Raw genomic sequence first — 57,671 nt, 5'->3', positions numbered from 1 at the left:
CGCCTGATCCGGCTCACTCACGCATGCATCGCGGCGGACGACCCCGAGTTCCAGCTCGCCGCGGGGCCGCAGGCCACCCTGAGGGCCGCCCACCGCGAACTCTTCGCCTACTTCCAGGACATCGTCACCCAGCGGCGGCACTCGCCGGGCGACGACCTGATCAGCGTGCTGCTGACCAAGGAGTTCGACGGGCGTCCGCTGTCACCCGGCGAGATCGTGTCCAACTGCTACAGCCTGCTGCTCGGCGCGACCGTCACTACGGCCCAGCCCCCGAACGCGGCGATGGTCGCGCTCGCCGGGACGCCGGTCTTCGACGACTGGGCCGCACACCCGGAGCTGCTGACCAGCGGCGTGGAGGAGTCGCTGCGCTGGGCTTCGCCCACCCAGCACTTCATGCGCCACACCACGCGCGACGTGGAGATTCGAGGTGTACGGATCCCGGCGGGGGACCCGGTCGTGGTGTGGCTGGCTTCGGCGAACCGCGACGAGAGGGTATTCGCCGACCCGGACATCTTCGACATCCGGCGCACCCCCAACAAGCACATCGCGTTCGGCGTGGGCGCGCACTACTGCATCGGGCACACAATCGCCCGGGTGACCCTGCGGGTCTTCTTCGCGGAACTGCTGGCCAGGTTTACCGACTTCGCACTCGCCGGCGACCCGCTCCGCCTGCGCTCGAACATCATCGCGGGTTACGTCCACCTGCCGATCACCGCAAGGCCCCGCCAGCTGCCCCGCACAGAAAGCCCCCGGCGATGAACACACCCGCACCCCTCACCACCCCACCCCGCAAGAAGTGGTTCCTGCGCGAACCGTCACCCACGGCCACGGCGCGCCTCTTCTGCCTGCCCTACTCGGGATGCGGCGCGAGCATGTACCGCCGCTGGCCGACAATGATCGACGGCGTCGAGATCTGCCCGGTGCAGTTGCCCGGCCGGGAGAACCGCATGCGCGAACCGGCCTATGCCACGTACGAGTCAATGGCAGACGACCTGGCCGAGGCCCTGCTCCCCTACCTGGACCGCCCCTACGCACTGTTCGGCCATTGCGGCTCCGCTCTGGCGGCGTACGAAACGGCGGTACGCCTCGCCCAACGGGGCCACCCCGCCCCGACCCGGCTCTTCGTCTCGTCCGAGGTGGCCCCACAGGACGGCCCGTACGGCCGCTTCCTGGACATGACCGACGAGGAACTCGCCACCGAACTGCACGAACTGGTCGCGGAACTGGGCGGCACCCTGCAACCGAGCCTGCTGGCCCTGTACCTGGGCGTACTGCGCAAGGACGTCGACATGAACACGCGCTACCACGTGCCCGAACCGGTCAGGCTGCCGTCGCGCATCACCGCGATCGGCTGGACCGAGGACACCGGCATTGCGCCCTCCCTCATGACTGGCTGGTCGGCCTGCGGCGACACGAGCTTCGAACTGCTGGAGGGAGGCCACTACCGCTTCATCGACGCACCAGCAGAACTCCTGTCGCTCCTGACAACGGAGCTGCTCCCCGCATGAGCACACCAGGAGGGGCGGGGAGCCGGGCCGCGCACACGTCTCGCGCGCGGCCCGCTGCGGGGAGAGCTGCTCACCGGAGCCGAACCACTGAGTCGAATCGCAGGATGCATGGGGCGAAGGTGTCCTCGGGACCGTCGGCACGGCCGACCGACCACACCGTCGCCGGGCCCGGCACCGGCGCCGGCCTCAGCACCTCGGAGTCGCCCTCCCCGGGCACCGTCGGTTCGCTGTGCTCGGTGAACGGCTGGCCGTTCCAGGCGAGGAAATCCGGCCCACCGCGCCGCCGGAGTCCTCGCGCAACGCCACCACATCACCCCCGCCCTGGCCCTGTCCCTGCTACGGGCCCGCGCGTTCGCCTCCGCCAGACCCCTGCCCGACATCCGCGACCGATAGAACCCTCCGCGCGGCGCCGCGCGCGATCAAGGACAGCGGCCCGTCAGGACACGGCCACTCCCGTCAGGCCGTACACGCAGGGTCACGTTCCCAGCCGCCCCTCTCACGACAGCCACCCCCGCCGCGCCGCCTGCCACACCAACTGCGTCCGCGTCGCGGCGCCGGCGCGCTGCATCAGCACCTGGATCCGGCGCTGCACCGTGCGCTGACTGACCCGTAGCTGCGAGGCGATCGCCTTGTCCGCGACCCCGGCGACGACCAGGGACAGCAGATACCGCTCGTCGTCGGCGACGTTCGCACCGGGCCGCGGACTGCCGCCGAAGTCGGCCAGCTCGCCGGAGTCCGTGACGTGCAGCGGCGACGCCGCCGCCCACTGGCTCTCGAACAGTGCGATCAGCGCGTCGAGCAGGCTGCTGCCGCGCACCACCGCCGCCGTCGGCTCACCCAGCGAACCGCCCGAACCGCCGTGCATCAGCGGGCAGATGGCGATCGAACCGTCCGCGATCACCATCCGCACCGGCAGCGTCCCGGTAGCCCGCGCCTGCTCACCCGCGCGGATGCTCCGGGCAACGTTGTCGACCATGCCGGGCTCCTCCAGCAGAGCGCGCTCGTAGATGGCCTGGTACCGCACCCCACGGGCGAGCAGCTCCCACTCCTCGACGTTCTCCGCCGCAGGCATGGCCACATGGCCGGCCTTGCAGAGCCACCGCATCTCACTGGCCCCGTACGCCATATGACGCAGCCGCTGCCGGATCACACTCGCCCCCGTGATCACCTCGACAAGCTGCCCCGCGTCATGCCGCCGCCCCCCGGCCCAGTACTCCTCGGTGAGCTGCTCCACCCCCCGCCGCGCCGCCTCCAGCGCCTCATGCCCACGCAACAGCAGCGGACGCAGCGCCGCATCGGGCGCCACCGGTACATAGCGCACCGCGCCCCCCGCCGGCGAAACAGCCACCCGCCCCACCAGCCCCTTGTCGTGGAGCGAGGCCAACAGCCTGTGTGCCTGCGCCACTTCGAGCCCCAGCTGCTGCGCGATCACCACGGCATCAGCCTCACGCACCCCGACGAGGAAGCGGTACACCCGCTCCTCCCCCGCCCCGATCCCCGCGGCCTCCAGCATGTGTCCGCCTCTCACGACACCCCCACCCACCCCAACCGATGTACCACCCACCGGACACAGCGTGATCTAACCACACCCGCACACCTGGACGATGGCCGCTTTATCACGCACGACGACCCTCCGACTTCGATACGCGCAAAGTGGCGGCGAGCGGACATGTCACTTCTTCGTCAGGCGCGGCCGTAGCGTCGGTACCCCTTCCTGCCGAGGCTTGACCCGCCGGTCGTGGAACCCTCCCTGCCGGCGGAAGGAGAGCGTTCAGCATGCGTTTCAGGCGAAGAGCCGCACTGCTCAGCTTCACCTTGGCGACCACCATGGCCACCACCCTGGCCGGCGGCGGCCTGGTGTACGGTGCCACCCCCGCACCGAAGACCGGGGAGGACGCGGTAACCACCCCGTCCCAAACGGAAGTCCGCACCGCGAAGGTCACCCTCGTCACCGGAGACCAGGTGACGGTGGCCACGAGGGCGGGCAAGACCCTCGCCGTCAACATCACCCCGTTCCACCGCAGTGCGGCCGAGCTGCGGACGTACACCGTCGGCACCGATGTGTACGTGATCCCGCGCGACGTCGAAGCGCTGGTGCACAACGGCCAGGTGGACGGCCGGCTGTTCAACGTCACTCAGCTCATCGCCCAGGGGTACGACGATGCCCACCACGCGTCGACCCCGTTGATCGTGCGCTACGCGTCCGGCGCCAAGGACACCGCACCCGGCGGAGCCCGCATCACTCGGAAACTCCCCGGCGTACGCGGAGCCGCCGTCAGCGCCGACAAGCGCAAGGGCGCCGCGTTCTGGGAGGCCGTCGACGACGACAGCGCCCGCGCAGGTACCCCCAAGGCCCGCCTGTCGGGCGGCGTCCAGCGCCTCTGGCTGGATGGGCGGGTCAAGGCGCTCCTCGACAGGAGCGTCCCGCAGATCGGCGCCCCGGAGGCGTGGAAGGACGGTTTCGACGGCACCGGCGTGAAGGTCGCGGTGCTGGACACCGGTGTCGACGCCACCCACCCCGACCTCGCCGACCGCATCGTGGAAAGCCGCAGCTTCGTCCCCGGCGAGACGGCGCGCGACGGCCACGGCCACGGCACCCACGTCGCCTCCACCATCCTGGGAAGCGGAGCCGCCTCCGGCGGGAAGTACCGGGGCGTGGCACCGGGCGCCGGACTGATCGTGGGCAAGGTGCTCGACGACGGCGGCAGCGGCTCGGAATCCTCGATCATCGATGGGATGGACTGGGCCGCGCACTCGGGGGCGAAGGTCATCTCCATGAGCCTGGGCGGCGGGGAAGGCGCCGACGGCACCGACCCCATGTCGATGGCGGTCAACGAACTGACGGCGCAGACCGGCGTGCTGTTCACCATCGCGGCGGGCAACAGCGGCCCCGCGGCTAAATCCGTCGGCTCACCCGGAGCCGCCGACGCGGCCCTGACGGTCGGCGCCGTGGACTCCACCGACGCGGTCACCGACTTCTCCAGCCGGGGCCCACGAGGCGGTAACGGCGGGCTCAAGCCGGAGATCACCGCGCCGGGCTCGCGGATCGCCGCCGCCCGCGCCGCCGGCACGACGATGGGCACACCGGTGGACGGCTCGTACACCACCGCGAGTGGCACCTCCATGGCCACGCCGCACGTGGCCGGCGCCGCCGCGATCCTCGCGCAGCGCCACCCCGACTGGACACCGGCCCGTTTGAAGAGCCGGCTGATCAGTACGGCCAGGACCACCGCCGCCACCTCCGTCTACGCCCAGGGCGCCGGCCGCGTGGACGTGGCACGCGCACTCCGGCAGCCCGTATCGGCCAGCGGCACGGCCGACTTCGGACTGCGGGACTGGGACGCCACCGCCCCGGTCGGGAAGAAGATCGAGTACGTCAACGACGGCGACCAGCCGGTCACCCTCGCCCTGAAGGTCGAGAACGCGGGCGAGGAACTGCCGGCCGGAGTGCTCAGCCTGGGAGCCGACTCGGTGACCGTGCCGGCGCACGGCACCGCCGAGGTCGACCTCACCCTCAACACCGTCGGCGTGACGACCGGATCCCACGGCGCGCACGTCACCGCGGTCTCCGCCGACGGGCGGACGGCGGCAGTGACGGCGGTCGGCTTCGGCCGGGACGTACAGCGCTTCGACGTCACGCTGAAGGTGCTCGACCGCGACGGCAAGCCGACGAGCGGCATCGCCGCGGTCACCGCCTGGCAGCTGGGCCGCTACGGACTGCCCGAGACATACCCGGTCGCAGCGGACGGGACCGTCGTGGTGCGGGTACCGCGCGGCGAGCACGCTTTCATCTCGGAGATCTCCCACTACAACTCCGACTGGAGCCGGCTGGAGGAGTACACCTACGCCGCCCAGCCGGGCACGATGATCGACTCCGATCGGACCTTCACCCTGGACGGTGCCAAGGCCGGCCCGGTCACCATGACCACCTCCCGGCCGACGGAGACCAACCGCGCCCGCGTCGGTCTGAACTTCCAGGCCGTGGACAGCGGCGTGATCTACGACCGCGAGGTGTGGCTGGACGGCGAGACGGCCGTGTACTCCGTCCCGTCGCAGACCGCGAACGAGCACTTCGAATCGCGCGCCGGCTGGTCGCTCGGCGCACCCGCACTCGACGCCCGCCTCGTCGGGCACGGCAACCGGGCCTTGGACGCGGCCTACTTCGAGGGCTGGACGGGCTCCGCACGGATCGACGGCACCCGCGTCCTGCGCGTGGCGAAGGCCGGCGAGGACGTCCGGGGCAAGCTCGCCCTGGTGAAGCGGAGTGCCGAGCGCACGGTGAGAGAGCAGGTCGACGACGCCGCGAGCGCCGGTGCGCTCGCCATCCTCATCTACAACGACATCCCCGAGAACTGGCTCGCAGGCAACTGGGGCTCGACGGCCACCAAGATCCCGGCGATGACCCTCTCCGGCACCCAGGGCGAGGAGCTGGCGGCCCTGGGCAGCGCCAAGATCAGGATCTCCGGTACGGCGGTGAGCCCGTACTCCTACGAGCTGCTGAAGTACCGCAAGGGCGGCATCCCCGCCGACCAGCGCTACCGGGTACGCGACAAGGAACTGGCCACCGTGGACTCCTCGTTCCACGCCTCGACGCCGGCCACCGAAGGCGGATACGCCCGGCTGATGCGCTCGCCGATGCAGCCGACGGCGAACTTCGGCTTCGACCGGGTGGTCCTGCCGCGCTCCCGGACCGAGTACGTCTCCGCGGACGTGCCCACCTGGGAAGCGGTGAAGACAGGTCCCGTGTGGACGGCGGGCGGCTCCTGGAAGGTGACGAACACCTCGACGCTCAAAGCCGGACAGCGCGTGCACCGCGACTGGAACAAGGCCGTGGTCCGCACCGCGCTGCCGGACGCACAGTCCAACTCGGCCGTCCGGCAGGGAGATGTCGGTGCGGTGGCGTCGGGCGGTCTGCTCGACACCGCGCCGGACCAGGCCTTCTCCGTCGAAGCCGGCAGCGACAAGGCGCTGTCCACCGTCTACCGGGACGGCCAGCTCCTCGGCAGCGTCCCTTCGGCGCCCGTCGCCTTCCCGATGACGGCACAGCGCGCCGAATACCGCGTGGTCACCGACGTGAAGCGGGACACCCCCGGCTGGACGACCTCCACCGAGGTGCGCACCGACTGGCGCTTCCACTCCGAGCGGAAGGAAGGACTGACCCTGCTCCCCGTCCTGTCGGTCGACTACCGACTCGACGTCGACCAGGCCAACAGCGCCCGGCCGCACTCCACCACCCGCATCGGACTGGGCGTGCGCTACCCGAAGGGCCTGAACGGTCTGAAGCTCGCCGGGGCGAAGCTGTGGGCCTCGTACGACGACGGCACCAACTGGCGGCAGGTCCGCCTCGACGGCGGCCTCGACGGCACGATCGGCAACCCCGCGAACGCGGGCTTCGTGTCGCTGCGCGTGCAGGCCACCGATGCCGATGGCAACACCATCGAGCAGACGGTGACCCGCGCCTACCAGATCCGCCGCTGACCGATGCCGGGGCGCCTGCACCGCAGGCGCCCCGGCGTGCGTGTCCACCCTGCGACGGTGACATGGGCGGGCCACACATGGTGTCCGGCCGCTGCTGGGCGACCCGATGCGTCGAACCCACGCGGCGTGCCCAGCAAGGGGATCAGCATCATTCAGGTGCCGGCCGAGGGCCCCGGTCTGAGATCTGCCCGCATCGGCTCCGGGCGCGCCGCGCCGACGGCAGCCCGCTCAGCTGAGGTCCACCTCCGGCCCGTACATGTCCAGCCACGTCGCGAGGTCCAGGGTGCGCTCCAGGCCGCGGCGGGACGCCGAGGTGATCCGGGGTGCGTCGTGGTCAACGACCCGTTGCAGCCGGGCTCGGTCGATGAGTTCGAAGACCCGGTGGTCCGGGCGGGCGAGCAGATCACGGGCGTGCTCCTGGAGGGCGACGGCGTACTTCGGGTCCTGCGTCGACGGATAGGGGGTCTTGGTCCGCTCGTACACGGACCGGGGAAGCAGATCCGCGGTCGCCTCGCGCAGCAGGCTCTTCTCCCTGCCGTCGAAGGACTTCAGGGCCCAGGGGGTGTTGTAGACGTACTCGACGAGCCGGTGGTCGCAGAACGGCACCCGGACCTCCAGGCCGACGGCCATGCTGGCGCGGTCCTTGCGGTCGAGCAGGATGCGGACGAACCGGGTCAGGTGGAGGTGGCAGATCCTGCGCATGCGGTACTCGAAGTCGCTCTCGCCGGTGAGCCGTTCGATGCCGGCGACGGCGGAGTCGTAGCTGTCGCGGATGTACGTCTCCAGGCCGAGGGCCTGGTTCACGTCGTCGCGGAGCATGCCCGCGTCCTCGCCGAAGTGCTCGGTGAACCGCACCAGCCAGGGGAAGGTGTCGGCGCTGCGGGCCTCCTCGTCGAAGAACTGGAGGTAGCCGCCGAAGACCTCGTCGGCCGACTCGCCGGACAGCGCGACGGTCGAGTGTTCGCGGATGGCCTGGAAGAGCAGATAGAGCGAGGCGTCCATGTCGCCGAGGCCCATGGGGATGTCCCGGGCCCGGATCATCCGGGCGCGTACGTCGGGGTCCGCGAGGGTGTTCGGGTCGAGCACGATGTCGCGGTGGAGGGTGCCCGCCTGCTCGGCCACGTCGTGCACGAACGGGGTGTCGGGGGTGGTGCGCAGTTCGTCGGCGACGAAGTTCTCGGTGCGTCCGACGAAGTCGACGGCGAAGGTGCGGACCTTCTCGCCGCTCTTGGCGAGCTGCCGGGCGGCGAGCAGAGTGACCGCGGATGAGTCGAGGCCGCCGGAGAGCAGGACGCAGCGGGGTACGTCGGAGACCAGCTGTCGGCGCACGATGTCGTCGAGCAGTGACCGTACGTTGGCGATCGAGGTGTCCCGGTCGTCCGGGTGCGGACGGGTCTTGAGCTGCCAGTAGACGTGCCGGCGCAGGCCGCCGCGGTCCACGGTGACGACCGCGCCGGGCTCCACCTCGTACATGCCGTCCCATACGGCGTGGCCGGGGTTCTTGACGAGGGTGAAGAGCTCCCGGAGCCCGCCGAGAGTCACCCGGGGCCGGGCCACCGGATTGGCGAGGATGGCCTTGGGTTCCGAGCCGAAGAGCACTCCGTCGGGCGTCGGCCAGTAGTAGAAGGGCTTGACGCCCATCCGGTCGCGGATCATGACGAGCTTGTCTTGGCGGCTGTCCCAGAGGGCGAAGGCGTACATACCGTTGAGCCGTTCGGCGACGGACTCGCCCCACTCCAGATAGCCGTGCAGCACGACCTCGGTGTCCGAGTCGGTGATGAAGCGGTGCCCGCGGGCGGCCAGTTCGGTACGGAGTTCGGTGAAGTTGTACGCCTCACCGGAGTAGACGAGGGCGACTTCCCCCTCGGGTGTGCCGACGGTCATGGGCTGGCGTCCACCTGGCAGGTCGATGATCGCGAGCCGCCGGTGTCCGAGCCCCACGTGACCGGCGATCCAGGTCCCCCGGTCGTCGGGGCCCCGGCAGGACATGGTCTCCGTCATCGCGTCCAGCGTCGCGACGTCCTCGGCTGCCCGCAGATCACTGTCGAAGGAGACCCAGCCGGTGATGCCACACATACGCGTCCTCCCTATTCGGTCCCGGCCGGGAAAGCGGTCGTACGCACGGTGCCGTCCCCCGGGCGGCGTGCCGAAGGCGAAGGCCCGGCAGAACCAGTTGTATTGAGCAGCTATGTAACGAGCCTCTGTCCGCGATTGCGTACGGTCAACACGGTCGTTACATCGACGGAGGCCGGCCCCTCATACTTTCGGCCGCCGCTTTCCCCTTCCAGTACGGGGCGCCGCGCTGCGCAACTCCTGCGGGAAGGGCCCGCGGGCCGGGGAGGGAGCCCGAATCGACCACGGGCAAAGACTTGCCCAATCAGGGGTGGGCCAGTGGGGTGCACCCGGCGGTCAGCAAGTGCTCCGATACCCCACATCGGGGAGATGCACCTGCCATTCGTCCTTCGAGAGACCGCCCAGGGAGCGTGAGCAGACGTCGGCGGCCGCCCGGGACGGAGCGAGCGGGTAGGTGCGCAGGGCGGTGTACGGGGTGGTGACGCGAATCCGGCTGTCATCCGCGGCGTAGGCCAGCGCCAGCACCGGCCCGTCCGCGGCGGGCAGCGGTGCCCCCTGGGAGCTGGGGTCCTCGGTGTTCCACATACGCACAAAACCGTCGGGCGAACCGACGGCGACGGAGCGGCTGTCGGCGGAGAACGCGAGGGCGGGCTGCGGAAGCCCCCCGTCGGCGCCGGGGGCCAGTACCGCGAGGCGGCGGCGCCCCGCCCCGTCCCACAAGGTGACGCGCCCGAAGAAGTCCGCCATGGCCAGGTATTGGCCGTCGGGGCTGTAAGCGGCGGTTGCGACAACACTCTCGCCCCGCAGAACGCGCCTCGCCCGGCCCGACTCCGGTTCCACCGACTGGCCCTGCTCCGTGAGGAACCTGCCGTCCGGGGCCGTCGCCACCACGGAGCCGTCACGCTTGCGGTACACGGTGGACCAGGCGGGGTCACCCTTCAGTTTCCCGACCTCGATGGTCTCGCCCGCGGCGGAGGAACGGGAGACGGTCACCGACCGGTCGTCGAGTGAGATGCCGACCAGGTCGCCCACGTGCAGCCGGGGTCCATGAGGGTGAACGGAGATGGTCGTGGGACCGGACTGATGGGCGAAGGTGCGGCCGTCGGGGCTGAATGCCATCAGGCGCTCGCAGCCCTCGCAGGACGGTCCGGTGAACACGGCGTCCTGCCGACCGGTGACGGCGTCACGCAGCCGTACTTCGTATTTCTTGCCATGCGGGGTGGGCAGGGTGGTTGCCGTGGCGAGGGTCCTGCCGTCCGGGCTGAACCTGGCCCTCCTGAGGGGCACCTGCTGCCGGCCGGGCGAGAGCACTCCATCGAGGGATATGGACCGGACCGCGATCGCCGGGGTCGTCCCCTCCTCGTAGCGCAGAACCCGGCCAGCGATGTCCAGGGTGAGCCCGCCGAAGCCCGCTCCGGACAGCGGCTGGCGGAGCACCGGCGCGGACGGATCCGCCGTACGCCAGAGCAGCGCCTGAGTGGCGCTGAGCGTCGCCACGTAGGCGCCGTCCCGACTGAACACGAACTCGAACGGATCGGGGACGGGGATGCGGGGCCGCTCATGTCCGGTGCGTACGTCCCACATGCGGACTCCGGTGCCGGACCGGAATGCCAGCCTCCGGCCGTCCGGGGTAAAGGTGAACCCGTCCATGTCGCACACGTGCGTAGGCGCGGCCCCTGGTGTGCGCAATCGGCTGCCTCGTCGGGTGTCCCACACCTGGAGCGGGCCGGTGTCCGGGCAGAACGCGAGCAGCTTGTCGTCCGGGCTGACGACAAGGCCGCGGGCTTCCGAACCGTGGAGCGGGATCTGTGACAGCAACCGGCCGTCGCGGAGATTCCACAGCTTGATGACGCGATGGTTCTCCTGAACGGCGAAGGTCCGGCCACCCGGAGTGAAGGCGCCTTCGAAGTTCCACCCGGTGGAACCCTCGGGCGGTCCGAAGACCGGGCCGGTCGGACCGCCCGCAGCCAGATCCCATACGCGGAGACCGGTGGGGGTACGGAAAACGACGCTCCGGGTGTCCGGACTCACATCCACGATGTGATTCGCATGCTTCCCCAGACCCGGGTACGACGGGAGTTCGCGGTGCGAGGCCACGTCCCAGCGCCGGGTTCGGTCGGGGCTCACCACGGTCAGAGTGCGGCCGTTCTGGCTGGTGCGGCGCCAGACACTGTTGTCCTCATTCGGCAAGAAGTCCGTCGTAGGAGAGGCGAACACGTCCAGTTCCCGCTGGGCAGCCGCGCCGAACAGCGCCTCCCGGGTCCGGGGCAGGTCGGCGATCCGCCATGCGGCCACGCTGAGCCGCAGGGCGGTACGCGGGTCGGAGTGGCGCAAGGTGTCCGCGACGGCGGCGATTCTCAGCGCTTCGGCCTCGGTGGCCCGACGGGCGCTGGCGCGGCTCTGCTGCCAGGCGAGGAGGCCCGCGACAACGGCCAGGCACAGCAGGAGTGACAGGGCGACGGTGAGGCTTCGCAGCCGCCGGGTCGTGCGTCTCTCGCTGCGCCGGGAACGGTCGCGGGCCTCGATGGAGGCGGTGAGGAACGCGTCCTCCAGGTCGGTGAGTTCCGCGCGCTCCCCGAAGGCCTCCCCGGCGGCGGACAGCTGTGCTCCGCGGAACAGTGCGCCTTCGTCCCGGTCCAGTCCCTGCCAGGTGCGGGCGGCGTCCGTGAGCCGGCGGTGCAGGCGCAGCCGCTCGCGGTCCTCCTCGATCCAGCCGCGCAGCCGGGGCCAGCCGAGGATCAGTGCCTCGTGGGCGAGGTCGACGGTGGTGGCGTCGGCAGTGAGCAGGCGCGCACGTACGAGCTGTTCCAGGACCAGTGCGGCGCCCGGGGACGTTCCCAGCTCGTCCCTGGGGGTGGGGCGCCTGGTGTCCTGGGTGCCGTCACCGGGTGAGATCAGTCGCAGCAGCAGCGATCGGGCCGTCCGTGCCTGCTGCGGTGTGAAGCCGGAGGTGACCTCTTCGGCTGTGTGCGCGACGGCTCCCTGGATTCCGCCGATCGCCTCGTATGCGGCCAGTGTGAGCGTCCGGCCCCGTCGTCGCCGCCACACCTCCAGCAGGGCGTGGGACATCAGTGGCAGGCCGCCCGGCTCATGCGCGACCTCGGCCACGAGCCGGGCGGTCAGGGCCCGTTCGACCACCAGCCGTTCCGCGGAGGCCGGGCCGACGATCGCTTCGCGCAGCTGCGCCGGAGCCATCGGGCCCACCAGGACGGTGGCGTCGCGCAGGGCGCGGGCGAGGGCGTGGTGCTCGGCGCACCGGCCGAAGAAGTCCGCGCGTACGGCGACGAGGACCCGCAGCCGGGATGCGGGATCGCGTGCGACGAGCAGCAGATCGATGAACTCGGCGCGCTCGGCCGGATCCTGGCAGAGCGCGAAGACCTCCTCGAACTGATCGACCACGATCATCGTGTCGCCCTCGGCGTCCGGCTCCGTCGAGGGGGTGAGCAGCTCGCGGTGGGTGCGGGACGGGTGCTCCCCCGGTGTGAAGACGCGGATCGCGGCCAGCGGGGTGCCGGAGTCGGTGCGCAGGGCCGGGATGAGACCGGCCCGCAGCAGGGACGACTTGCCGCTGCCCGATGCGCCGACCACGGCGGCGAACCGGTGCCGCCGGGTCAGCTCCCGTACGTCGTCGGTCAGCTCGTCCCGACCGTACAGCGGGTCTCCGGGCTCGAACCGGGCGAGCCCCGGGTAGGGCGCGCCCGCCGTCCCCTGTTCCTCGGCTGCTGCCAACTCCGAGGAGGCGGCTGCGCGCCAGCGCTCTTCCCATTGCGCCGCCTCGCCGCCGCAGGCCGCCACATAGGCGAGGGCGACGGGCAGCGACGGCAGGCGCTCGCCTGCCGCGGCGGCGGAGAGTGTGGGTGCGGAGAAGGGCGCGTTCCGGGCCATCGCACGGTAAGGGGGGCTGCCCGCCCGGCGGCGGAGTTTGCGAAGTTCGTGGGCGAACATCTGCACCGCACCGGCGGCAGGATCCACCGGTTTCTCCGGACGTCCCACCCCGTGCCCCCAGCGTTGAGTTACCGAACCGGCGATCACGCTATGCGCCGTCGAGTTGTCTGCGCAACGGCGCTGAGCAGCGCAAATAAAATTGATTGGCATCGCCTGCGGGGGCTGCCCATCAATACGACGGACGATCGACTGAGCGAGAGACCTCTCTTCGGACGGAGCACGTCATCTCTCTCATCCAGCGCACCGCGCCCGCCGCCGATTCGCGAACGGCACTTCTCCCGCACCCTGCCCGGAGCGCCCTTCGCCGGGCGGTCCCGTGGACCCCCGGGCTGCTGGCCCTGCTCATCGGGGTCTGGGGAATCCGTCGCCAGGACACCCTGTGGGGAGACGAGGCGGTCACCTATGACATGGCACATCGGAATGCGCCGCAGATCTGGCAGACCCTGGGCCACGTCGACGTCGTGCACGGCTTGTATTACCTGTTCATGCGGGGGGTGTTCGGCCTCTGGGACGGCGGTCTCGTGGCACTGCGGCTGCCCTCGGTACTGGCGGTCGCGGCGGCGGCGGTCTGCATCGTCCGGCTCGGACAACGGCTCGGAGGGACGTGGACCGGGCTGCTGGCGGGCCTCGTCTTCCCGCTGCTCCCGCCGGTACAGCGGTATGCGCAGGAGGGCCGGTCCTACGCCCTGGTCTGTGTGCTGATCACGTGGGCGAGTTGCCTCCTGGTCGGCAGCCTCTCCCGGCCGGGAAGACGGGGCTGGGTGGCGTACGGCGCGGTAATGCTTACGGCCTGTCTGCTCCATGAGCTCTCCGTACTGATGCTCCTGGCGCATGGTGTGACCGTCCTCCGGGCGCAGCCGGCAAGGCCTGTGAAGCGTGCGTGGAGCGTCGCTGCGGGTGGTGTGCTGGCCGGGCTCCTCCCGCTCGCCGCCTTCAGTACCACGCAGTCCGCGCAGGTGGACTGGATCGGCGCGCCGGACATCGGGGAAGTGCTGGGCTTCGTCGTGACGGCCCTGTTGGGTGTCGCCTTCGCCCGCGTTCCCAGCCGTGCGCGTGGACCGGTCACGCTGCCCTCCCTCGCGCTCCCGCTGCTGCTCCTGCCCACCACGCTGCTTATGCTGACGAGCCCTCTGCATCCCCTGTACGTGGACCGCTATGTTCTGGCCTCCGCCATTGGCTTCGCCCTCCTGACCGGCTCGATGCTCGACCGGCTCCGGCTCTCGGCAGGCGATGCCGGAACATTGCAGCGTGTGACATGTGGTGTGGCACTGGCGGCGGTGCTCGCCGCCCTCGTACCCGTGAGCACCGCTCTGCGGAAGCCGGGGAGCCGCAAGAACGACGCCGCCGCGATCGCCCGGGCAGTCGAGAACATCGGCGAGCCTGGGGACGGGCTGCTGTTCATGCCTTCACGCAGACGCGTATGGACGTTGGCGCGGCCCGACGCATTCCGGGGCCTGTCCGACCTCGCTCTGGAACGGACCCCGGTCGCGTCCGACACACTGTTCGGCACTGAGCTGCCCCCCGTCAGGATCCGGGAGCGCATCCTGACGAGCGCACGTGTCGTCGCCGTACGCGACCTGGAAGGCCAGCCGCTGGACGCCGACGCGCGCGAGGCGGCCAAACGCTCCACCCTCGACGCGCACTTCGAGGAGTGCGCGAGCCGAAACGTCACGCAGGCGCGCATCACCGTGTACGCCAGGCCCGGCCACTGCTGAACCGCGCCGGCTGAACCGGTCCGGGTGACCGGCCCGGCCGACCACTCCGTCCGACCAACCCGACCGACTGCTCCGGTTGAGCTGCTCGATAGGCTGGTCACGACCTTGTTCGCGTCGGTGACCTGCGGTGTCTCCCCGGGCGGTCCGTCGGTCGGGGGCACGGCTGGGGCCCGGCCCGGATCCTCGACGCCGTACCAAGGGATAGCAGGGAATCAAGGTGTTGCTTCCTGCAAGCCCTTAGCTCAGCATCTCGGACGTGATCGCCCACCGCTCGTGGTCGCGCCAAGCTCCATCGACGAAGAGGAAGTCCGGCGAGAACCCTTCGAGACGGAATCCGGCCCGCCGGACGAGGGCGAGCGAACCCTCGTTGCCGGGCTGGATATTGGCTTCGAGCCGGTGCAGGTCGAGCGGCCCGAAGGCGTACCGCAGGACCAGTGCCAGCCCTTCACTCATCAGACCGCGTCCCACCGCGTGGGCGAAGGCCCCGTATCCGAGCGCGCCGCAGCGGAACCCGCCGCGGACGATGTTGTTGATGTTGATGAACCCCGCGATCCCGCCGCCTGCCCCGCTCTCGCCGGATTCCCGTTCACGTTCGCGTTCGCAGACCAGGAAGCCCGCCTTTGTCGGATCGTCGATCAGCCGTCCCGCGTAGGTGGCGTACATGCGGGGGTCCTCGGGCGGGAAGAGCCAGGGGCTGTGTACGCCCCGGCTCTCCCTCGCACGGGTGGTGAACTCTTCGGCATCCGCCGAGGTGTAGGCGCGGATCGCCACACGGCGCCCCTCGGCCAGATAGTCGATTTCAGACATCCGGCCAGCTTAGAGCCGGGCCGGCCAGGGGCGGACAAGCCCGGCCGGAACCCGCCTCGGACGCCTCGCTCCACCCGGCCGCCGACCACCGCAAGCTCCAGCACACCGGTGTCCTCAGGGGCACTGCCGACCGTGACCGGCTTGATGCCGAGGTTGCCCGAGTAGGCACTGTCGCTCGCCGCGATCACGAATTCGAGCCTGTGACACTCGCGTCATAGCGATGTCAACGCTTGGGGCGGGTGCTTGCTGAAGGATGCTCGACTTCTCCGCATTTCAGGGCCGTTCAGACCAGTGCGGGCACCTCGACGGTGAGCGTGGCGGGGCCGCCGCCGGCCGGCGCGTCCAGCACGGCGGGCACGCCGAGCGGAATCGTGAGCGCCGTCGGTCCGTGCCCGAAGCCCAGCTCCTCGATGACGGGTACGCCCAGTGGGCCGAGCCGGTCGGCGAGGACCGCCCGCACGTTCTCGTACGGGCCGCAGCCCGCCCAGGAACCGCAGGCCACCCCGGCTGTCCCGTCGAGTGCCCCGGCCCTCAGCAGTTGGGTGAGGATGCGGTCGATGTTGTACGGGTCCTCGGTGGTGTCCTCGATCACCAGAAGCCCGCCCCGGGCGGAAGTCCGGGCGTACGGGGTGCCGATGTCGGCGGCGAGCAGGCTCACGCAGCCGCCGTAGGTGATACCGCGGGCCCTGCCGGGCACCAGCACCCGCGCCGTGGGCAGGCCGAGGGTCCGTACCGACTCGGGCTCGAACAGAGTGGCCCGCAGGGACTCCTGGGTGTCCGGGTCCTTGAGGAAGGTCTCGGTGCCTGCCATCGGGCCGTGCAGGGTGGCGAGCCCCATCCGCTGGGCGAACGCCTCGTGGAGCACGGTGATGTCGCTGTAGCCGATGAACACCTTGGGCCCGGCCGCGCGCATCGCCGCCCAGTCGACCAGGTCGACCATGCGGTGCACGCCGTACCCGCCGCGGGCGCAGATCACCGCGTCGACGGACGGATCGCACCAGGCCTCCTGGAGGTCCCGGGCCCGCGCCTCGTCCGTGCCGGCGAGGTAGTCCAACTCCGGGTGCACGTCGCGGACATGGGGTGCTTCTACGGGTTCGAGGCCCCAGCCACGCAGAATGTCGAGTCCCGCCTCCAGGCGGTCGGCGGGCACCGGCCCGCTCGGTGACACAACGGCGATCCTGGCACCCTGACGCAGTCGGGCGGGGCGAGTCAGGGGTACGAGGGTCACTTCTTCAGCTCCAGTCGCGGTACGTCGGGACATTCGATGCCGAACGTCTGGCTGTACAGGGAGAGTTCGGCCTCCAGGGCGCAAATCATGGTGTCGGCGCGCCGGAATCCGTGCCCCTCCCCCTCGAAGGTGAGATACGCGTGCGGAATGCCGCGCCCCGCGACCTCGGCCAGGAACCGCTCGCACTGGACGGGCGGGCAGATCGGATCGTCCAGCCCCTGGAGCAGGAGGAAGGGGGTGGTCAGATGGTCGGTGCGGGTGACCGGCGAGCGTTCGCGGTAGCGTGCCGGGACTTCGGCCAGCGGGCCCACCAGGGACTCCAGGTACTGCGACTCGAAGTCATGGGTCTCATCCGTGCCCCAGCCGGTCAGATCGAGGATGGGGTAGATGATCGTGCCGCAGGCGTAGACATCGGTGCCGGTCAGCGACGCCGCGGTGGTCCAGCCGCCGGCGCTGCCGCCCCGGATGGCGAGCCGCTGCCGGTCGGCCGTGCCCTCGGCGGCCAGCGCTTCGGCGACGGCCGCGCAGTCCTCGACGTCGACGACGCCCCACTGTTCGCGCAGCCGGTTGCGGTAGCTCCTGCCGTAGCCGGTGGAGCCGCCGTAGTTCACCTCGGCGACGCCGATGCCGCGCGAGGTGAAGTAGGCGATCTCCAGGTCGAGGACGAGTGCGGCATGGCCGGTGGGTCCGCCGTGCGCCCAGACCACATAGGGCGGCAGTTCACCCTCGGGGCCGACCCGGTCGGGGCTCCGCGGCGGGTAGATGTGGGCGTGGATCTCCCGGCCGTCGGGCCCGGTGAAGGTGCGGTCCGCGGGCTGCGGGTAGTAGGCGGGGTCGACGGCGTCCTCGTGCGGTGTGCCGATGATCCGGGTGCGGCCGGTCGCGGTGTCCAGCTCGACGACCTCGTAGGCGCTGTACGGGCTCGCGGCGACGCCGATGATCCGGCTGCCGTGCACGGCGAGCGACTCGGCCCATTGCGTCCAGGGCCCGGCGACATCGACGAATTCACCGGTCTCCGGGTCGAGGATGCCGAGCGTGGTGGTGCCCCGGCCGTGGACGGTGGCGATCAGGCCGTTCTCCAGCGGCCGGAACCAGCTGAGGCCGATCTTCCAGAGCGGCCCGGCGAACTCCTGTTCCTGGGGGCAGAGCGCGACCGTGCCCCGGTGCGGGTCGGCGCGGTACAGGTTCCACCACCCGCTGCGGTCACTGACGAAGAGGAGTTGTCCGTCGGCACCCCATTCGATCTGCGGTACCGATTCCTCGGGGCCGCCGCCGAAGCAGCGAGTGTGGTGGAACGTACCGTCGTCGGCGACGTCCGCGAGCATCACCTCGGTGCCGTCCCACGGCATCCGTGGATGGTCCCAGGCGATCCAGGCCGCCTGTCGCCCGTCGGGGGAGAGCTTCGGTCCGGTGACGAAGCGGCGACTGTCGTCGGTGAGTTCACGTACCGCCGAGCGGTCGTCGGCCGCCGAGCCGTCCAGCGGTACGGCAGCGATCAACCGGCGCAGTTCGGTGGGCGCCTCGCCGGTGAACTCCTCCAGGACGCACCACACTTCGCCCCGCTCGCCCCGGCCGAGGTGGAGCTGCGGGTCGACCCAGCGCAGCCCGCCGCCGACGGCCGAGACAGGGGTGAGCGGCCAGGGTTCGCCGGGCCCGTCGGGGGCGTATGCGTACAGCCTCTGGTCGGCGAAGTCGACGAAGACGATCAGCGGGCCGCCCTCGGCGCGTTCGACCCCGGCCCAGGGCTGTCCGCCGTACTCGATGACGCGGCTCCGTACGTTCCACGGAGCGGGCAGGACACAGGTGCTGGTCCCGTCCGCCCGGCGCCGGATCAGGGCGCGGCGCCCGGCCTCGGCGGGGCGCGGCTCCGTCCACCACACCTCGCCGCCGACCACGCCGACGTACTCCGGATGGCCGTCGCCGGAGGCGGCCAGCCGTGCGTCGATCGGTGACGGCCACGTTCCGTAGGCCCCTGTGGACATCATGATCAATTCCCCCCGTACCGGGTCATGCCGTGCGCAGATAGTGATCGAGGACGCGGACGCCGAAGTGCAGTGCCTCGACGGGAACGCGTTCGTCGACGCCGTGGAACAGCGCCTGGTAGTCGAAGCCGACGGGTAGCTTCAGCGGTGAGAAGCCGTAGCCGGTGATGCCGAGCCGGGAGAACTGCTTGGCGTCCGTGCCGCCCGACATGCAGTAAGGCACGACGTGGCCCTGCGGGTCGAAGCGTTCGACGGCGGCGCGCAGCTTCGCGAAGGTCGGCGAGTCGACCGGGGCCTGCAGCGGGACCTCGCGGTGGTGGAACTCCCAGTCGACATCGGGTCCGGTCAGCCGGTCCAGGGTGGCGTGGAACTCGTCCTCGCCGCCGGGCACCATCCGGCCGTCGATGAAGGCGGTGGCGTGGCCCGGGATCACATTGACCTTGTACCCGGCATCCAGCATGGTCGGGTTGGAGCTGTTGCGAACGGTCGGCTCGACCAGGTTGGCGGCCGGTCCGAGCTTGCTGAGCAACTCGTCCACGTCGAAGCCGGGGGCGTCGAGGTCGGGGCGGATGCCGTGCAGTGCGGCGATCTCGGTGAGCGCGGCCCGCACGGTCGGAGTGAGCCGGACCGGCCATTGGTGCTCGCCGATCCTGGCGACGGCCGCGGCGAGTGCGCTGACCGCGTTTGCCTTGTTGACCTTGGAACCGTGTCCCGCCTTGCCGTGCGCGGTGAGTTTCAGCCAGGCGGTACCGCGTTCACCGGCGGCGATCGGGTAGAGCGGCATGTCCTGTCCGGCGTGGAAGGTGAAGGCTCCGGATTCGCTGATGCCCTCCGTACACCCTTCGAAGAGTTCGGCGTGCTGGTCGGCGAGGAAGCCGGAACCGTCTTCGGCGCTGGCCTCCTCGTCGGCGGTGTACGCGATCACGATGTCGCGGCGGGGCCGGACACCTGTTCGCGCCCAGGCCCGGACGACGGCCAGGACCATCGCGTCCATGTTCTTCATGTCGATGGCGCCGCGCCCCCAGACGACACCGTCGCGGACCTCCCCGGAGAAGGGGTGCACGGTCCAGTCGCCGGCCTCGGCCGGGACGACGTCGAGATGGCCGTGCACGAGCAGGGCGTCGGCGGACGGGTCGGTGCCCGCGATCCGGGCCACCACATTGGTGCGCCCCGGGGTGCGTTCCAGAAGGGTGGGTTCCAGTCCGGCGGCGGCCAGCCGCTCGGCGACGTACTCGGCGGCCGGGCGTTCCCGGCAGTCGCCGCCGCCGCGGTTGGTGGTGTCGATCCGGATCAGTTCGGAGGTGAACGTCACCGATTCGTCGAGCGCCCGCTCGTCGACGCTCTCCTGGGGGGCGGCCGCCTCAGCCATACTGTTCCTCCACGGCGGACGACACGATCGTCGTCACCGCCTTGAACGTACGGATACCTTCGTACATCGTCGCGCTGGTGTAGGCGACGCGCCGTTCGCCGCTGGGCGCCACGCCGGGGACCACGGTGGCCGCCGTGGCCAGGTGCTCGGCGTCGAACTCCAGCTCGACGGTGAAGGGGCCGCCCTCCACCGGGCTGTGCCGCACGGCGAGCGCGGTCGCCTCCTTGGCCGCCGCACGAATGTCCGCGGCGGTACGGGTCGGGGTGCGGCACACCGCCGCGTACCGCGACACATAGTCCTTCACGGCGACCTTGCAGGCCTCCGGGGCGTACCCGTCCGCGTCCACGCAAGTCAGGTCGTCGCCGGTGACGAGAACGACGGGAACGCCGTACTCGGCCACGACATGCGCGTTGAGGAGCCCCTCGCTGGCCCGGGCACCGTTGAGCCAGACCCCGGTGATGGAGTTCGCCAGATAGGTGTGGGCGAGGACCCCCTCCGTACCGGCGCCCGTGTGGTAACCGACGAAGGCGATGGCATCGACGTCGCCGTGCTGGATGCCCTCCACCATGGACAGGGACTTGTGCCTACCGGTGAGCATCTGGACCCGGTCGTCGAGCTGCTCCAACAGGAGGTTTCGCATGGACCAGTGGGCCTCGTTGATGAGCACCTCGTCGGCGCCGCCGTCGTAGAAGCCGAGCGCCGCCGCGTTCACATCGGAGGTGAACATGGAACGGCACCGCTCCCACTGGGGGGTGCCGGGCAGCACATCGGCCGGCCAGGTCACGCCGGTGGCGCCTTCCATGTCCGCGCTGATCAGGATCTTCATGTTGAGTCCGTCTTCTTACAGGTCAGGGGCTATCTGGGCTGGTTGTGACACCAGTTGCCGACATCAGTTCCTGAAGGGCATCAGGCAGGCACCCAACTCGGCGCCCCCATACAAGCATCTTTACAGGCCAACCGTCCCCCCCCTCATCCGTCACCGGGGCCGAAACACCCCCTATCTCACGAGTCGGCATCGCTCACATCAGCCGCACGTAGTGCCCCTGCTCTGTCAAGGGCCTCGCGCTGCGCCTGTAGCGCGGCGTGGGTGTAGACCGACATCGTTGTGTCGAAGTGACTGTGTCTCAGGACGGCCTGGGTCTCATGAGGCTTGGCACCGGTGTCAGTCAGCGGATTTGACGCACCGTGACGAGGGTCGTGAAGCCTGAGAGTCCTGCTTGACTGCGAGGAAAGAAGCACTTCCCGGGCGAAGAAGCCCAGCGGGTCCTACCCGCGTGTCCGGGTTGAGGGCAGCGGTCGTTCGGTGGTCTCCCGGGCCGCGGCCGTGCTGCTCGTGGAGACCATCCGCAAGACCGGTCCGGTCAGACCATTTCGGCGGCGCTCGAGCCGTGGCATAAAGCCCATGCAGCGCATGACCCGGGAAGCACCCTGCTGAATGTGGCGCTCGCGGTTGCCCTGGGTGGGGGCTGCCTGGCCGACATCGGCCTGCTGCGGGCCGAACCGTCCTTGTTCGGGCCCGTGGCCTCCGACCCGACCGTCTCCCGGCTGATCGACACCCTCGCCGCAGGTGCCCAGCGCACCCTGACAGCAATCCGCACCGCCCGCGCCGAAGTATGTGAACACGCCCGGAGGTTGGCCGGTGATGCGTCACCGGACACCGACAGCTGTGTGACCGCGGACCTGGACGGAGTGCTGGTGATCGCGCACTCCGACAAGCAGGCTGCGGCGGCGACCTGGAAGAAGGCCTTCGGCCGTGGTCTCGACCTGATGACCAGAACGACAAGAGCCGTGTAACGGCGGACTGTTACGCACAGTTCTGTGAGGGCCGAGGGGTGAGATCACCCTCGGCTACTCAGCGAGCCAGGCGAAGGCGCGCTCGACGGCCCAGCGGGGCTTTCCAGGCCGGAGCTGTGCGGGGTGCCGCGACGGGCGGTCTTGGTGTGATCCACGAGCCCGGACAAGGAGCCGGTACTTGTCGAAGTCGTAGCCGCGGTTCGCGAACAGCCGCCGGGGCCGGTGGCGTGGCCGGCCGCGGATGCGGGGAAGGGTGTCCAACAGCGGCATGAGCTGGGTGACGTCGCGGCCGTTTCCGCTGGTCAGGGAGCAGCACGTAGACGATGCCGCGCAGGGCCGCCCGGCCATCAGTCGACAACCGCCCGGGACACCGGTGGAGCCGCGGCGGATGAGACGGCAGCAGCGGGGCCGTACGATCCCACAGACCATCAGGCACGAGATCAGCAGAAACCCGGCAGATCCTGCCGAAACCACACCCAACTGCCAAGCCGGTAAACCGATCTCACTCTGAATCGATCAATTGGCGGCGGAGAGCCTCGCACCCCGGTGATGTGCGTGCTGCGCCCGTCGGAACACCGGCGAGCGCAGCACACACAGTCAGGTCTCCGATCCAGTCATGTCAGGGCTGCAACACCACCAGCGTCCAGGGTTCGAGCCAGATGAAGTTGCCGTCATTGGTGATGCCGTGCGTCTCGAAGACCTGACCGGTGGTGGTCAACACCTTCACGTACGAGTCGTTCCCGTGGTCCACGAGGGAAATGGAGCAGGCGTTGGCGGGGTAGTTCGCGTTGTGCGACAGGTTTACCCACGAATAGTTCCCTTGCGGGGGAACAGGGTTGGTAGTCCGACGCCCGACGAACGCGTTGCCATTGGTGAGAACGGCGCTGAACTCCTCGTGGTTGTTCGGGTCGAGGGAGTCGATGTCGGCACACGGACCAGTGGGACCAGTGGGGCCGGTGGGACCAGTGGCGCCCGTGTTACCCGTAGAGCCGGTCGGGCCGGTGGGACCGGTGGCGCCCGTGTTACCCGTAGAGCCAGTGGGGCCGGTGGCGCCCGTCGCGCCAGTATCGCCCTCGGCCCCGTCGGCCCGGTGGGGCCGACCTTGCACTTGTCGCCGCCGCCGCCCGCACGCGACGTCTGCGCCTCGTCCGTGAGCGACCTTTGGTGCTTCTTGGTCTTCCTGGGCTTCTCGGGCTTGCATTTGTCGCCGCCCGAGGGACTTACAACGCTGCTGTCGGCAACCGTCCGCACCTGCTGCGCCATGGCCACCGCGGGGCTGGCGAACCCCGTGATGATGAGGGCGATTGATGCGATCGTGCCGCCGGCCACGCTCCCCGCCGGGGAATCGGACCGTGAGAGGACCGGTTCCTGTGGTCAGGACTCATTCAACGCTCCTTCTAGAACTGGATCGAGTGAAGCGACAACAAAGCGCGTCCACGCTTCGCTGCTTCTTCGGATCGCAGCCAGTACTTCTTGAGGGCTGAACGGTCCTATTTAACGCTTTGGCCTAGCGGCAGTCCCCCGACAGATGGCGACGCCGCATCAGATCCGGGGACATGCCCAGCGTGGCGCCGCCGCTCCCGCCCTGCCGCATGCTGTGGCGTGATCTCTCGCCTGATCGAGTGCACATCCGCTGCGTGGCGCTACTACGGGTCAGTTCAACTACATGCAGGTAGCGTGCTCCAGGTAATCCTCGTGACCCATCCTTTGATTCCGGCTCGCAGGCCGCTGCGGGTGGCGTTCACTGCGCGGCATCAGCCGCGATCCGGACCTCGACTACTACGAGCCGTCGGTGGGGTCGTTCTCCAACCGGCACCAGCCGGCTTCGAGCTCATAGTCGTGCCCGGAGCAGGACTTGGACCTCCCTCCAGCTGGCAAGGGTGAAGCACTCGGCGAGCGCCGAGGGGGTTTCGTCAGGCGTGGAGGGTGCGGTACACGTTGTTGCCGGCGTCGGTCCACGCGGGGGCGAACTCGTGATCGTCGTCGGAGCTGTCCACGGCCGGAGTGTGGAGCACCGAGTCTGTCCCGACATCACGGGGTGCCGGGAATCCGACGGTCGGCGCGTTGGCAGGTGCCGCACTGAAGTGGTCCGGGGCCCGGTTTCATGGGCCCCGGGACGGCAGGGGATCAGCCGAGGCGGGTGAGTTTGGCGGTGAGGGGCGGCTCCGTGAGGTCGGTTTGGAGGGCGACCGGGACTCGTTGGGCTTCGGTGCCGGTGCCCAGAGTCAGATTGCCGATGGCCGTGCCGGCTTTGGCTGTGTGGGGGATGGATGTGCCGACGGCGTTGAAGGTGATGGTCAGCTTCTGGCCGGGGACGCCGATGGCTTTGAGGTCCTTGGTGGCCACGACCGGTGTGCGGCCGCCGAGGCCGTCGGCAATGTGACCCACGACTTGCCCCTTCTTCACGGCGGTGGCGGAGGTGAGGGCCTTGCGTACGGCTTCGATGACCTTCTTGCTGTTGTTCTGGACCAGGACGAGGCTGTTGGCGCCGTTGGGGTCCGGGCCGGTGACGTGCTGATCCATCATCGTGCCGAGGATGAGCAGGTCCTTGCCGTCCACGGTTTTGTAGGCCGCCCAGGACAGGGTGCCTCCGGCCGGGGTGTTGGAGCCGGTTTTGATGCCGCGGATGCTCAGTCCGGCCAAGATGAGGCGGTCGTTGTTGTTGTAGATGCGTCCGAGGCCGGGGATGTCGGCGTTGGGCATGGCGACGATCTGGCGGAAGGCGTCGAACTTCATGACCTCCTCGGCCAGTTTGAGCTGGTCGACGGCGGTGCTGACGGTCTTCTTGTCCAGGCCGCTGGGGTCGGTGTACGTCGTGTTCTTCATGCCCAGGGCCTTGGCCGCGCCGTTCATCTTCTCGACGAACGCCGTCTCATCCTGGGACTTGGTGTCCCAACGTGCCAACAGCCGACCGATGTTGTTGCCCGACGGGATCATCAGCATTTTCAGCATGTCCTGCTGGCTGAACGTCTGGCCCACCTCGAGTCCCTCGACGCGGGATTCGTCCTCGGACTTGCCCTCTTCCACCGCCTGGGTGTCGACCTTGATCTCGGGGCCCTTCTCGTCCTTCTTGAGTGGGTGCTCGCGGAGGATCACGTACGCCGTCATGATCTTGGCGATGCTCGCCGTCGGGACGGGGTTTTCCTCTCCGAACGTTCCGATGGGGCCCGAGCCCACGACCTTCACGGCCGCCTGTCCCTTCTTGGGCCACGGGATGGAGAGCCTGCCGCCGTCGACGGTGAAGGAAGAGGTGGATTCGCCGAGGGCAAGGGTTGGGTCGGGAAGGGGGCGAAGTATCTGTACGGTCAGGAAAACGAGCCCGAGGAGCACCGCGAGCGGCGTCCAGATCTTGAACTTGCGCGCGAGGGTGCGGGCCAGGGACGGGGGCGGCGGCGGGGTGTTGGTCAGCTGCGCAAGCAGGTTGAGCGGGGGCGGCGTGTCCTCGTCGACGACCGGGGCATCGGCCTTCGCAGGAGGCGTGGCAGCGTCGCTGCCGGGGCGGTTGTCCGTTGCCGGTTTGGGCGGTTCGGGCTCGGGCGGTGCGACCGGCCGTGGTTCGGTCGGCTGTCGGTTGGTCGTGCGTGCTTCGGTCGTCCGTGAGTCGGCCTTGGGCGTCGAGGCCTGGGGCTTCGCGGTGATGTCCGGCGCCGCGAGTTCACGGGTGGCGTCGTCGCCTTCCCGGGCGGCCGGCGTCTCAGCGACGGTCGGTGCCTCAACGACGGCCCGCGTCTCAACGACAGCCGGCGCCTCAACGACAGCCGGCGCCTCAACGACGGCCGGTGCCTCGATCACCTGGGTGACGTCCGGTGGTGCCATGTCGGTGGAGGGCTCGTCATCCGTTGTCGGGTTCTGCGCCTTTGCTGCGCCGTCGTCTGCCGCGTCCGGCTCCTTTAATCCTGTTGCCGCCGTCGGCTCTGGAGTCGCGTCGCGGTCGGCCGCTTTGTCCGCCGGCTGCTCTTCCGACGATTCGGTGGGCGTCTCTCGCGACGGGTTCTTCTGATCGGGTGCGTCGGGGGATTCGCCCGCCATTTCTCTTTCCTTCATGCGCCGCAACGCTACTTCATCCCGGGCCTGACCTCGTCTCGCGTCCTGCCGCCGGGAGTTGTAGCTTTCTCGCCGGACAATCCAAGGATTTCGGCGAGTTGGTGTGTCCAGAAGTAGTCGGCGTCGGCAAACCAGACCACCGAGCAGTGCTGTCAGATTACCCGTGGCGATGCCGGGGCGGGGTCGGCGTATGTCCCAACCCCGTCACGGTTCCGTCCGGTTACTGATCGGTGATATCGCTGGTCGCTCGGTTGGGTCTGATGGTCGGGCCGGTCCCGGCGAGGCAGCCGTCTATGGGGTCGCTGCGGTACTGGATGTGCCGTAAGCCGCGTCGGATGCGCTGGATGAGGTGCTCAGGGGCGGTAAAGACGACGCTGGAGAGCCACCCGCGCCATGGCAGGAACCAGATGCCTTTCGACAGGGGTTGAGGTCGGGTGCGTACGGCGGCGGAGAGTAGATGTTCAGCCAGTCCCGTGAAGCAGCGAACTCCCGGAGACCGGCGGCCTTGTGGACGGACCGCTGGAGCGCAGCGCCCACGGCCCGCCTTCCGCGCACGCCTGCCGCCACCGCTGCACCGACCGGATACTGACCCGCAGATCCTTGGCAATCACTGTGCTCGTCTCACCCCGACCGAACCGCTCGGCCGCCTGCAGCCGTAACTCCTCACGGACTCGGTGCCGTTCAGCGGTGAGCCCGCCACCGTGTGGATACCGCAATGGCTCGGTCATACCGCAGGGCCCAGGAGCCGCCGGCCCCTACGGCCCCACGAGTTCAATCTCATTAGTCGGCGAAGTTCACGCCCTGGGCCAGCGCCACCCGGCCCGAGTAGTTCACCGTGTTGGTCGCGCGGCGCATGTAGGCCCGCCAGGCGTCCGAGCCGGATTCGCGGCCGCCGCCGGTCTCCTTCTCGCCACCGAACGCGCCGCCGATCTCGGCGCCGGAGGTGCCGATGTTCACGTTGACGATGCCGCAGTCGGCCCCGTCGGACGCCAGGAACCGTTCGGCCTCGCTCTGGTCGCTGGTGAAGATCCCGGACGACAGCCCCTGGGGTACGTCGTTGTGCAGCCGGATCGCCTCGTCGAGGTCTCGGTAGGTGAGGACGTACAGGATCGGGGCGAACGTCTCCTCACGTACGACGGCGGTCTGCGCGGGCATCCGGACGATGGCGGGCCGTACGTAGTAGGCGTCCGGGGCTGCCTGGACGAGCTGCCGTTCGCCGCCGGTGCACAGGGTGCCGCCCTCCTCGGTCGCACGGTCGAGGGCTTGGCGCATCCTGGTGTACGAGGCTTCGTTCACGAGCGGGCCCACGAGCGTGGCGTCCTGGAACGGGTCACCGATCGGGAGCCGGCCGTACGCGGTGATGAGCCGCTCGACCACGGTGTCGGCGACGTCGGCGTGCACGATCAGCCGGCGCAGGGTGGTGCACCGCTGGCCGGCCGTGCCCGCGGCGGCGAAGACGGCGGCGTTCACGGTGGGACCGAGGTCCGCCGACGGGGTCACCACGGCGGCGTTGTTCCCGCCGAGCTCCAGGATGCTGCGGCCGAACCGGGCGGCGACGCGGGGACCGACCGCGCGGCCCATCCGGGTGGAGCCGGTCGCGCTGACCAGCGGGACCAGCGGGGAGTCCACGAGCCGCTCGCCGGTGTCCGCCGCACCGAGCACGACCTGGTTGAGGTGGGCGGGGGCTCCGGTCTCGGCGATGGCGCGGTCCAGCAGGGCGGTGCAGGCCAGCGCGGTCAGCAAGGTGAGCTCGGACGGCTTCCAGACCACGGTGTCACCACAGACCAGGGCCACTGCCGTATTCCAGGCCCAGACGGCGACCGGGAAGTTGAAGGCGCTGATCACGCCGACCACGCCCAGGGGATGCCAGTTCTCCATCAGCCGGTGCCCGGGCCGTTCGGAGGGCATGGTGCGGCCGTAGAGCTGACGTGACAGGCCCACCGCGAAGTCGCAGATGTCGATCATCTCCTGCACTTCGCCGAGCGCCTCGGAGCGGATCTTTCCGGCTTCGACCGTCACCAGGTCGGCGAGGTGTTCCTTGTGCTCGGTGAGCAGCTCGCCGAACCGCTTGACGAGGGCGCCCCGCACCGGAGCCGGGGTCGTCCGCCAGTCGTGGAAGGCGGCATGAGCGGCTTCGACGGCCCGGTCCACGTCCGTCACGCCGTCGGCACGCAGGCCCAGCAGGTGGCCGCCGGTGACCGGCGTACGGGCGATCAGGGCGTCACCCTTGAAGGCGGCGATGTCGACCCCGCAGCGCGCCAGGGCGGTCTGCGCCCTGGCGCGGATGTCGTCGGTACTGCTCACTGCTGCAACCACTGGAGACTCCGTACAGTGTCGGCGGCCTAGGACGGCCGGAACGATGGAAGACCCGCCCCTCGGCGTCGTGCTACGCCTTTTCCTTGTTCCGCAGGTCGACGTAGTTGCCTTCGATCCAGTCCTTGAACGTCGCGGTCTCGCCGGCGAGGCTCACGTCGAATCCGCTCTCCTTGGCCAGCGGTACCGAGAAGCTGAAGTCGGAGTTGGGGCGCAGGAAGAAGACGCTGGAGGTGCGGCCGCTGCCGACGATCTTGTCGCGGGGAGGGGCGGCGACATGATGCCTCGGCGCCTTGACCTGGCCGCCGGTGACGAGGGTGGCGACGGCTCCGCAGAAGACGAGGACCGCGTCCGTCTTGGCCGGCAGGTCCACGAAGGTGTCGCCGACCTCGCACTGGAGGCTGACGAAGCCGTTCGGGCACGGTGTCTGCTGGATCAGTGTCACCATCGACAGGTCGTAGTGCGGTGCCATCCGCAGCGGTTCTTCCTCGGAGCTGCGGTTCTCGGGCACCTCGGGGAAGTGCCGGAACCGCAGCAGCGGTTCGCAGTTCACGAACGACTCGGTGCCGCCTTCGGGTTCGGTCCCGGTCGCCTTCAGGACCTGGCGCGCCACCTCACGGGAGGCGTCGTACATGCGGTCGAAGTACTGCGTCCAGATCCGCTCGAAGTCGGCCGTGGGGAATATGTTGTCCGAGGTCCCCATCGAATAGCACATCGAGTAGTCGGTGTACGAGCCGGCGTTGGTAATCTTGGCGGTGCTCTCCGACTCCAAGCCCGTGAAGCCGCGCCGCATGGTGGGTACCGGAGAAGTGACGGAACGTTTCTGCTCCGCGGTGCCGTGCTCGAAGAAATCAATGGCGACATCCTTGGCCGACTTCTGGTCGGCCTCCGACAAGCTGCTGTCCGTCAGGTAGAAGACGCCCTTTTCCGCCAGGCAGCGGCGGAACTCGTCCTGGTGGCGCCCCTCCTGGAGATCGGCCAGGCTGAACGTCGGCACCGTCGTATCCATCGACACTGTTCGCTCCTCTCGTAACCGGGTGGTCGATCCCGCTCCGGTCGCCTTCGGCCACGGGCGCCTCTACCGGACTGCGGGCGTGCCGTCGGCCGGGGAGGCGCAGGCACGTGTGGCCGAGGCCGGGAAGCCGGCCTCCCCCGGTCGGCACCGGCCGTGCCGCATTCCCGCGCATTCAGGAAGAAAAAAGGGGCCTGTCGGCATTCGGTCGACGCAAAGCACACTAGCAGCAGAACGGCTTTCCTGCCGTTGCCGCAAAGGTGCGGAGAGAACTACGAGAGAGCTGGAAGAGAATCCCAGGAGCGGTGCATTCCGGAGAGCTGGGAATTTCAGATGGTGGCCACTACATATGCGGCCGCCTCGGCAATGAGGTCCTCATCCCATTTCGCGTCCTTGGCGGCTTTGCTCGACATGATCGCGATGGCGAGGGGGGCCGCCGACTTCGGGGGCCATGCGACCGCCATGTCGTTGAGCGTTCCGTAGTCACCGGTGCCCGTCTTGTTGGCCACGGTCCATCCCCGCGGGACACCGGCGCGGATGCGGTGGTCGCCGGTGGCGCTGCGCGTCAGGAGGCCACGGAGGAAGGCTCGCTTGTCGGGCGGCAGGGCGTTCCCCAGGATGATCTTGCGGTAGTCGCCGCCGAACGCCCGGGGAGAAGTCGTGTCGCGGAGGTCTCCGGGGACGGCCTGGGTGATCGCCGGCTCGCTCCGGTCCATCCTGGTGACCGTGTCGCCGAGGCTGCGCGCGTACGCCGTCAGCCGTGCCGGTCCGCCGAGATCGCGGAGCAGGAGGTTGCCGGCCGTGCCGTCGCTGTAGCGGACCGCGGCGTCGCACAACTGGCGGATCGTCATCCCCGTGGCCACGTGCTGCCCCGTGATGGGCGAGTGCTTCATCAGGTCGGCCTCGGTGTACCTGACGACCGTGTCCAGATGTGACAGCGGGTTGTGAGCGAGGACGCCTGCCGCCGCCAGTCCCTTGAACGTGGAGCAGAACGCGAACCGGTCATCGGCACGGTGGACGATCGTGGAACCGGTGCCGGTGGCGAGGGCGAAGACTCCGAGCCGTGCGCCGAATTTCCGCTCCAGTTCGACAAGGCGCTCGTGGCGCTGATTCTTTTCCGCGGCAGCGGTCGGAGAGGAAGAGGGCTTGTTCACCGTGGCGGCGACGGGAGAAGCCGTGGGTGTCTTTTTCATCGAACACCCGGCCAGCGACAAAAGGGCGGCTGCCCCCAGGAAAGCACGGCGACTGGTGGGCGATTGCGATAATGCCATTATCTTCCCTTCGCGGGCGACTTGCGGGAAAGCAAGCCCGGGGTTCGCCACGGTATCGCACCAGGTGCGGACTGCCCCTGGTCCCACCGTCCGCGCCGCCGGGGTCACCAGGCCGGCGGCGCCGCCCTGGCCTCCTCCTCCGCTGCGGCCGGCACCCGGAACGGAAGAGGCCCACGGGCGCGCCGGATTCACACGAACGGTTTACGGCACGAAAAGAGCGGGCCCCGTTCCCGACGGGGCCCGCTCTTCGTTCACTGTGGTCGTATTACGCCGCCCGGCGGGCGAAGGCCCGTGCCTGTGCCCGGCGCTGCGGGGCGACCGCGTCGGTCGCGCCGGCGCCTCCTCGGTTTCCCAGCGGCCCGCGAAGAAACCGTCGAACCGGCGCAGACCGCCCCCGCCGTTGGGGAATCGGCCTCAGGTCTGGCCGTTCTTGGCGATCAGCGCGTGGAAACCGTGCTGGAGGTAGTCGCCGTACGGGATCGTCGGGTTCAGCTCCTTGTCACCGATGCCTTCGGGGGCGAACGGCTCCTTCACACTGTTGTGGCCGGCGTGGAGGAAGAACGGCAGGGACAGGCGCTCCGCGTTGACGAACTTCACCCGGTGGTTCGGCGCCGGGAAGTAGTCGTTCGTGAGGTACCCCAGGAAGGTGCCGCAGTTGACCAGGAAATTGTCGCCGGACGTCGGCAGGTCCTTCCAGCCGTCGACGGTCTCGACCTGGAGGTTCTGCACCTCGGTCTGGAACAGAACGGTGATCATCGACACGTCCAGATGGTCCTCGAAGCTCAGCTTCATGCCGTCCGGGCCCGTCTTGACCGGCGGGTAGTCCTCCAGGTACGGGTAGCGGATCAGCGATACGGCGGAGAGCGTGTCGGCCTCCGAGAGGGCCGGGTCGAAGAAGTTCTCGGGCTTGCCCAGGGCCAGCGCGAATCCCCGCATCAGCACCCGGGAGAGCCGGAACACCTCCCCGTAGTACTGCTCGCAGAAGGACCGGAAGCGCGGGTGCCTGTCCTCGTCGGGCCAGATGTTCACCTCGTGCAGCGGCGTCCCCGACGTGATCATCGGGTGGTCCTCACTGAACGACGGGTTCAGGTAGCACCAGGACTCGACCGCCTTCTTGCCCTTGGCGGCCATGTAGTAGCCGTTGCGCAGGTGCGGGTTGTTCTTGTTGTACGCGTTGATCGCCAGGCCGAACTTCTCCTGGTCGGTCATCTTACGGTGGAACTCGTTGACCACGTCCTGCAGCAGTTGTACGTCTATGCCGTGGTGGGACGCGTAGAAGAAACCGGACCCGCGGCACGCCTTGTTGATCTCTTGCGCGACCCGCGTCTTCTCGTTCGCGTCATCGCCGAACAGCGGCGAGATGTCGATCGTAGGAACCTCTGCCGACGGCATCAAAATGGGCATCAAGACCTCCATGGACTCTGCACCTGGTGCTGGTGCTGGTGACCGGACACGACGCACAACTGACTCAACGGCCCATCGGCCTCTTCTGCTCCGACGCCGAGATACGCTCGCACATTCCGGTGACCAGACGCTCGTTCCGCACCCACGAATGGTGGGTCCCGCCACGCAGCAGGTGCGTCTCGATCGATTCGGCCGGCAGGAGCGTGTCCAGGCCGTTGTACGGCGAGCGCCGGTAGAACTCGAACAGCCGGCGCTGCTGGTCGTCGCGGACGATCTCGTTCAGCTCGTCCGCCTTGAACATGACGAGACTTCCGATGCTCGCGCCGAGCTGCTCCAGGTCCGCCCGGCTCGGCGCGTAGTGGTAGTTGATCGGGTCGAGGATGTCCTCGACGTCGGGGAGACCGATGGCGGCCGACGCCTGCAGGACGTTGAAGTACGGGTCGATGAGGAACAGGTCGTCGATCTTCTCGCCCGCGCGGGCCAGTTGAAGCGACACCTCCAGCGCGAGAACACCGCCGAAGCTCCAGCCGACGAAGCTGTACGGGCCGGACGGCCGCAGGTGCCGGACGTGCTCCAGGTAGTACTCGGCCAGGGCCTCGAAGGACTCCATGGGCGAGTGCAGGTGCACATTGTTGAACAGCACGAGCCGGTACCCGGGCAGCCGTTGCGCGATGTTGCTCAGATAGCTCTCGGCCCCGCCCTCGCCGGGCGGGAAGACGAAGAGGGTGTGCTCCGCGTTCTCCTCGTTGACGAGGATGTACGGGTCGAAGGCCTCCTCGGGGGCGGCCTGGGGGACGGCGGGCGCGTGGCCCGTCCCCCGGCCCGGCGCCGTCGCCGTGTGCGCCACCAGCCGCTCCAGCCACACCTTCAGTTCAGCCGTGAACCGCTGGGTGGTGGCCCGGTCGAGGCGGCTGTCGACCACGGTGACGAGGCGGCCTCCGGCGCACCTCATCGTCACGTCGAGGCCGAACTGGTCGGCTTCCCGGTTGCGTTCGGAGATGTTGCTGCCCGACATCGCCGAGTCCAGCCGCCAGCCCCCCGTCGCGTCCGGCGTCTGCTGCTCCTCGTCCGACAGCCGCCCCAGGTAGTTGAAGCTGACCGGCGGTAGCGGCGCCTGTTCGCTGCCGTACCGGCCGAAGAGCACGCCGTAGCCGACACCGTGGTGCGGTGCGCGCCGGATGGACTGCTTCGTGCCGAGGATGCTGCGCCCGAGGTCCTCCTGGTCCGCCTCGACGGCCAGGGGGTACATCGTGGTGAACCATCCGACGGTGTCGCGGACGTCGGGTGCTCCGTCGAAGCGTTCGCGGCCGTGTCCCTCGACCGTGACGTAGTTCGTCGCCCGTCCCGTGACCGATTGCAGGGCCAGTCCGGTCGCGGTCAGGAGCAGGTCGTTCATGTCGGTGTCGTACGCCCAGTGGCTCTCGGTGAGCAGGGTGCGGGTGTCCGACGGGCTCAGTGCGAACTCCTCGCGGTGGGAAACCGCCCCGGCCTGTGCCGACAGGGCGCCCGGCGTCGCGGACGCCAGTCCGCGGGCGGTCTCCGCCCAGAGCCGCCGCTCGTCCTCGCCGGGGACGTAGCGTGCGAGGGCCTGGGCCCACTGCCGGTAGCTGCTCGTCTTCTCCTCCAACTCACCACCGTGGTAGAGGATCTCGAGGTCCTGCGCCAGGATGTGCCAGCTGACGCTGTCGACGATCAGGTGGTGCAGGGCGAACCAGACCCGCGCGGTGCCGTCGTCGTACCCGTGGAGGTACGCCACGCAGGCGGTCGGGCCGTCTGTGAGGTCGAAGCCGCTCTGCCATTCGGCGAGCCGGCGGCTGATCTCCTCCTCCCGCATGGCGCTTACGTCGAGTTCGTGCAGCACGACCTCTGGGCTGCCCCCGGTGTAGGTCTGGACGACCTCCGAGGCGTCGCCGTCCGTCCCCCGGTAGCGGAAGCTGAACGCGTCGTGGTGGGCGACGAGCTGGGCCAGGGCGGTCCGCAGCCGCGCCACCTCGAGCGTGGGTGTGGTGATGGCGAAGTTGTGGTTCCACCAGGCGCGGTCCGCGAGCGGCTTCGCGAAGAACCACTCCTGGATGGGCAGCAGCGGGCAGTCACCGGTCAGCCGGCCCTGCTCGGGCTGCTCGCCCTGCTCGCCCGCTGTGCCGCGCGCGCCCTGCGGAGCGGCCAGGACGTTGTCGACGAAGTGCCGCACGGTCGGGAAGTCGAAGATGTCCTTGACGCTGACCTTGCGCCCGGCCTCCCGCTGCACCTGGCTCGCCAGGTGCAGGGCGCTGATGCTGTCGCCGCCCGACCGGAAGAAGTCGTCGTCGATGCCCACCGTGCCGCCGCCCAGCAGCTGTGTGCTCCACAGCTGGCACAGTCGCGCCTCGGTCCGGCTGCGCGGAGCGGCGTAGGCCACCCGCTTCGCCGAGAAGCCGACCCTCGGCAGGGCCTTGGTGTCGAGCTTGCCGTTGATGGTCATCGGCAGCGGCCGGTCGAGCCGCACCAGCAGCGACGGCACCATGCCCGGCATGAGCGTGGCTCGCAGCGCCGCGAAGATCTCGTCCTCGTCGACGGTCGTCCCGTCATCCACGGCGTAGTAGCCGATCAGCCGCCTGCTGTCGGGCGAGCGGTCGTCCGCCACCGCAACGACGGCGCACTCGCGCACCGCGGGACAGGTGGCCAGGACCGATTCCACCTCACCGAGCTCGATGCGGAGGCCGTTGATCTTGACCTGGGCATCGTTGCGTCCCACGTACTCGATCTCGCCGTTCCGGGTGCGCCGGACGACGTCACCGGTCCGGTAGAGCACCGGGTACCGGCCGGCCCGGTGCTCGGCCTCGGTCCGGAACGGGTTCGCCAGGAAACGCTCACGGGTGAGCTCCGGCCGGTTCAGGTAGCCGTCCGTGACGCACTCGCCGGCCATGTACAGCTCGCCGACCGCACCCGGGGGAAGCAGTCGCATCGACTCACCGAGTACGTAGAGCCGGGTGTTGCCGAGGGGGTCGCCGAAGCTGTTGCGGTAGGGCTCACCGGGCTCGAAGCGGCGGACGGTGTTGTACACGGCCGTCTCCGTGGTGCCGTAGGCGTTGACGAGCGGTCCGGCGTATTCTCGCCGGATCTTGTCGAAGTGCCGCTCGTGGAAGGCCTCTCCGGCGACCAGGACGCAGCGCAGGCCCGTCAGTCGCGCGAGGTCGAACTGCTGGATCTGTGTCGGCGTACCGCTCACATAGGTCAGCCCCGCGCTGTTGGCGTAGTCGTAGAAGCCGTCGTCGTGGCCCGGTGAGGGCGGCGGGACGATCAGCGTGTGGCCCGCCAGGACCGACAGTGCCAGCTGCTCGACGGAGAAGTCGAACACGTAGTTGGCCAGGAAGAGCACACGTTCGCGTGAGATGTCCGGGCCGTCGAAGTAGCGCCGGCTCACCTGCTTCCGGAAGCTGTCCACCGCGCGGTGCGGTACGAGGACCGCCTTGGGTGCGCCGGTGGTGCCGGACGTGTAGATGGCGTACGCCAGGTCGGCGGCGGTCGCCGGAGTGTCCGGGGTCCCGGCGGGCTGCTCGTCCAGCGGCAGGCGCTCGATGTCCAGCACCTGCGGCCCTGCCTCGGCGGTGAGGCCGCGCAGCCGCTCGCCGTGGGTCTCGTTCGCCAGCACCACCCGTGCCCGGGTGTCGTCCAGCATGAACGCGACCCGGTCGTCGGGATGGCCCGGGTCGATCGGCACGTACGCCGCTCCGGCCTTCCACACCGCCAGGATCGCGGTGATCATCAGCTCGCTCTTGTCCAGTACCAGGCCGACGAAGTCGTTCGGCCGAAGCTCGACGACGGACCTGAGGTAGTGCGCCAGCCGGTTGGCGTGCTCGTCGAGCTCCCGGTAGGTCAGCCGCGTCTCACGGTCCACCACCGCGATCTCGTCCGGCCAGGCGGCCGCCGTCTCCTCGAACACGGCGTGCAGCGTCCGGGCGGCTCCGGCGGCGGTGCCGGGCGTGGCTTCGTCACCGGTGCCGGCGGGCAGCAGCGCCGCGAGGTCCGCTTCGCCGACGCAGGTGACGTCGGTCAGCCGGGTTTGGTCCGCGTCGGTGGCGAGCCGGGCGAACTGGGTCAGGATGTGCTGGAACGTGGAGATGAAGCCGTCGGCGCTCGCGTCGTCGAAGAGCGACGCGGCGAAGGTCAGGTTGCCCGCGAGCCCGCCCGGAGTCTCGGTCAGGGTGGCCGACAGGTCGAACTTGGTGGCCGTCCAGCCCCCTCCGTCCGGGGTGTACGCGGTCAGCTCCGGCTGCCCGTCCGCCGTGGCACCGTGGGTGCGGTCGGTGACGTTCTGCAGGGTGAAGTTGATCTGCAGGACGGGGTGGCGGCTCGGGTCCTTCTCCAGCTCGAGTTCCTTCACGAGCTGCTCGAACGGCAGCTCCCCGTGCACCTGGGCCGCGACGACGTCCTGGCCGACCGAGCGGACGTAGTCCAGCAGCGACGCGTCGGAGTCGACCCGGACGCGCAGCGCGAGCAGGTTCGCGAAGAAGCCGATCGTGCGGTCGAACTCCGGACGCCCCCGGTTGGCCGTGGGCGTGCCGACGACGAGGTCGTGCTGGCCGGTGTACGTGTTGAGCATCAGGCACCAGGCGCCGAGCAGCACGCTGTACAGGCTCACCCTCGCCGACTGGGCCAGGTCCCGCAGCGCCTGGGCGGTCGGCTCGTCGACGGCGAACTCGAACTCCCGGCCGCGGTAGTCGAACCGGGCCGGACGCGGGCGGTCCAGCGGCAGTCCGACCGTCTCGAACCCGGCCAGCGCGTTCGTCCAGAACCCGGTGAGTTCCGCCAGCCGCCGGCCGGTCAGGTGCTGCCGCTGCCAGACGGCGAAGTCCGCGTACGAGCCACGGACCGTCCCGAGCTCCGCCTCGGGCACGCCGCTCAGCAGCGCCGCCAGCTCGCGGCGGAAGATGTCCCACGACCAGCCGTCGAAGCAGGTGTGGTGGAGGACGATGCTCAGATAAAGGCCGTCGGGCTCCGTGCCGAGCTGGAACAGGTCTGCCTTCAGGGGCAGTTCCTCGTGCAGCCGGAACACGTACCCGGCGCGCTCGACGAGCCTGTCGTCCAGCTCGGTGGTGCTGTCGACGGTGTGGACGGCGGGGTCGATCATGGCCGCCGCGTCGTCCTCGGGCAGCGTGTGCTGTTTCCGGACGCCGTCCTGGTCCGTCTTCAGCAGAGTGCGCAGCGCGGGGTGGCGGCGCACCAGCGTGCGCAGCGCGTCGCCCATGGCGTCCCGCGTCGCGGTGTCGTCCGTCCTGATCCTGAGGACGAACGGGATGTTGTACGCGGCGGTGCCGTCCTCGAACTCGTCGATGAACAGCAGGCGTTCCTGCGCGAGCGACACCGGGGGGTTCCCGTCGCCCGTCGTGGCACGTCCGACCGCCGGCTCCGCGGGGTCGTCGTCCGCCTGAGCGGCCGTGTCCCGGATGTGCTTCGCCTGTGCTTTGAGGGTCGTGTGCTGGAGCACGGTCGCGACGCCGAGGCCACGGCCGAAGCTGGTGGTGATGGCTTGCGCGAGGACCATCGCGCGGAGGCTGTCGCCGCCGAGGGCGAAGAAGTCGTCGTGCACGCCGACGCGGTCCGGGGCGATGCCGAGCACCGTGGCCCAGATGCCGCACAGCTTGGCCTCGATGTCGTTCGACGGGGCCACGTACTCGGCGCTGTCCCCGGGCCCGAAGTCGGTCTCGGGGAGCCGCCGGGTATCCAGCTTTCCGCTGGGTGTCACCGGGATGTCGGTGATCCTCAGGATACGGGAAGGCACCACGGCCTCGGGCAGCTTGGTGCGCATCCACTGCTTCACGTCCTGCTCGTCGAGCTCACTGTCGCAGACGTAGAAGCCGACCAGGTACTTCTGCGTCACCCCGGTCACCGTCGTCCGGTGCTCGCGGGCGATCACCAGGGACCGGGTGACGCCGGGGTACGACGACAGGGCGGCCTCGACCTCGCCGAGCTCGACGCGCTGTCCCCGGATCTTGACCTGGAGGTCGGTGCGGCCCAGGCACTCCAGCTCGCCGTTGGGCAGCCACCGGACCAGGTCGCCCGTCCGGTAGATGCGCGCGTTCTGCCCCGCCGCCTTCTCCTCGGGGGTCTGGAACGGGTTGTCCAGGAACCGGTCCGCCGTCAGTTCGTCGCGGTTGAGGTAGCCGCGGGTGACGCCGGTGCCGCCGATGTAGAGCTCGCCCATGCTTCCGACCGGGACGCGCTGCATCGCCTTGTTGAGCACGTAGCACGCGGTGTTGGCGACCGGATGGCCGATGCTCTTGGTGGCGCGCCGCTCTCCCTCCGCGTACAGCCGCTTGTGGCTGGTGATCGAGATCTCCGTCGGGCCGTACCCGTTGATGACGGTGCCCCGGAACATCCCCCGGATCTTGTTGAACACCGGCTCGGTGAAGTCCTCGCCGATCGCGTCGATACGGGTGAGGGAGGTCGTCCTGGAGTAGTCGTAGAGCGAGAGGACCGACGGTGTGCCGGAGAGGTACGTGACGTTCTCGTCGTTGATGTACCTGTACAGGCGCTCGACGTCGGTGCGCATGGTGTCGTCGAGCACCACCAGCTTCTGCCCGTTGAGCAGGGCGTCGGTCATCTGCTCGACGAAGTGGTCGAAGACGTAGTTGGAGAACGACAGGAGTGCCTCGTCGCCCCGGCTCTTGTCCAGGCCGAACAGCTTGGCCATGGAGACCTGGAGGTTGACGACTCCCCGGTGCTCGACGAGTACCGCCTTGGGTTTGCCCGTGGTGCCGGACGTGTAGATGGCGTAGGCCAGGTCGGTGCTCGTGACCTCCGTGACCGGGTTCTCGGTCGACCGGTAGCCCATGGGCAGGCGGTCGACGTCCACCACCGGCAGTCCCGCCTCGGCGGTGAGGCCGCGCAGCCGCTCGCCGTGGGCGTGGTTGGTCAGCACCAGTTGTGCCCGGGTGTCCTCCAGCATGAAGGCGACCCGGTCCTCGGGGTAGGCCGGGTCGATCGGCACGTACGCCGCTCCGGTCTTCCACACCGCCAGGATCGCGGTCATCATCAGCTCGTTCTTGTCCAGGACGAGGCCGACTAGGTCGTTCGGCCGGAGCTGGACGACGGACCGCAGGTAGTGGGCGAGCAGGTTGGCGCGCTCGTTGAGCTCGCGGTAGGTCAGCCGCGTCTCGCGGTACACCACCGCGATCTCGTCCGGCCAGGCCGCGGCCATCTCCTCGAACACGCCGTGAAGGGTCTTGTCGGCCGGGAAGGCGGCCTGTGTGCGGTTCCAGTCGTCGAAGCGTTCGACCATCGCCGGCGGGACGAGCTCGAGGGTGTCGACGGGCCGTGCGATGTCGTCCGCCACCTGCCCGAACAGGGTCCGGGTCACGTCGAGCAGCGTGTCGATGGTGGAGTCGTCGAAGAGTTCACCCGCGTACCAGAGGGCGACTGTGAGCTCGTCGTCCTCTTCGCACGCCACGACCGCGAGGGGGTAGTCGACCTTGTCGGCGTCGTAGGCCTTCTCGAATCGGAGAAGGCCGTTGTGGTGGCGCTGTTCGTCCTCGTCGAGGAGTCGCGGATAGTTCTCCAGGACGAGCAGTGTGTCGAACAGCCGCCGCTTCATGCCGCCGGTTTCCAGCCGGCCCAGCTCCACGGTGCTCTTGCTGTTCATGGTGTTCACGGCGGTCTGTATCTCGCTGATGGCCGCGCCGACGCTCTTCGCCGCCTGGTCGTCGTGGTTGACGATCAGGGGGAGCGTGTTGATGAACAGGCCCACCGAGTTCTCGATGCCGTCGATGTGGGGGTTGCGTCCGGAGACGATCGTCCCCACCACCGTGGTGTTCCCGCCGCCGACGGCGTACAGCACCTTGTGCCACACAAACTGCAGCACCGAGTGCAGGGTGACCTGGTGGGCGGCGCACACCGCCTTGAGCGCGGCGGTCCGCTCGCCGCCGAGGGACAGCTTCTTCGTCCGGTGCTCCCGGACGTGGTCGTAGTCGCTCAGATCGACCTGGTAGCGGATGTCCTCCTTGACCAGCCCGCCGAAGTCGCCCCGTTCGTCGATGCGCTCGACCTGCTGCGTCCAGTACTCGGCGTGGTCGCCCCGGCGTTCCTCCCAGTCCCGCTGCGCCGCCGCGTACGCGCCGTCCATGGCCGGCTCGGGCGCGTCGCCCCGGAGCAGGCCGAGGTAGGTGCGGTGCACGTCGTCGTGCAGGACCGGCAGGCTCCACCCGTCCAGGATGATGTGGTGGCAGCTGAAGAGCAGCGAGAACAGGTCCTCGCGCTGTTTGATCAGGTAGACGCGGAACAGCCGGCCCTCGGCCGGGTCGTACGGCTCGGTCCGGTCCCGCTCCTGGAGTTCCTTGACGCGGGCGTCCTGCTCACCAGGGTCCGCCACGTCGCTCAGGTCGACGAACCGCCAGTCGAAGGGCTGGTCGTCGTTGTCGATGATCTGGACCGGTTCCTCGGCCCATGCGAAGCGCAGCCTCAGCGCGGGGTACTTCCGCCGCGCGTGCTGCCACGCCTCCTTCATCAGGTCGGGGCGGATGCCGCAGTGGTAGCGGTGCACCGACTGCATGACGTAGGCGTCGTCACCGTTGCGGCGCTTCAGGGCGTGGTAGAGCAGGCCCTGTTGCAGGCCGTTCGCGAGGAGCCGGGTGGGCTCACCCGCGTCCGGGACCGGCTCGGCGGCCGCACCCGGTCCGGGCTGCGGTTCCTGGTCCTGCCGCTGGTCCAGGTGGTGCGCCAGCTCGCCCAGCGTCCTGAGGGTGAAGACGTCCTCGACGCTGATGGAGACACCCAGCCGCCGCCGCACGCGGGCGATGAGCAGGATGCAGGAAATGCTCTGGCCGCCGAGCCGGAAGAAGTCGTCGCGGTCGCCGATCCGTGCCGCCGGCACGCCGAGGACCGTGCTCCAGATCTCGCGGAGCTCGTCGAGGACACCGCCGGTGGCGCCCTTCGCGCGACTGACGCCGGCGGTGCCGGTGGCCGTGGGCGGAGCCGGGCGGGCAAGGTCCACCTCGGGCAGCGCGCGCCAGTCCGCCTTGCCGTTGACGTTGACCGGGATGCTGCTGAGGCGGACCATCCGGGCGGGGACCATGATCCGGATCAGCCGCTGCTCGAGGAACTCCAGCAGCTCGTCCTCGGTCACCTCGGCCGAGGGCTCCGTCACGTAGTACCCGACCAGGTGGCGGTCCGCGGGGCCGCCGGCCCCTTCGCGGGCCACGACGACGCACTTGCGCACGCCGGGGTACTCGGTCGCCTGCGCCTCGATCTCGCCGGGCTCGACGCGGACGCCGTTCAGCTTCAGCTGGAAGTCGCTGCGCCCGAGGAACTCCACCTCGCCGGAGGCGAGCATCCGGGCGAGGTCGCCGGTCTTGTAGATGCGGGAGTTCAGCCCGCGCGCCCGGTCCTGGTCCGACTGGAAGGGGTTCGGCGTGAACCGCTCGGCGGTCAAGTCGTCCCGGTTGAGGTAGCCCGGAGCGACACCGCAGCCGCCGATGTACAGCTCACCGATGGCCCCGATGGGCAGCTGCTTCAGGTTCTGGCTGAGCACGTACCACTTGACGTTGCGCACCGGCTGGCCGATGCTGCGGTCCTTGCGCTCCGTGACGCGGGGGGCGAACTCCTTGACGGCGGTGACGAAGGCCGCCTCGGTGAAGGCGTACTCGTTGATGACGAGACCGGAGAACTTCTCGCGCAGCTGGCGCAGCCCGGCCGCGGTGAGTTCCTCACCGACCAGCAGGAGCCTCTTCAGGCTGGTGCAGTGGCGCAGGTCGAAGTGCTGGAGGACCGATCCCGTGGCGTTGAGGTAGGTGACCCCGTGCTGCTGGATGTACGCGGGGAATCGGTCGGGGTCGAGCCTGACCTCTTCGGGGACGATCACCAGGGTCTGCTCGTTGACGAGCGCGATCAGGGTCTGCCTGAGGTGAGGTTCGAAGACGTACGAGGCGAAGAGGGCGACGCGCTCCTCGCCGGGCCGCCGCATGTCGTACCGCTCGGACAGGTCCGTGATGCTGTTGACGACACTGTCGTGGTACTTGGGGACTCCCTTGGGCACACCGGTGGTGCCGGAGGTGTACGTGACGTAGGCGAGGTCCTGGCTGTCCAGGGGCAGCCGCGGGGCGTCGCGCACGGCGTCCCCGGCGGCGTCCGCCCGCGCGAGCACGGTCTCGATCTCGATGACGCGTACGGTGGCGTGCTCCGGGCCGAGGATCTCCCTCAGCCGGGCCGCGTGGTGCCGGTTGGTGATGATGCCGGACAGTCCGGTGTCGCCGACGATGAAACGCACGCGGTCGGCCGGGTAGGACGGGTCGACCGGCACGTACGCGGCGCCGGACTTCCAGATCCCGAGGGTGGCGACGACGCCCAGGTCGCTCTTGTCGAGGTACAGCCCGATCAGTTCCTGTGGCCGCACACCCATGTCGGGGCCGAGCAGCCAGTGCGCGACCTGGTTGGCCCGCTCGTCGACCTCCCGGTAGGTCAGCGTGGTGTCGCGGAACACGACGGCCTCGCGGTCCGGCGACCGCCGCGCGGCCTCTTCGAACAGGTTGTTCAGCCGCTTCCCCTCGGGGAAGTCGCCGTCGGTGTCGTTCCACTTGTGCAGCTGTTCGCGCTGTTCCTGCGACACCAGCTCGATACCCGCGACCGGTTCGGCCGGCCGGCCGAGGAACTGGCTGAACACCTCGCGTACGACGTCGAGGACGCCTGCGATGGTCCTCTCCTCGAACAGCTCGGCCGCGTAGGCCAGCGTCCACCGCAGGCAACCGTCGGCCTCGGCGTCCCGGACGATCAGGGTGAGCGGGGACGGCGGCAGGTCCGACAGGGCGGGCTCGTGGTCGGTGAGCACGAGCAGGGCGTCGAACAGGCCGCGCTGGAGCACCTCGCCGGGGCTCATGTACGCGTCCTTGCGGCGCAGCGCCCCGTCGAGCTCCCGGATCGCCGCGAGACAGGTGAGCCGGGCCTGTTCGGCGTGGTCGACCACGACCGGCAGGACGGGGGCGGTGCGCGGGCCGGCCGTTCCGGTGGCGTCGATCAGCGCGGCGACCGTCTGGTTCCCATGGCCGTAGGCGCGCATGACGCTGTGCAGGGTGGCGAGCGCGTACGCGCCGACCGACAGGCCGTCGTGGTCGCGCAGCGCCTTCCTCAGGGTGGCGTAGTCCTGTCCGCCGACGAGTAGTTCCCGGTGCTTGGTGGCACGAACACCGGGGTCGTCGTCCCGTACCGCGATCTTGTTGCGCCACTCGTCTTTCAGGAGCATTTCCAGATCGCAGCGCTCGCCTGACACTCCATCAAGGCGGGCAGTCCAGTCCGCGGCGGTCGTCGGATACCGTGCTGACATCATTCGTGGGCTCTCCGTCGTGCAGGATGTATGCGAACGTGCCGGTGAGATGGCGTGAGGACGCCGCCCGGAGTTTGGGGGGCACCGGGCGACGTGCCACGTGTGGTGCTGTTGTCCGCGGGTGGGACTACGGGGCGTGCGTCAGGCGGCCGGTGCTGCGACGCTCTGCCCGAGCGCCTCCAGGGCCTGGTCGATCTCGCTCTCGCTGATCGTGAGCGGAGGGCGGAACCTGAGGCTGCGCTCGCCGCATGGCAGCGCGATCACCTGGTGGTCCTGGTACATCCGTCGCAGGACCTCGTCGCGGCGCCGGGTGTCGGGCAGGTCGATCGCGCACATCAGGCCGCGACCGCGGGCGTTGGTCACGACGCCGGAGTGCTTGTTGGCCAGGGCTTCGAGGCCGTCGCAGAGGTATTTGCCGCGCTGGACGACGGTGTCGAACAGCTGCGTGCGCTCGATCGTCTCCAGGATTCGGGTGGCCCGGACCATGTCGGCGAGGTTGCCTCCCCAGGTCGAGCTGATCCGGGAGGAGACGGTGAAGACGTTGTCCGCCACCTCGTCGACCCGCCCGCCACCCATCACGCCGCACACCTGGGTCTTCTTGCCGAACGCCACCACGTCGGGCTGGAGGCCCAGTTGCTGGTAGGCCCAGGCCGTTCCGGTGATCCCGCAGCCGCTCTGGACCTCGTCGAGCACGAACAGGGCGTCGTACTCGTGGCAGAGCTGCTGCATGGCCTGGAGGAAACCGGCGCTGAGGTGGTTGTCCCCGCCCTCGCCCTGGATGGGCTCGGCGATGAAACACGCGATCATGCCGTCCGCGGCGCGGAACGCCGCCTCGGCGGCCTCCAGAGCCCGTCGCTCGGCCTCCTGGTTGGCAATGGTGTGCTCGGCCGCCGGGTGCTGGATGGCGGGGGACGGGATGCGCGGCCAGGCGAACTTGGGGAAGCCGGCGGTCTTCGCCGGTTCGGTGTTCGTCAGCGACATGGTGTAGCCGCTGCGGCCGTGGAACGACCGCTCCAGGTGGAGGACCTGGAGCCGGTTTACGGCCTGCTCATCGAGACCGAGCTTCCGCGCCTTCCAGTCGAAAGCCACCTTGAGCGCGTTCTCCACTGCCAGCGCCCCGCCGTCCACAAAGAAGAGGTGCGGCAGCTGCGGGTCGCCGAGGACCCGGGCGAAAGTCTTGACGAACCTGGCGTACGGAACCGAATAGAGGTCCGGGTTGGCGGGCTTGTTGACAGCCGCCGCGGCGAGCTCCCTCAAGAATTCCGGGTCTTCGGAAATGCAGGGCGGATTAATGCCGAGCGGCGCAGAGGCGAAGAAGGAAAAGAGGTCGAGATAGCGGTTTTCCGTAATGGCGTCGACGAGCCAGGTGCCGGAGCTGGCGGAGAGGTCGAGCACGAGGTCATAGCCGTCTACGAGCACGTGGGGCTCAAGCGTGCGATGCACGTCCCGAGCGCTCAGACTTGCCGTTTCCGAGGGGGCGGGGGCGGGACGGTGTTCTTGTTCACCCATGAGCGAAAACTCCTGTAGAGCAGGATGAGTTGTCAGAATTTTCAAGCGCTGGCCGACCACTGCGGTGAACTGGGAATTTTGGTCTCCCAATACTGCCCTGCACTGCTCTTGAGAGCCTCTTCGAGCTCTCTCGGAGTTCTCTTCATGAGTTACCGGAAACGGCAGAAAAGCATCTGTCGGCGATGTGCGGCGACTGCTAGCGTCCTTCACGTCGACCGAATGCTGGCGGGCCCCCTTTTTTCTCAATTTCCGGGAGATCACGACATGGCCATTGCCGACTGGGAAGATGCCCGCGGCCGCATGCTGCTCGACCCCACCGCCGTCAACCTCAACACCGGCTCCGGCGGCCCGCTGCCGCGCATCGCCTTCGAACGCGTCACCGGCCTGCGCGCCCGTCTCGCCGAGGCGCCGATGGACTTCCTGCTGCGTGAGGTCCCCCCGCTGCTGTGGACGGCGCGCGAGCGTTTGGCCGGCTTCCTGGGCGGGGACCCGCACCGGCTGGTCCTCACCACCAATGTGACCGGGGCCGTCAACCTGGTGGCGTCCTCGCTGAGCCTGGCCGCGCCGGGCGAGATCCTCCTGACCGACAGCGAGTACACACCGATGCGGTGGTGCTGGGAGCGGATGGCCGAGCGGCAGGGCCTGACGCTGAGGACGTTCCGGCTGCCGCCGATGCCCGCCGGCCCCGGCGAGATCGTGGACGCCGCCGTCGCCGCGATGGGTCCACGGACCCGGCTGCTGTCCTTCAGCCATGTCGTCTCGGCGACCGGCCTGGTCCTGCCCGCCGCCGACCTGTGCGAACAGGCCCGCCGGCGCGGCATCGTGACCGTGGTCGACGGTGCCCACGCGCCGGGGTTCCTCGACCTGAACCTGGCGGACATCCCGTACGACTTCTACGCGGGAAGCGGCCACAAGTGGCTCCTGGCACCCACCGGTGTCGGGTTCGTGCACTTCGGGCCGGGACACGAGGGTGGTCTGGAACCGGCCCAGGTGAGCTGGGCGTACCACCCTCCGGAGGGCAGCGGGCCGCCGGACGAGCGGGACCGGTTCGGCAGTACTCCGCGACTGCGCCGGTTCGAGTGTGAGGGGACGCGGGACATCTGCCCGTGGCTCGCGGTACCCGAGTCGATCGGCTTCCAGACCGGGCTCGGGCTCGACCGGATCCGCGCGCGTCGGCGTGAGCTGGCCGGTCACGCCCGCCTGCGCCTGACCGGCGAGCAGGGTCTGGAACCGGCCACGCCCGAGGCAGCGGAACTGTCCGGCGGCATGGTGGCGTTCTGCCTGCCCCGGGGAACGAATGCGGACCGGTTGCGCCAAGATCTCTGGAAGCGCTTCCGGATCGAGGCGGCCGTGGGCGAGCGGCCGGACGGGCCGCTGCTGCGGGTCTCGGCGAACTTCTACACCACCGAAGATGAGATCGATCGGCTGGCGGACGCCCTGAAGAAGCTGCTGGGGACGTGAGTTCCGTGCCCCGCACGCGCGGACGCCGCCGCCATGTACCGGCCGGTCCTACTTCTGCGACCGGAACCGGTGGGCGGTGCCTGCCAGTGTCTGCCCGGAGGGGTGGCTGTCCCGCGTACGCGCCAGCAGGGACAGTCCGGCCAGGGTGGCCCCGGACACCAGGACCAGGTAGACGAGGCCGTATCGGTAGCCGGTGGTGATCTGTTCCGGGTCCGGTGGCGTGTGCCGGGTGATGCCGTAGAACACGATGCCGATGACGGAGAGGCCGACGGCGCCCCCCACCTGCTGGGTGGTGGCCAGCAGCCCGCTGGCGGCCCCTGCCTGTGCGGGCTTCATCCCGTCGACGATGAGGCCGAGCAGTGGGCTCATCACGGTTCCGGTGCAGGCCCCGTTGACGGCGAGCAGTGCGGTGAGCGCGGGGATGTTCACGTCTCGGGGCTCCGCGAGCAGCAGCGGGAACTGAGCCGCGTAGCCGGCGATCTGGACGCACATCGCCGCTTTGAGGGGGCGGGTGCCCCAGCGTGCGGTGAGGGACGAGGACGCCATGCTCGCCCCGCAGAAGCCGAGGGCCAGCGGACTGGACACCAGCCCGGCCTGGCCCGGTGTGAGGCCGCGCCCTTCCTGGAGCAGCACGGCCAGCACGTACAGGAACGACGACAGGGAGGCGTAGAAGGCGAACACGGTCGGCAGCCCGATGCGCAGAACGCCGACGCGCAGCAGGCTCGGCGGTAGGAGCGGGTCGTGCCCACGGGCTTCGGCGCGGCGTTCCCAGAGCCAGAATCCGGGCAGTGCCACGGCCGCTCCGGCCAGCATGACGAGGGTCCACCACGGCCAGCCGACCGAGCGGCCGACCGTCAGGGGCAGCACCAGCAGCACCATGCCGACGGCGCACAGTAGGACACCTGTGCGGTCGAACCGCAGTGTCCCCAGCGGACTCGTCGGCGGCAGCAGCCGCGGGGCGAGGAGCAGCGTCACCAGCCCCACCGGGAGGTTGATGAGGAAGGACCAGCGCCAGGACAGGCCCATCCAGTCGAGGCTGATCAGCAGTCCGCCGAGCAGTTGCCCCACGGCCATCGCGCTGCCCAGTGCCAGGCCGTAGACGCGCATCACCCGGGGGCGTTCCGCCGGCGGGTAGTGGGTCCGGATGAGCGTGAGCACCTGCGGGAACAGCACGACGGAGGCGGCGCCCTGGAGCGCTCGTCCGCAGATCAGCCACCACACGTCCGGGGCGAAGCCGCACACCGCCGACGCCGCCGTGAACGAGGCGGTCCCGATCAGGTACGCCTTCTTGGCCCCCCAGTAGTCGCCGAGCCTGCCGCCGAGCACCAGCAGGCACGCGTAGACGATGGCGTAGGCGGCCACCACGAGCTGGGTCTCGCCGCTGGTCGCGGCGAGGTCCGTGCTGATGGACGGTACGGCGACGTTGACGATGAAGAAGTCCAGGGTGGGCATGAAGGCGCCCAGGAGGAGCACGGCAAGCACCGGTTCACCTATCCGAAAGCGTGGCGGAGGTGGGGCTCGGTCAGCTGGGGTTCGAGGAGGAAGCCGTAGTGACCGAGGGTCGACTCCACGATGTCCACGCGGGCGCCGGGAATGCCGTCCGCCAGCTCTCGCTGGGTTTCGTAGGGGTAGGCGCGGTCGGTGCTGAAGCCGATGATGTGTGTGGGAGCGGTGATCCGTGCGAGCGCGTCGGCGATGCTTCCCCGGCCCCGCGCCACCGTGGCGCTCAGAGCGGTCTCGGCGAGCACCAGGTAGCAGTTCGCGTCGAAGCGCTCCCACACCTTGTCGCCCTGGGCGAGCACGTACTCGCGGAACTTGTCGTGGCACCCGTCCGAGTCGTGGTACCAGGCCTCGCCGCCGAACCGGTCCTGCCAGTAGCTTTCCGTGCCGTAGCGGATGTGGGCGAAGCTGCGGGCCAGGGACATTCCGGTGCGCGGGCCGCAGCCCTCCGGCAGGTGGTAGAACTCGCCCCCGTGGAAATGGGGGTCCCGCCGGATCAGTTCCAGTTCCAGGTGGGTGTGGCCGGCCTGTTCGACACGGGTGGCCGCCGCCACGGCGAGGAGCAGGACCTGGCCCACCCGGTCGGGGCGGGAGACCGCCCACTCCAGGGCCCGCGCCCCGCCGATGGACATGCCGATGACGGTGTGCCAGCGCTCGATCCCCAGGGCGTCGGCCAGTGCGGCCTCGGCGTTGACCTGGTCCACCACGTCGAGCGCGGGGAACCGCGAGGCCCAGGGCCTGCCCTGGGGGTCGAGGCTCGCGGGACCGGTGCTTCCGTCGCAGCCGCCGAGGTTGTTGGCGACGACCACGTGGAAGCGGTCGGTGTCGATCGGCTTGCCGGGACCTATCAGGGTGTCCCACCAGCCCTCGGCGCGGTGCCCCGGCCCGGCCGGCCCTGCCGCGTGGGTGGTCATGCTCAGCGGCGGCAGGATCAGGACCGCGTTGCTCCGGTCCTCGTCGAGCGTGCCCCAGGCCTCGTACGACATGGTCACCGGTCCGAGGGTCCGTCCGGAGAAGAGTACGAGTGGTGCGTCGGCCGAGTGGGTCTCGATGAACCGCCGGTTTCCCGGGGGGTCACCGGGCTGCCACGCGCCGGTGTTGTGCAGTCGCATGCGCGATGCCTCCGTGGTCGTACGGCTTGGACCGACCGGCAAATGGGGGCGGCCTCAGCCGGGGCCTGTTCGTGTCAGTGGTCCGCGTAACGGCTGCGCAGCGCCTTCTTGTCGAACTTGTTGGTGGCGGTCTTCGGGATCTCGGTGACGAACTCGAAGCGGTCCGGCACCCACCACTTCGTCAGCCGGCTCAGCAGGAAGGACCGCAGCCGGTCGGCTGTCACCGCGGTGTCCGGGCGTGCCACCACCACGGCCAGCGGCCGCTCCTGCCACCGGGCGTCCGGCACGGCGACGACGGCCGCCTCCCGGACGTCGGGGTGGTCCATGAGCGCGGACTCGACCGCTATGGAGCTGATCCACTCGCCGCCGGACTTGATCAGGTCCTTGCTGCGGTCGGTGATGCGTACGTAGCCGTCCGGGTCGATGGACGCGATGTCCCCGCTGCGCAGCCAGCCGTCGTGGAACTTCGTGGTGTTGGAGTCGTCGCCCGGGTTCTCGTAGCGCGTCGCTCCCCAGAGCGACCTGACTTCCAGTTCGCCCTGGGTCACCCCGTCGTGCGGCAGCGTCTCTTCCGATTCGCCGACCAGTCGCAGCTCGACCCCCGGGACCGCCAGGCCCTGGGTGTGGTGCAGTTCCAGCTGCTTCTCCTCGGGCAGGGACTCACGGCTGCTGCGGACGTTGGTCAGGGCGACCAGCGCCATGTTCTCCGTCATGCCGAGCCCCTGATGCATGGTCACGTCGCGGTCGGCGTACCGGTGCACCAGACCGGAGGGGATCGCCGAGCCACCGCAGATGATGCGCTCCAGCGACTCGAACACCTCTTTGGGAGGATCCATGTCGTCCAGGGCGAGCCAGAAGCTGGGCACGCCGGCCGACAGGGTGACCTGCTCCCGTTCCAGGGTTTCGGCGATGGCCCGGGGGTTGAGGTGCGGTCCGGTGAACACCAGGCCCGCGCCCGCCAGGGCGGCTGCGTACGGCAGCCCCCAGGCGGCGGCGTGGAACAGGGGGGTCAGCGGGAAGATCACATCGCGCTCACCAACCGCGTAGGCGTCGGCCGCGCACACCGCGAGGGAGTGCAGGACCAGGGACCGGTGCGAGTGGGCGACAGCCTTGGGGTTGCCCGTGGTGCCGCCCGTGTAGCACACGCATGCGATGCGGTTCTCCGCCACGTCGCGCGGCTCGGCCGGGTCGGCCTCGTCCAGCAACCGCTCGTAGGGGACGGCATCGGCGAACGCGGGGTCCACCTCGCCGCCATCGGGCATCACGACGAACCGGCGTACCGAGCCGAGCCGGGGCAGCAGCCTCGCCAGCTGCCCCGTGAGTGAGGCGTCGACCACCATCACCCGGGCGGTCGAGTGGGCCACGACCCACTCGATCTGCTCGTCGGAGAACCGGACGTTGACCGGCACCAGGACGGCGCCCGCCATGGGGACACCGAAGAACCATTCGAGGTGCCGCGTGCTGTTCCAGGCGAAGGTCGCCACTGCGGCGCCCTGGCTGACACCGAGACCCGGCAGGGCGTCCACCAGCCGCCGGACGCGCTCCTGCAACGCTGCCCAGGACCTCCCCAGGACCTGCCCGGCAAGGTCGGTCTCGCGTATCTCCTTGCCGGGTGCCACGGCGGTCGCCCGCCGCAGCATCGTGCCCACCGAAAGTCCGATACCTCCCAGCGCGGTCACGACGCAAGCTGGACGAGGGTCATGCCGTCATGGACGGTGAGCAGTGCGGTACGCACGCGGGGGTCGTCGGCGATGTGCTTGTTGAACTTGACGACGTCGTGCGCCCAGTTGGCGAACATGCGCTCCATCCACTCCTCGCCCGTGCGCGCCTCCTCGGCAGGCGGAAGGCTGCGCGGGTTGACGACTTCGCCGCCCCACATCGTGTTGTCGACGACCAGCAGGCCGCGGGGCCGGAGGAGGTCGCGGGCGAGGATGGTCTCGAAGTACTTGATGTAGTTCGGCTTGTCCGCGTCGAGGAAGATCAGGTCGAAGTCCCCGTCGACGTTCTGGAGGCCGGAGAGGGCGTCGTCCATGACGGGCTTGACCTTGTGCCCGTGCGGGCTGCGTGCGAAGGCCCGCGTGGCCACGTCGTGGGCCCGCTTGTCGGTGACGTAGCTGTCGATGGTGACGATCTCGCCGTCGTCCGGCAGGGCCGAGGCCATGGCGACGGTGCCGTGGCCGGTGAACGTGCCCACCTCCAGCAGGCGGCGCATATCACCGGTGGATATCAGCATCTGGAGGAAGGTCGCCTGGACGGGCGCGGACGAGATGTCCGCCCATTCAGGGGCGAACCGGGCGGTTTCCTGGGCGATTTCCACCAGCGCGGACGAGACCGGCGAGGAGGAGCTCTCCGCGTACTCCCGGACCCCCGCCCGGAAGATCGAAGGCTTCTCGAAGACGGCGTCAGACCTGTATTCCATGATTGCTCCCTCGACGTGTAACGAGCGAAATGCCTGGTCATTCAGTGCGTGGGGCACGAGCGTTGGCACCTGTCTCCCGGGAGGGAGAGACCCGCTCCTATGCCTTGTGGGCGGCGTGCATCGTGACGTAGTTGGTCCCGATCCAGTCGCCGAACGTGGCGGTCTCGGCGTCGAGGCTGACGTCGAGTCCGTACTGCCGGGCCTTGGGGACCGAGAACGTGAAGTCGGTCGAGGGGCGCAGGAAGAAGACGCTCGACGTGCGGTCGCTGCCTTCCCGCATGCCGGCGCCCGGGGAGCGTACGTGGTGCCTGGGCGCGGGTACAGTGCCCTGGGTGGCCAGGGGTGCGATGGCGCCGCACAGCACGACCACGGCGTCCGGCACGGCCGGCAGGTCCACCAGCTCGCCGCCGACCTCGGCCTGGAGGCTCACGAAGCCGTTGGCGCACGGGGTCTGGTGGATCAGCGTGACGATGGACAGGTCGTAGTGCGGTGCCATCCGCCGCGGCTGCTGCTCGGCGGCGCGGTCCTCCGGGACCTCGGGGAAGTACCGCAGCCGCAGCACGGGGTCGCAGTCCAGCAGCGTGTCCATGTCGCCGGCGTCGTACGTTCCGCTCGCGTTCAGCACGACCCGCGCGGTTTCCTGGGCAGCGGTGTAGAGGCGGTCGAAGTAGTCCGTCCACACCTCATCGAACCGGTGCGACGGGAAGAGGTTGTCCGAGATTCCCATCGAGAACGACATCGAGTAGTCCGTGTACGTGCCGGTGTTGGTCACCTGGGCCGTACTCTCGGCTTCGAGCGCGGAGTATCCGCGGCGCATGGTCGGGACCTTGGTGGTCACGGCCTGCTTCTCCTCCGGAGTGCCGTGCTGGAAGAAGTCCATCGCCATGCCGGTGGCGAGCTGGTGGTCCTTCTCCGTCGCACCGTACTCGGTGAGGTAGAAGACCCCCATCTCCGTCACGCACTTGCGGAACTTCTCCTGGTCGAGACCCTTTTGCAGTTCGGCAAGGCTGAAGATGGGTACCGTCTTGTCAGTCATGTTCACCTGCTCCTCTGATCCTTTCCTCGGTTTCCGGATCGGCGATCAGTTGTAGAAAAGCAAAGCCCGCATTTCCAGAGAGGTCCGCAAGTGCCCGGTGGCGGGCCCCTTCTCGTCGAAGAACGCCGAGTGCGGACAGAGCCCGGCCACATCCAGCAGGCCCTCGCGCTCTTCGCCTTCACTGACCATCGCGAGGTCACGGCTCGCGCTGTCGTAACACTTGAAGACGATCGCCTCGTCGGGTGAGAGCGACCGCCAGTAGTGCCAGCGGTGGCCGGGGTTGTGCTTCACGGAATAGCTCTCACGGTCCTTGAGCCACTCGGGAAAATCCAGCCGGGTGGCGACCAGATCGGCGGAAAGGTCCACCGACCGGTAATCGCACACGGCGAGCGGGTAATTGCGGACGGGCTCGATCAGCGGTCGCCAGACGTTGACGATCTGAAACCTGCGGTATCTGCGTCCCGGCTCGCCATGGCTCGCAGCGCGGGCCCGGGCACTCGTCGGGGTCTGGTCGACATGCACACGCATGTGCGAGGACTGCTGGAACGACTCCCGGGGGACGTCGGCGTTCTCCCGCCTCCGGGTAATGTCGAAGAACTCCACGGCATCGGCGCCGGTAAGGGACTTCAGCAGTTCTTCCGTTTCCTTCTGGTAGCGCTCGAGCGCCGGTGCGGAGCTTTCCGTCAGCGCCCGCTGGTCCACCCGCGTGGGGAACACCACCTTCTCGAAACCCATTTCGTCAAGTTTCGGTTCGACGGTGCTCTCACGCACATCGGCGATGGTCGCCTCAAAGGCGGCCATGCGGAAGTTGACGATCACCTCGGGCTGCTGTGACAAGGCGTCGATGCACCAATCGCCGTCCCGGCCCTCCGGCGTAAGTGGTGCGCTGTAGTACAAGAGACTCGACACGGTCGGCATGACGTCCTCTTCCCCTGAGGTCCTGCCCGTTGCTGCCGTACGCTCGCGCCTTCACGATCGGCGGAAGACGCCGCGGTCCAATTGCGAGCTGGCGTTGGCGTACACCATGTCCATGGTCAGCACCTTGTGGAAGGCCGCGAGGTATTCGACCAGCAGCTTGGGGCTGTACCGGTGCCAGTACGGAATCATGTCCTCGATGATGAAATAGTCACCCTGGTCCAGCAGGTTGTCGACCGCCCATTTCATGATGTTGAACGTATTGGCATGGGCGTCGTCTATGAAGATGAGCGGGTGGGCCAGGTCACGGAACTGCTCGAACGTCGCCATGTCGGAGCAGTCGGCTTCGCGGAGGGAGATGTTCGTTTTCTCGCTGTCGGGTATCTGACACCGGGAAAGGTCCCTGTCGATTCCGATGACCTCGCAGTCGATCCCCATGAGTTTGGTCAGGTCGCGGAACCAGACCAGCGACCCTCCGCTGTACACACCCAGTTCAACGATGGTGCGCGGGCGCACTTCCTGGACCAGGTCATGGAGGGCTGCTTGCGTGTCCGGGTCCTTGAGCATCCGCAGGCCCCGCCACTGGTAGCGGGAGAAGTCCGAGTATCCGAGGTCGCGAGGCGCTTCCTCCCACCGGTCGAGCGGCCAGTCACGCGGCCGTCCGGTCAGGACAGGGGGGTGGTAGACCGGGTCCTCACCCGTACCGCGAAATGCGTTGAGATCCAGGAAGTTTTCACTGGAATAGTTCTTCATTGCACTCTCCCTCGAGTGCGCCTCTATGAGTTGCGAGAACCCTGTGGCGCGGAATGAATTTCCAGGTCTCCCAAGCGGCGGCTTGCCGTGGTGTATGAACTGCATATTTCGCGATCCCGATGCTAACGGGCTCGGCTCTTGCGATCCTCTTCGAGCTCTCTCGGAGTGCTCTTCGCGCTTTTCCGGGCAACGGGAGAAAATCATCCGCCGGCGTTTGTACGACGACGGCCGACCCGCTTCATACGGCCGGAATTCCGGCAGAGCGCGTGCTTTTAGGAAATTGACGGGGGATCGCCGTACGGCCGGAGCGCGCGAGGAGAAGCGCTCCGGCCGGTACGTTTCACGTCATGCCGAGGGGGAGACGCGCAGGACCCGTTTGTCCTGGCGCAGGATGGCCTGCATCACGCTGGTCATCCTCTCCCCCGGACTGATCCCGATCTGCTCCCGAAGGATGTCCTTGGCCCGGTGGAAGACCTGGATCGCGTCCGCCTGGCGGCCCTCCGCGTAGTAGGCCTTCATGAGACTGACGTAGAGGTCCTCACGGAACGGGTCGCGGTAGACCAGTTCCGACAGGCGTGTGATCGCGTCGCCGTAGTGTCCGAGACCGACGTCGATCAGGGCACGCAGCTCGACCGCCACCGTCCGCTCCTCTTCCAAGGTCTCCGCCCGCAGCCTCAGCCGGCTGGAAGTGACGTCGGCGAAGGCCGGCCCCTTCCACAGGGCCAGTGCGGCGTCGAGCTGCTCGGACGCCTCTTGGTACCGTCTGCGGGCGTGCAGTTCCCGGATGCCGCGTACCCTGTCGCGGAAGACGAACAGGTCGATGGAGTCCGTCGGCACCCTCAACTCGTAGCCGCGGTCGTGGGAGCCGAGGGCGTCGCGGGCGAGCCCTGCCTCCGACAGGGCATTACGGATCGTCCAGGCCGAGGTCTGTAACTGGCCCGAGACGGTCAGGGGCGGCTCGCCGTCCCATGAATCCTCGATGATCGCTTCCTTGGAGATGACTTGTCCGGGTCGTAGCGCCAAGGACGTGAGGAAACGTCTCTGGCGCTGCCCCCTGATGGGTATCGGCACGGTGTCTTTCACGAGACTCACCGGACCGAGCAGCCGGATCGTCACGTCATTCCAGGTGTTCATGGCGGATCCCCCTTGTGAAGGAACCACGCCCTCGCCCGAGAAGGGTGGACATGGCATCGGCATATTCCGTGTTGGCAACCGTGCGGGAGGGGGAACCGTTGCCGGAGTGCGGCCGCGAGACGATGCCGGCCTTCGTGGAAGACCGGCACACTCTCGACGGGTCCGTCTCCTGGTTGCCTGCACAACCGAGTCCCCCGTACAGCTGTTCAGTTTCAGGAAAGCATGGAACGCGGGCGTGTCATCCGACGAGATTCTCGAGGAACTTCGCCGCGACCGGACCCGCGTCGGAACCGCCCGATCCCCCGTCCTCCAGCAGGACCGACCAGGCCAGGTTCCGGTCACCCTGGTAGCCGATCATCCAGGCGTGCGTGCGCGGCGGGGTCTCGTCGCCGAACTCGGCTGTGCCCGTCTTCGCGTGCGGCTCGCCCTGGATACCCTTGAGGGCCCAGCCGGCTCCGTCGGTGACGGTCGCGCGCATCATGGAGCGCAGGGATTCGACGACGCCGGCGTCGAGCCGGGCGGGCGCCTCGTACCGCTTCTTCACGGCGTCGGGCACCAGGACGGGTTGCTTGAAGACACCCTCCTTCACCGTCGCCGCGACCGATGCCATCGCCAGGGGGGACGTCTGCACCCGGGCCTGCCCGATGGTGGAAGCGGCCTTGTCGTTGTCGCTGGTGGCCACCGGGACGCTGCCGTCGTACGTGGCGGCGCCCACGTCCCAGGCGCCGCCGATACCGAACGCCCCGGCGGTGTCGTGCAGGGAGGACTCGGACAGCCTGGCGCGGGAGTTGACGAAGAAGGTGTTGCAGGAGTGGGCGAAGTTGTCCCGGAAGGTGGACCCGGCAGGCAGCACGAACTTGTCCTGGTTCTCGAAGCGCTGGCCGTTGGCGTAGGCGAACTTCGGGCACTCCCCCCGGTCCGACGGCTTCATCCCCTGCTTCAGCAGGGCGGCGGCGGTCACCACCTTGAAAGTGGAGCCTGGCGGGTAGCGGCCCTCCAGCGCGCGGTTCATCCCGGAGGGCACGTTCGCGGCGGCGAGGATGTGCCCGCTGGAGGGGTCGACGGCGACGATCGCCGCGTTCTTCTTCACTGCGCCCAGGGCCTCGGCGGCGGCCTCCTGGACCTCCGGATCGATAGTCGTCCGCACAGGCTTGCCCGGGCTCGCCTCGGTGCCGGTGAGCTTCTTCACCACCTGGCCCGACTGGCGGTCCACGACCACGACCGACTTCGACGGGCCGGAGCCGCCGGTGAGCTGCTTGTCGTAGCGCGCCTGGAGGCCCGAGACCCCCTTGCCGGTCGCGGGGTCGGTCATGCCGACGAGTGAGGCGGACCGCAGCTCGTCCCCGCTCGCGTCGAGGATGGCCGCCCGGTCCCGCGACTTCAGGGCGAGCGTCTGCCCCGCAACCATCCCGGGATGGACCATCGTGGTCTGGAACTCCACCTTCCAGGCGCCACTGCTCTCGACGACTTTGGCCTTCGAGCCCCAGGAGTAGTCGCCCACCCCGGGAAGGGCCATCTTCACAGTGAACGGAAAGTCCATTTCCCCTTCCGCTTTCTTCTTCCCGGCGCCGGTGCTGATCTCGGTCCTCGAGGGTTTGAGGTTCGTCATGACGGAAGTGATCAACGACTGGGCGTTGCCCGGGGTATCCGTCAGCCGGCCGGCCCGCTGGGCATCGCCCGCCTCCCAGGCGTCGAGGAACTTCTCCAACTCCCCCTTCGCGGCGGCCACCTGGGGGTTCTCCGCTTCCTCATCGGCAATCAGACTGGAGTAAACCCAGTAACCGCCCCCCACGATCACGGCCAGTGCGGCGACCACTGAGACGAACGTCCGGGAAGGAGACCGATGCCTGCGGTGCGGCGAGTAATCGCCATGGCTGCCGAAATGCGTCATGCGGCCCAGGCTATGCGTGCCGCCCCTCCCGTAACTTTTCACATGCGGCGTTCAGGACAGCCGATGGCTGAAACAAATGATCAACGAGGGTTGATAACGACCGGCCGGAGCCGTCGGTAAGGCGCCGTCAAAGCGGGGGCTCTCGAAAGAACATACAGGGAAGGGTCGGCGTGAATCGGTCGCCACCCGACTCGGGTTTTGGACTAGACCACTGGAAGATGCTGTTATTAACGAACGTTTCACCGATGTGAATTGACTCAATCCCATCGATTCGCCGAACCGATACGGAGTGCTACCGGAATCAGGTCGTCCGACCGGTTTTATTTGTACGGTGTCTGACTGCGCGTTCCCCGTCTCTCAGGTCTCAGGGCTGATGCGTTCAGGCTGCGAGACTGAGCAGGGCGGTGGCATGGTTCGGTCGTGACCGGCAATGATCGCCTGCGGCGGTGACGCGGCTCCAGCCGGCCCGGCGCATCGGGCCGATGGCGAGCGGACACCGTCGACCACAGCGACCAGGCACAACGCGAGCAGGGTGCCGAGCCGATAGCGGCGCTACGCACCCGGCGCGAGTCCGGGACGGCGGCGAACACCTCTGCCAGGGCGGCCAGTTAGACCGACCGGCAAATGGGGGGTGGGAGAAGGAGCGGGGCTGGGTACGTGCAGCTGCAAGGCGGAGGATTGAGGCAGATGGGGTCTCCCCTGCTCGAG

General features: G+C 69.0%; 31 protein-coding genes and 3 pseudogenes (1 of these 34 running past the window's edge). 6 read left to right on the top strand and 28 right to left on the bottom strand.

Going from position 1 to position 57,671, the window contains the following annotated elements:
* Together ABTZ94_RS03295 and ABTZ94_RS03290 are read left to right on the top strand one after the other, a co-directional pair.
* Positions 1-759 carry the 3' portion of a cytochrome P450 gene (locus tag ABTZ94_RS03295; RefSeq protein ID WP_351196970.1) on the top strand. It extends 507 nt beyond the left edge of the window, so only the last 759 of its 1,266 coding nucleotides appear in the window; the start codon falls outside the window, past its left edge; the stop codon is at positions 757-759.
* On the top strand, positions 756-1,508 hold the full coding sequence (locus ABTZ94_RS03290; protein ID WP_351196968.1) for a thioesterase II family protein: 753 nt from the start codon (positions 756-758) through the stop codon (positions 1,506-1,508). Before ABTZ94_RS03295 ends, ABTZ94_RS03290 begins: the two co-directional genes overlap by 4 nt.
* Before the next feature lie 496 nt (positions 1,509-2,004).
* On the opposite strand, the gene ABTZ94_RS03285 is transcribed toward ABTZ94_RS03290, so the two are convergent.
* A complete protein-coding gene (locus ABTZ94_RS03285; RefSeq protein WP_351196966.1) occupies positions 2,005-3,021 on the bottom strand; it encodes a helix-turn-helix domain-containing protein in 1,017 nt (338 codons plus the stop codon).
* A gap of 263 nt (positions 3,022-3,284) precedes the next feature.
* Here ABTZ94_RS03285 and ABTZ94_RS03280 point away from each other — a divergent pair, with 263 nt between their 5' ends.
* Positions 3,285-6,986 carry a S8 family serine peptidase gene (locus ABTZ94_RS03280; protein ID WP_351196964.1) on the top strand — a complete coding sequence of 1,234 codons (3,702 nt, stop codon included), beginning with the start codon at positions 3,285-3,287 and terminating at the stop codon, positions 6,984-6,986.
* Positions 6,987-7,214: 228 nt separating this feature from the next.
* On the opposite strand, the gene asnB is transcribed toward ABTZ94_RS03280, so the two are convergent.
* Both asnB and ABTZ94_RS03270 read right to left on the bottom strand, forming a co-directional pair.
* Complete coding sequence (gene asnB, locus ABTZ94_RS03275; RefSeq protein ID WP_351196963.1) at positions 7,215-9,062, bottom strand: asparagine synthase (glutamine-hydrolyzing); 1,848 nt, start codon at positions 9,060-9,062, stop codon at positions 7,215-7,217.
* Between the two features lie 333 nt (positions 9,063-9,395).
* Positions 9,396-13,031, bottom strand: coding sequence for an nSTAND1 domain-containing NTPase (locus ABTZ94_RS03270; protein WP_351196962.1), 3,636 nt, complete (start codon positions 13,029-13,031; stop codon positions 9,396-9,398).
* A gap of 380 nt (positions 13,032-13,411) precedes the next feature.
* On the opposite strand from ABTZ94_RS03270, the gene ABTZ94_RS03265 reads away from it, so the two are divergent.
* Positions 13,412-14,719: a glycosyltransferase family 39 protein gene (locus ABTZ94_RS03265; RefSeq protein WP_351196960.1), complete on the top strand. Its 1,308-nt coding sequence runs from the start codon at positions 13,412-13,414 to the stop codon at positions 14,717-14,719.
* 237 nt (positions 14,720-14,956) lie between these two features.
* Here the strand turns inward: ABTZ94_RS03265 and ABTZ94_RS03260 are convergent, their stop codons facing one another.
* The 5 genes from ABTZ94_RS03260 to ABTZ94_RS03240 all read right to left on the bottom strand — a co-directional run bounded on the left by ABTZ94_RS03260 (position 14,957) and on the right by ABTZ94_RS03240 (position 20,931).
* Positions 14,957-15,526 (bottom strand): GNAT family N-acetyltransferase, encoded by a 570-nt coding sequence (locus ABTZ94_RS03260; protein WP_351196958.1) that lies wholly within the window; start codon positions 15,524-15,526, stop codon positions 14,957-14,959.
* 283 nt (positions 15,527-15,809) lie between these two features.
* Positions 15,810-16,754: a S66 peptidase family protein gene (locus tag ABTZ94_RS03255; RefSeq protein ID WP_351196956.1), complete on the bottom strand. Its 945-nt coding sequence runs from the start codon at positions 16,752-16,754 to the stop codon at positions 15,810-15,812.
* Positions 16,751-18,739 (bottom strand): prolyl oligopeptidase family serine peptidase, encoded by a 1,989-nt coding sequence (locus ABTZ94_RS03250; protein WP_351196954.1) that lies wholly within the window; start codon positions 18,737-18,739, stop codon positions 16,751-16,753. The genes ABTZ94_RS03255 and ABTZ94_RS03250 overlap by 4 nt, the downstream gene beginning before the upstream one ends.
* Positions 18,740-18,761: 22 nt before the next feature.
* Positions 18,762-20,105, bottom strand: a complete 1,344-nt coding sequence (locus ABTZ94_RS03245; RefSeq protein ID WP_351196952.1) for a M20/M25/M40 family metallo-hydrolase — start codon at positions 20,103-20,105, stop codon at positions 18,762-18,764.
* Positions 20,098-20,931 carry a M55 family metallopeptidase gene (locus tag ABTZ94_RS03240; protein ID WP_351196950.1) on the bottom strand — a complete coding sequence of 278 codons (834 nt, stop codon included), beginning with the start codon at positions 20,929-20,931 and terminating at the stop codon, positions 20,098-20,100. The genes ABTZ94_RS03245 and ABTZ94_RS03240 overlap by 8 nt, the downstream gene beginning before the upstream one ends.
* Positions 20,932-21,318: 387 nt before the next feature.
* Here ABTZ94_RS03240 and ABTZ94_RS03235 point away from each other — a divergent pair.
* Positions 21,319-21,857: pseudogene (locus ABTZ94_RS03235) on the top strand (transposase); the annotation flags it as partial.
* A 105-nt stretch (positions 21,858-21,962) separates the two neighbouring features.
* On the opposite strand, the pseudogene ABTZ94_RS03230 reads toward ABTZ94_RS03235, so the two are convergent.
* The 11 genes and pseudogenes from ABTZ94_RS03230 to lat form a co-directional block, all read right to left on the bottom strand.
* Positions 21,963-22,359: pseudogene (locus ABTZ94_RS03230) on the bottom strand (hypothetical protein); the annotation flags it as partial.
* 159 nt (positions 22,360-22,518) lie between these two features.
* Positions 22,519-23,007, bottom strand: coding sequence for a hypothetical protein (locus ABTZ94_RS03225; protein WP_351196948.1), 489 nt, complete (start codon positions 23,005-23,007; stop codon positions 22,519-22,521).
* 1,019 nt (positions 23,008-24,026) lie between these two features.
* Entirely contained in the window at positions 24,027-25,943 is a 1,917-nt protein-coding gene (locus ABTZ94_RS03220) for a D-alanyl-D-alanine carboxypeptidase family protein (protein WP_351196946.1), read from the bottom strand.
* 220 nt (positions 25,944-26,163) lie between these two features.
* A pseudogene (locus ABTZ94_RS03215) lies at positions 26,164-26,459 on the bottom strand (IS630 family transposase); the annotation flags it as partial.
* Complete coding sequence (locus ABTZ94_RS03210; RefSeq protein WP_351196944.1) at positions 26,405-26,671, bottom strand: helix-turn-helix domain-containing protein; 267 nt, start codon at positions 26,669-26,671, stop codon at positions 26,405-26,407. The pseudogene ABTZ94_RS03215 and the gene ABTZ94_RS03210, both read right to left, overlap by 55 nt.
* Positions 26,672-26,723: 52 nt before the next feature.
* Complete coding sequence (gene amaB, locus ABTZ94_RS03205) at positions 26,724-28,247, bottom strand: L-piperidine-6-carboxylate dehydrogenase (RefSeq protein WP_351196942.1); 1,524 nt, start codon at positions 28,245-28,247, stop codon at positions 26,724-26,726.
* Between the two features lie 82 nt (positions 28,248-28,329).
* Complete coding sequence (locus ABTZ94_RS03200) at positions 28,330-29,265, bottom strand: 2OG-Fe(II) oxygenase family protein (RefSeq protein ID WP_351196940.1); 936 nt, start codon at positions 29,263-29,265, stop codon at positions 28,330-28,332.
* Positions 29,266-29,597: 332 nt separating this feature from the next.
* On the bottom strand, positions 29,598-30,539 hold the full coding sequence (gene bla / locus ABTZ94_RS03195; protein WP_502967166.1) for a class A beta-lactamase: 942 nt from the start codon (positions 30,537-30,539) through the stop codon (positions 29,598-29,600).
* A 414-nt stretch (positions 30,540-30,953) separates the two neighbouring features.
* Complete coding sequence (locus tag ABTZ94_RS03190) at positions 30,954-31,943, bottom strand: 2OG-Fe(II) oxygenase family protein (protein ID WP_351196936.1); 990 nt, start codon at positions 31,941-31,943, stop codon at positions 30,954-30,956.
* A gap of 64 nt (positions 31,944-32,007) precedes the next feature.
* Positions 32,008-43,152 carry a non-ribosomal peptide synthetase gene (locus ABTZ94_RS03185; RefSeq protein ID WP_351196934.1) on the bottom strand — a complete coding sequence of 3,715 codons (11,145 nt, stop codon included), beginning with the start codon at positions 43,150-43,152 and terminating at the stop codon, positions 32,008-32,010.
* Between the two features lie 222 nt (positions 43,153-43,374).
* Complete coding sequence (gene lat / locus ABTZ94_RS03180; protein ID WP_351196932.1) at positions 43,375-44,742, bottom strand: L-lysine 6-transaminase; 1,368 nt, start codon at positions 44,740-44,742, stop codon at positions 43,375-43,377.
* A gap of 264 nt (positions 44,743-45,006) precedes the next feature.
* On the opposite strand from lat, the gene ABTZ94_RS03175 reads away from it, so the two are divergent.
* Complete coding sequence (locus ABTZ94_RS03175) at positions 45,007-46,203, top strand: aminotransferase class V-fold PLP-dependent enzyme (RefSeq protein ID WP_351196930.1); 1,197 nt, start codon at positions 45,007-45,009, stop codon at positions 46,201-46,203.
* Between the two features lie 48 nt (positions 46,204-46,251).
* On the opposite strand, the gene ABTZ94_RS03170 is transcribed toward ABTZ94_RS03175, so the two are convergent.
* From ABTZ94_RS03170 to ABTZ94_RS03130, 9 genes are all read right to left on the bottom strand, one after another.
* Positions 46,252-47,685, bottom strand: coding sequence for an MFS transporter (locus tag ABTZ94_RS03170; RefSeq protein WP_351196928.1), 1,434 nt, complete (start codon positions 47,683-47,685; stop codon positions 46,252-46,254).
* Between the two features lie 8 nt (positions 47,686-47,693).
* On the bottom strand, positions 47,694-48,815 hold the full coding sequence (metX, locus tag ABTZ94_RS03165; RefSeq protein ID WP_351196926.1) for a homoserine O-acetyltransferase MetX: 1,122 nt from the start codon (positions 48,813-48,815) through the stop codon (positions 47,694-47,696).
* Between the two features lie 74 nt (positions 48,816-48,889).
* Positions 48,890-50,494: a long-chain-fatty-acid--CoA ligase gene (locus ABTZ94_RS03160; RefSeq protein ID WP_351196924.1), complete on the bottom strand. Its 1,605-nt coding sequence runs from the start codon at positions 50,492-50,494 to the stop codon at positions 48,890-48,892.
* Positions 50,491-51,234 carry an O-methyltransferase gene (locus tag ABTZ94_RS03155; protein WP_351196922.1) on the bottom strand — a complete coding sequence of 248 codons (744 nt, stop codon included), beginning with the start codon at positions 51,232-51,234 and terminating at the stop codon, positions 50,491-50,493. Before ABTZ94_RS03155 ends, ABTZ94_RS03160 begins: the two co-directional genes overlap by 4 nt.
* Before the next feature lie 97 nt (positions 51,235-51,331).
* Positions 51,332-52,270, bottom strand: coding sequence for a 2OG-Fe(II) oxygenase family protein (locus ABTZ94_RS03150; RefSeq protein WP_351196920.1), 939 nt, complete (start codon positions 52,268-52,270; stop codon positions 51,332-51,334).
* 45 nt (positions 52,271-52,315) lie between these two features.
* A complete protein-coding gene (locus ABTZ94_RS03145; RefSeq protein ID WP_351196918.1) occupies positions 52,316-53,188 on the bottom strand; it encodes a CmcJ/NvfI family oxidoreductase in 873 nt (290 codons plus the stop codon).
* Between the two features lie 51 nt (positions 53,189-53,239).
* Positions 53,240-53,938: a CmcI family methyltransferase gene (locus ABTZ94_RS03140; RefSeq protein ID WP_351196916.1), complete on the bottom strand. Its 699-nt coding sequence runs from the start codon at positions 53,936-53,938 to the stop codon at positions 53,240-53,242.
* A gap of 345 nt (positions 53,939-54,283) precedes the next feature.
* On the bottom strand, positions 54,284-55,072 hold the full coding sequence (locus tag ABTZ94_RS03135) for an AfsR/SARP family transcriptional regulator (protein WP_351196914.1): 789 nt from the start codon (positions 55,070-55,072) through the stop codon (positions 54,284-54,286).
* A 238-nt stretch (positions 55,073-55,310) separates the two neighbouring features.
* Positions 55,311-56,963 (bottom strand): penicillin-binding transpeptidase domain-containing protein, encoded by a 1,653-nt coding sequence (locus tag ABTZ94_RS03130; RefSeq protein WP_351196912.1) that lies wholly within the window; start codon positions 56,961-56,963, stop codon positions 55,311-55,313.
* Positions 56,964-57,671: the final 708 nt, after the last annotated feature.

It is taken from the genome of Streptomyces sp. NPDC002785, assembly GCF_040295565.1.
In the GTDB taxonomy this organism is placed as follows: domain Bacteria; phylum Actinomycetota; class Actinomycetes; order Streptomycetales; family Streptomycetaceae; genus Streptomyces.
This window is presented reverse-complemented; position numbering and strand designations above follow the sequence as displayed.

What these genes read in the sequence shown, in the direction of transcription:
- ABTZ94_RS03150 (WP_351196920.1), bottom strand. Translation starts at nt 52,270, where the DNA reads ATGACTGACAAGACGGTACCCATCTTCAGCCTTGCCGAACTGCAAAAG.
- ABTZ94_RS03250 (WP_351196954.1), bottom strand. Translation starts at nt 18,739, where the DNA reads ATGATGTCCACAGGGGCCTACGGAACGTGGCCGTCACCGATCGACGCA.
- ABTZ94_RS03260 (WP_351196958.1), bottom strand. Translation starts at nt 15,526, where the DNA reads ATGTCTGAAATCGACTATCTGGCCGAGGGGCGCCGTGTGGCGATCCGC.
- metX (WP_351196926.1), bottom strand. Translation starts at nt 48,815, where the DNA reads ATGCGACTGCACAACACCGGCGCGTGGCAGCCCGGTGACCCCCCGGGA.
- bla (WP_502967166.1), bottom strand. Translation starts at nt 30,539, where the DNA reads ATGGCATTATCGCAATCGCCCACCAGTCGCCGTGCTTTCCTGGGGGCA.
- ABTZ94_RS03140 (WP_351196916.1), bottom strand. Translation starts at nt 53,938, where the DNA reads ATGAAGAACTATTCCAGTGAAAACTTCCTGGATCTCAACGCATTTCGC.
- ABTZ94_RS03220 (WP_351196946.1), bottom strand. Translation starts at nt 25,943, where the DNA reads ATGAAGGAAAGAGAAATGGCGGGCGAATCCCCCGACGCACCCGATCAG.
- asnB (WP_351196963.1), bottom strand. Translation starts at nt 9,062, where the DNA reads ATGTGTGGCATCACCGGCTGGGTCTCCTTCGACAGTGATCTGCGGGCA.
- ABTZ94_RS03175 (WP_351196930.1), top strand. Translation starts at nt 45,007, where the DNA reads ATGGCCATTGCCGACTGGGAAGATGCCCGCGGCCGCATGCTGCTCGAC.
- ABTZ94_RS03155 (WP_351196922.1), bottom strand. Translation starts at nt 51,234, where the DNA reads ATGGAATACAGGTCTGACGCCGTCTTCGAGAAGCCTTCGATCTTCCGG.
- ABTZ94_RS03185 (WP_351196934.1), bottom strand. Translation starts at nt 43,152, where the DNA reads ATGCTCCTGAAAGACGAGTGGCGCAACAAGATCGCGGTACGGGACGAC.
- ABTZ94_RS03240 (WP_351196950.1), bottom strand. Translation starts at nt 20,931, where the DNA reads ATGAAGATCCTGATCAGCGCGGACATGGAAGGCGCCACCGGCGTGACC.
- ABTZ94_RS03290 (WP_351196968.1), top strand. Translation starts at nt 756, where the DNA reads ATGAACACACCCGCACCCCTCACCACCCCACCCCGCAAGAAGTGGTTC.
- ABTZ94_RS03285 (WP_351196966.1), bottom strand. Translation starts at nt 3,021, where the DNA reads ATGCTGGAGGCCGCGGGGATCGGGGCGGGGGAGGAGCGGGTGTACCGC.
- ABTZ94_RS03280 (WP_351196964.1), top strand. Translation starts at nt 3,285, where the DNA reads ATGCGTTTCAGGCGAAGAGCCGCACTGCTCAGCTTCACCTTGGCGACC.
- ABTZ94_RS03265 (WP_351196960.1), top strand. Translation starts at nt 13,412, where the DNA reads ATGGCACATCGGAATGCGCCGCAGATCTGGCAGACCCTGGGCCACGTC.
- ABTZ94_RS03210 (WP_351196944.1), bottom strand. Translation starts at nt 26,671, where the DNA reads ATGACCGAGCCATTGCGGTATCCACACGGTGGCGGGCTCACCGCTGAA.
- ABTZ94_RS03245 (WP_351196952.1), bottom strand. Translation starts at nt 20,105, where the DNA reads ATGGCTGAGGCGGCCGCCCCCCAGGAGAGCGTCGACGAGCGGGCGCTC.
- ABTZ94_RS03200 (WP_351196940.1), bottom strand. Translation starts at nt 29,265, where the DNA reads ATGGATACGACGGTGCCGACGTTCAGCCTGGCCGATCTCCAGGAGGGG.
- ABTZ94_RS03190 (WP_351196936.1), bottom strand. Translation starts at nt 31,943, where the DNA reads ATGCCCATTTTGATGCCGTCGGCAGAGGTTCCTACGATCGACATCTCG.
- ABTZ94_RS03145 (WP_351196918.1), bottom strand. Translation starts at nt 53,188, where the DNA reads ATGCCGACCGTGTCGAGTCTCTTGTACTACAGCGCACCACTTACGCCG.
- lat (WP_351196932.1), bottom strand. Translation starts at nt 44,742, where the DNA reads ATGGGTGAACAAGAACACCGTCCCGCCCCCGCCCCCTCGGAAACGGCA.
- ABTZ94_RS03135 (WP_351196914.1), bottom strand. Translation starts at nt 55,072, where the DNA reads ATGAACACCTGGAATGACGTGACGATCCGGCTGCTCGGTCCGGTGAGT.
- ABTZ94_RS03130 (WP_351196912.1), bottom strand. Translation starts at nt 56,963, where the DNA reads ATGACGCATTTCGGCAGCCATGGCGATTACTCGCCGCACCGCAGGCAT.